Here is a 56,926-nt window from a genome sequence, read left to right on the forward strand (position 1 = left end):
ACCACGACCGCGCCGGCGGGCAGGGTGCTCCCGTCCGCGAGCAGTACCCGGCCCTCCTCGATCCCGGCGACCTTCGCGCCGGTGATCAGCCCGGCGCCGGCCTCCTCGTACCAGCGGGCCATCGGGGCGGCGACCTCCGACGGCAGCGCCCCCGCCAGGACCCGGTCCGCCGCCTCGACCACGGTCACCTCGCAGCCCGCCTCCCGGGCCGCGGTGGCGAACTCCGCGCCGATCCAGCCCGCGCCGACGACCACCGCCCGGGGCGCCTCGGCCAGGACCGGGCGCAGCCGTGCCGCGTCGTCCAGCGTGCGCAGCAGGTGCACGCCGGGGACCCCCTCCGTCCCGGGCAGGGTCAGCGGCTGCGCGCCTGTGGCCAGCACGAGGACGCCGTACGGGACCGGTCCCGCCTCGGTGTCCAGCTCGCGCTCGGCGGCCCGCAGCCCGGTGACCTCCGTGCCGAGCCTGAGCTCGATGCCGAGCCCCTCGAAGTCCACGTCGAAGGCGGAGTCCTCGGCCTTGCCGAGCAGCACCGCCTTGGACAGCGGAGGCCGGTCGTAGGGCTGGTGGGGCTCGGCGCCCAGCAGGGTCACGGTGCCGGTGAAGCCCTGCTCGCGCAGGGCGACCGCGGTCTGCACGCCGGCCATTCCGGCGCCCACGATCACGACGCCGCTCGGGTTCTGCTCCGTCTGCTCACTCACCCGGCCACCCTAATCACCTGACGGGCCGCCAGGAATAGATGCCGCCTTACCGGCTGTCCGCACCGGGGTTAGTCTGGCCACCGTACCTATCGCGGGAGTCCGGACGCACCGGGCTGAGAGGGAGGCTGGCCGGCCTCCGACCGTACGAACCTGATCCGGGTCATGCCGGCGAAGGGAGGGGCTGGACGCCCATGCACTCATCTCGAACGTCCCGACCATCTCGGACGTCCCGGACGGGGTCCGACGTCCTCGTCATCGGGGGCGGGATCATCGGACTCGTCACCGCCTGGCGGGCGGCCCGGCAGGGCCTGCGCACCGTACTGGCCGACCCGGCCCCCGGCGGCGGCGCCGCCCAGGTCGCGGCCGGGATGCTCGCGCCCGTCACCGAGCTGCACTACGGCGAGGAGGCCCTGCTGGGCCTGGGTCTCGCCTCCGCCGCCCGCTATCCCGAGTTCGCCGCCGAGCTCGCCGACGCGAGCGGCGGCCTGGACATCGGCTACCGCGCCTGCGGCACCCTCGCCGTCGCCCTCGACTCCGACGACCGCCTCCACCTGCGGGAGCTGCACGCCCTGCAGCGCCGGTGCGGCCTGGAGTCCGAGTGGCTCACCGGCCGCGAGTGCCGCCGGCTGGAGCCGATGCTGGCTCCGGGCGTCCGGGGCGGCCTGCGGGTCGACGGTGATCACCAGGTCGACCCGCGGCGGCTCGCGGCCGCCCTGCTGGCCGCCTGCGAGGGAGCCGGCGTGGCCGTCCACCGGGCGACGGCCGAGCGGCTGCTGGTCACCGCCGACCGGGCGGCCGGGGCGCTGCTCGACGACGGTACGGAGCTGCGCGCGGACCATGTGGTGCTGGCGGCGGGCTCGCTCAGCGGCCGGCTGGCGGGTGTACCGCCGGAGCTGGCGGCCCCCGTACGGCCGGTGAAGGGCCAGGTGCTGCGCCTGGCGGTGCCCGCCGCCTACGCGCCGTTCCTGTCGCGGACGGTACGGGCGGTCGTGCGCGGCAGCCACGTCTACCTGGTCCCGCGCGAGAACGGCGAGCTCGTCGTCGGCGCCACCAGCGAGGAACTCGGCTGGGACACCACGGTCACCGCGGGCGGGGTCTACGAACTCCTGCGCGACGCCCACGAGCTGGTGCCCGGCATCACCGAACTCCCGCTCGTCGAGACCCGCGCGGGGCTGCGGCCGGGCTCCCCCGACAACGCCCCGATGCTCGGCCCAACCGACCTCCCGGGCCTGCACCTGGCCACCGGGCACTACCGCAACGGGGTGCTGCTGACCCCGCTCACCGGCGACGTGATGGCGGAGCTGCTGACCACCGGCGAACTGCCGCCGATCGCACGCCCCTTCACCCCCCGCCGGTTCTCCGCCGCACGTCAGGAGTCGCACGCATGACCATCTCCGTCAACGGCGAGCCGCGCGAGGTCGCGGCCGGCACCACGCTCGACGCGGTGGTCGCCACCCTGACCACGGCCCCCGCCGGAGTCGCCGCCGCGCTCAACGAGACCGTGGTCCCGCGCGGGCAGTGGCCGCTCACCCCGGTGGGCGAGGGCGACCGGGTCGAGATCCTCACCGCGGTCCAGGGAGGCTGACCGGCATGGCTGAAGACCTCTTCACACTGGGCGGCCGCAGTTTCTCCTCCCGCCTGATCATGGGTACGGGCGGCGCCCCGAGCCTGGACGTCCTGGAACGGGCCCTGGTCGCGTCCGGCACCGAACTCACCACGGTGGCCATGCGCCGCCTGGACCCGACGGTCCAGGGCTCGGTCCTGTCCGTGCTGGCGAAGCTGGACATCGCGGTCCTGCCGAACACTGCGGGCTGCTTCACGGCGGGCGAGGCCGTGCTGACGGCCCGGCTCGCCCGGGAGGCGCTGGGCACCGACTGGATCAAACTGGAGGTGGTCGCGGACGAGCGGACCCTCCTGCCCGACGGCGTCGAGCTGCTGGACGCCGCCGAGACCCTGGTGGACGAGGGCTTCACGGTCCTCCCGTACACGAACGACGATCCGGTGCTCGCGCGGAAGCTGGAGGACGCGGGCTGCGCGGCGATCATGCCGCTCGGGTCCCCGATCGGGTCGGGGATGGGGATCCGCAATCCGCACAACTTCGAGCTGATCGCGGAACGGGCGTCCGTCCCGGTCATCCTGGACGCGGGGGCGGGTACGGCGTCCGATGTCGCCCTGGCGATGGAGCTCGGCTGCGCGGCGGTGATGCTCGCGTCCGCGGTGACGCGGGCGCAGGAGCCGGTGCTGATGGCTGCGGCCATGCGGGATGCCGTGTCGGCGGGCCGCCTCGCGCACCGCGCGGGGCGCATCCCGCAGCGCCGCTTCGCGCACGCCTCGTCTCCCGCGGAGGGCCGCGCCGCCCTCGACCCGGAACGCCCGGCGTTCTGACCTGCGGCGCCATCGGGTCTCCGTTCCGGACCCGTGCGGCGCCCCGGACCCCGCGGTCCGGGGCGCCGCACCCGCCGGTCACGTCACAGCTGCGCTGCAAGCCGACCCACCCCGGCCGGGGGAAGCACACCGGCTCGTAGAATCGCGGCGTGGATACGACCCTGGATGACCCCCTCGTCGGGCGCGTGCTCGACGGCCGCTACCGCATCGACGCCCGCATCGCGGCCGGCGGCATGGCCACGGTCTACCGGGCCGTCGACACCCGCCTCGACCGCGTCCTGGCCCTGAAGGTGATGCACCCGGCCCTCGCGGCGGACGCCGCCTTCGTCGACCGGTTCATCCGGGAGGCGAAGTCCGTGGCCCGGCTCGCCCACCCCAATGTCGTCGCCGTCTTCGACCAGGGCACGGACGGGCCGTACGTCTACCTGGCCATGGAGTACGTCTCCGGCTGCACCCTGCGCGACGTGCTCCGCGAGCGCGGCGCCCTCCAGCCCCGGGCCGCCCTCGACATCCTGGAGCCCGTGCTCGCCGCCCTCGGCGCCGCCCACCGGGCCGGCTTCGTGCACCGCGACATGAAGCCCGAGAACGTCCTGATCGGCGACGACGGCCGGGTCAAGGTCGCCGACTTCGGGCTGGTCCGGTCCGTGGACTCGGTCACCAACACCACCGGGTCCGTCCTCGGCACCGTCTCCTACCTGGCCCCGGAGCAGATCGAGAACGGCGTCACCGACACCCGCGTGGACGTCTACGCCTGCGGTGTCGTCCTCTACGAGATGCTCACCGGGTCCAAGCCTCACACCGGAGGCAGCCCCGCCCAGGTGCTCTTCCAGCACCTCCACGAGGACGTGCCGCCGCCGTCGGCCGCCGTTCCCGGGCTCCCCGTCGGTCTCGACGAGCTCGTCGCGCACGCCGCCGCGCGCAATCCGGAGCTGCGCCCCACCGACGCCGCCGCCCTGCTCGGCCTCACCCGTGAGGCCCGTCTGCAGCTCAGCGACGCCGAGCTGGACGCCGTACCGCCGCAGGCCCGGGCCGGTGAGCGGTCGGCCGCCGAGGACCGCACCGGCGTGATCCCGCGCCCGGTGGGCGCGCAGCAGGCCGTGCACCACACCTCCCGGCTGGAGATGCCGCCTCCGCCGCCCGCCCCGGCCCCGGCTCGGGGCCGGCCGCGCCGCGGCACGCTCCTCACCGTCGTCGGCGTCCTGCTGGCCCTCGGCCTCGGCACGGGCGTCTGGTACATCAACTCCGGCCAGTTCACCCAGGTGCCCAACCTCCTGGGCAAGACCGAGGAGCAGGCCAAGTCCCAGCTGTCCGCGGCCGGACTCGGCGTGAAGCGGGTCGACCGGAAGTTCAGCGACACCTTCGACCGCGGGACGGTGATGAACACCGATCCCGCCGGCGGCCGGCGGATCCGCGGCAACGGCGCGGTGACGCTCACGATCTCCCGCGGCCCGCAGGTCGTGGCCGTGCCCAACCTGAAGGGCAGGCCGCTGCAGGAGGCCAAGGCCGAGCTGACGAAGGCCGGGCTGGCCCCCGGCATGGTCACGCAGGCCTTCAGCCAGGACGTCGCCCAGGGCTCCGTGATCGGCTCCGACCCGGTCGGCGGCGAGAAGCGGGCCCCCGACACGGCGGTCGCGCTGATCGTGAGCAAGGGCCGCCCGGTACCGGTGCCGAGCGTGGAGGGCGTTCCGTTCGAGCAGGCGCGCTCCGCCCTGGAGGGCCTCGGCCTCAAGGTGGCCACGGCCCCCGAGCAGGTCAGCGCCCCCTCGCCGGCCGGTACGGTCGCCAACCAGTCGGTCGCCGCCGGCACCCAGGCCGCGGCCGGGGACACCGTCACGCTGACCCTCTCCAAGGGCCCCCGCCAGCTCCCGGTCCCGGACGTGACCGGCCAGGAGGTGGACGCGGCACGCAAGGCGCTGGAAGTCGCGGGCTTCAAGGTGAAGGTGGAACGGGCGTTCCTCTCCTTCAGCAAGACCGTGGAGTCCCAGTCGGTGCCCGGCGGCCAGAACGTCGCCGAAGGCACCACGATCATCATCAAGACCAAGGGACTGTAGGTACGTGGAGCACGCCGGGCACATGGAGCAGGACCGCTCGGCTCAGGCCGTGCGCAACCCCGTGGGCGGGCACGTCCCCGTCGCGGGCGGGCTCGCCTCGGTCGGGCTGACGTACGCCCGGGAGATGGGCGCGGAGGCGGTCCAGGTCTTCGTGGCCAATCCGCGCGGCTGGGCGACCCCGGTGGGCAATCCGGCGCAGGACGCGCTCTTCCGGGAGCAGTGCGCGCAGGAGTCCCTGCCCGCCTACGTCCACGCGCCGTACTTGATCAACTTCGGCTCGCACACCGAGGCGACCGTCGAGAAGTCGGTGGAGTCCCTGCGCCACTCGCTGCGCCGGGGCCGGGAGATCGGCGCGCTCGGGGTGGTCGTACACACCGGCTCGGCCACCGGAGGCCGCCCGCGCGAGGTGGCGTACACGCAGGTCAGGCAGTACATGCTGCCGCTGCTGGACGAGCTGACGCATGACGACGACCCGTTCCTGCTGCTGGAGTCCACGGCCGGGCAGGGCTCTTCGCTGTGCTCTCGCGCCGAGGACTTCGGGCCGTACTTCGAGGCGCTCGACCACCACCCGAAGCTGGGCGTCTGCCTGGACACCTGCCACATCTTCGCGGCCGGACACGATCTGGCGGAGCCGGGCGGTACGAAGCTGACGCTGGACCTGCTGGTGGACACGGTGGGCGAGGGCCGGCTGAAGCTGGTCCACGCGAACGATTCCAAGGAGGGCGTCGGCGCCCACAAGGACCGGCACGCCAACATCGGCCAGGGCCACATCGGCCAGGAGGCCTTCGCGGAGCTGTTCACGCATCCGGCGATGGCGGGCGTACCGCTGATCACCGAAACGCCCGGCGGCAAGGAAGGACACGCGGCGGACGTGGCGCTGCTGAAGCGGCTCCGCCCTTGAGGGAATACCCCTGGGGGGTATACGGTTCCTGCCATATCGGCGGAACCGTTACTCGGTGTTCTCCCAGGGGGTTTCCATGGACCGCACGCACGAGCACCACACGCACGAGCACCACGAGCACCACGAGCACCAGCAGCACGACGCGCACCACGAGCACGCCCACGGCGGCGGAAGGGCCGGCTGGGCCATGGCCGCCGCGGCCACCCTCCACTGCCTCACCGGATGCGCCATCGGCGAGGTGCTCGGCATGGTCATCGGCACCGCGCTGGGCTGGGGGAACGGCGCGACGATGGTCACGGCGATCGTCCTCGCGTTCTTCTTCGGCTACGCGCTCACCCTGCGCGGGATCCTCGCTGCCGGCATCGACCTCCGTACGGCCGTCCGGGTGGCACTCGCCGCGGACACCCTTTCGATCGCCGTCATGGAACTGATCGACAACAGCGTGATCGCCTTGTGGCCGGGCGCGATGGACGCGCACCTGTCGGAGCCGCTGTTCTGGATCGTCCTGACGATCTCGCTGGCGGCCGCCTTCGTGATCACGACCCCGGTCAACAAGTGGATGATCGGCCGCGGCAAGGGCCACGCGGTCGTCCACCGGTACCACTGAGACAGTGGCGGGCCGGGCGGGCCGGCCTCAGAGCTCCGGGCCGTCCCCGGGCTCCTCCTGGTACGAGTAGCGCTGCTCGCGCCAGGGGTCGCCGATGTTGTGGTAGCCCCGCTCCTCCCAGAAGCCCCGGCGGTCGGCGGTCATGTACTCGACGCCGCGGACCCACTTGGGGCCCTTCCAGGCGTACAGGTGCGGGACCACGAGGCGCAGCGGGAAACCGTGCTCGGCGGTGAGCAGTTCACCGCCCTGGTGGGTGGCGAAGACGGTCCTCTCGGAGGCGAAGTCGGCCAGCCGCATGTTGGAGCTGAAGCCGTACTCGGCCCACACCATCACGTGCGTGACCTGCGGCGCCGGCGGCGCCAGGTCGAGAATCGTACGGGCGAGCACACCGCCCCATTCGGCCCCCGGCATGCTGAACTTCGTGACGCAGTGCAGGTCCGCCACGACCGACTCGAACGGCAGGGCCGTGAATTCCTCGTGGTTCCAGCAGTGCTTCTCACCGTCGGCCGTCGCGCCGAAGACGCGGAACTCCCAGCGGTCCGGCTTGAACTTGGGCACGGGACCGTAGTGGGTGACCGGCCAGCCCCGCTGCAACCGCTGCCCCGGTGGAAGCTCCAGCTGCTCTGCTCCCGGAGATTCCCGGCTTTCCGGCTGACCCATGACTCCATGGTGACAGACGTGGCGGGATGGTCATGACCAGCGCCTGACCGAATCGGGCAAGTCGCGGTAACTCCCACTAAGGAGGCACTTACTGGACTGCCCCCGACGGCGGTGCAAGGATGCGCCCACCTACCCCGTCACATGGCTGACATTGCCTGGAAGGAGCCTCTGCGATGCAGGGCGACCCCGAGGTCCTTGAGTTTCTGAACGAGCAGCTGACCGGTGAGCTGACGGCCATCAACCAGTACTGGCTGCACTACCGCATCCAGGACAACAAGGGCTGGACCAAGCTCGCCAAGTACACGCGTGAAGAGTCCATCGACGAGATGAAGCACGCGGACAAGATCACCGAGCGCATCCTGATGCTCGACGGCCTGCCGAACTACCAGCGCCTCTTCCACGTGCGCGTCGGCCAGACGCTCACGGAGATGTTCCAGGCGGACCGGCAGGTCGAGGTCGAGGCGATCGACCGGCTCAAGCGCGGCATCGAGGTCATGCGGGGCAAGGGCGACATCACCTCGGCACGGCTCTTCGAGGAGATCCTGGAGGACGAGGAGCACCACATCGACTACCTCGACACCCAGCTGGAGCTCATCGAGAGCATCGGGGAGCCGCTCTACATCGCGCAGCTGATCGAGCAGCCGGAGAGCTAGGCCGCTTCGGCCAGCGCGGGCTCGGGGACCAGCCGCGGGCCGGCGGCGAGCACGGCCGTCGCGTTGCCCTTCTCCAGCAGTTCCCGGCGCGGGCAGGCCCCACGGCCGAGGAGGCCCTGGATGGCGCGCACGCAGGAGCCGCATTCGGTGCCGGCCTTGGTTGCCGAGGCGATCTGGCGGGGGGTGCAGGCCCCGGCGGCCGCGTGTTCCTTGACCTGCTTGTCGGTGATGCCGAAGCAAGAGCAGACGTACACGCGGTTCACCTCCTGAGCGGATGGTTCTGCAGCCATCCCCGGTGCGGTGAGGCTTACCTAACCGTACCCAAAGTTAGGGTCGCCTAAAAGACCCGGATACGACAGTGGGGCGCGGATCACATCGATCCGCGCCCCACTGTCGTACTTTCCTACTTACTGATCGCGGTACATCTCGGCGACCAGGAACGCCAGGTCCAGGGACTGGCTGCGGTTGAGCCGCGGGTCGCAGGCCGTCTCGTAACGCTGGTGCAGGTCGTCGACGAAGATCTCGTCGCCGCCGCCCACGCACTCGGTGACGTCGTCACCGGTGAGCTCGACGTGGATGCCGCCCGGGTGCGTGCCGAGCTCCTTGTGGACCTCGAAGAAGCCCTTGACCTCGTCGAGCACGTCGTCGAAACGGCGCGTCTTGTGGCCGGAGGCCGCCTCGAAGGTGTTGCCGTGCATCGGGTCGGTGACCCAGGCGACGGTCGCGCCGGAGGCCGTGACCTTCTCGACCAGCTCGGGGAGCTTGTCGCGGACCTTGTCGGCGCCCATGCGGACGACGAAGGTCAGCCGGCCCGGCTCGCGCTCGGGGTCCAGGCGGTCGATGTACGTCAGCGCCTCGTCCACCGTGGTGGTGGGGCCGAGCTTGATGCCGATCGGGTTGGCGATCTGCGAGCAGAACTCGATGTGCGCGTGGTCCAGCTGGCGGGTGCGCTCGCCGATCCAGACCATGTGGCCCGAGGTGTCGTACAGCTTGCCGGTCCGCGAGTCGGTGCGGGCCAGCGCGCCCTCGTAGTCGAGCAGCAGCGCCTCGTGGGAGGCGTAGAACTCGACGGCCTTGAACTCGGCCGGGTCGGTGCCACAGGCCTTCATGAAGTTCAGCGCGTTGTCGATCTCCCGCGCGAGCTGCTCGTAGCGCTGCCCGGACGGGGAGGACTTCACGAAGTCCTGGTTCCAGGCGTGCACCTGGCGCAGGTCGGCGTAACCACCGGTGGTGAAGGCGCGCACCAGGTTCAGCGTGGAGGCCGACGCGTGGTACATGCGCTTCAGCCGCTCGGGGTCCGGGATCCGGGCCTCTTCGGTGAAGGCGAAGCCGTTGACGGAGTCGCCGCGGTAGGTCGGCAGGGTGACGCCGTCGCGGGTCTCGGTGTCCTTGGAGCGCGGCTTGGAGTACTGGCCCGCGATGCGGCCGACCTTGACGACGGGCACGGAGGCCGCGTAGGTCAGGACGGCGCTCATCTGGAGCAGCGTCTTCAGCTTGGCGCGGATGTGGTCGGCGGACACGGCGTCGAAGGCCTCGGCGCAGTCGCCGCCCTGCAGCAGGAACGCCTCGCCCTTGGCGACGGCTCCCAGGCGGGCGCGCAGCTGGTCGCACTCACCCGCGAAGACGAGCGGAGGATACGACTCGAGGTCCGCGACGACAGCGCGCAGAGCCTCGGCATCGGGGTACGAAGGCTGCTGCGCCGCGGGAAGGTCTCGCCAGGTCGCCTTGGAGGCGGGGGCTTGGGTTTCAGCGTTCACGGTCACCTCGTACACATTACGGCGTCTTGCGCCCCGTCCAGCCCTGTGCCCACTGGGTGAGACAGGTGTCTCTCCGGATCGTTTCCGGCGGCGCGGAGGCTTCGCCTCCGGCAGGGGGTGGGCTATGGTCGCCCGTATGTACGCGCTCTCGAACCAGAACTGGTGGTGGCCCGCTCCCGGCGGCCCACTTCTCGCGCGTACCCACTGACACGCACGACGCGAAGGCCGCCCGAGGGGCGGCCTTCGGTGCTTTCCGGGCCCGGCCGTTCCTCTTCACCACGACCACGGAGAAGGACGCCCGCCCCATGGAACCCAGCCGACTGCTCGACCTCCTCGACGACTCCTGCCCGCCGTTCGCCCTGCTGCGCCGCCGGACCCCCGGTCGCGACCACGACACCGTCGAGGTGCTGATCGGCGCGGTCCACGAGGCCGAGCACCTCGCCGACCTGCCGGTCCGGGAGCTGCCGACCCTCGCACTCGTCCCCTTCCGGCAGATCCGGGAGCGCGGGTTCGACGTACGCGACGACGGCACGCCGCTGAGCGTGCTGGTCGCCGAGGAGGCGTACGAGATCCCGCTCGCCGAGGCCCTGGCGGCCCTGCCGGACCACCCGGTGCGGGTCGAGGACGGCGGCTTCGACGTGCCGGACGAGGAGTACGCGGCCACCGTGGAGCGCGTCATCCGGGACGAGATCGGGCGCGGGGAGGGCGCGAACTTCGTCATCCGGCGCACCTACGAGGGCCGGATCGACGGCTTCGGCCGGGCCGACGCCCTCGCGCTGTTCCGGCGGCTGCTGCTGGGCGAGCGGGGGGCGTACTGGACGTACGTCGTCCACACCGGGCGGCGCACGCTGGTCGGGGCCAGCCCCGAGGTGCACGTGCGGATGTCGGGCGGGAGGAGCGAGCGCGAAGCGCTCTCGGTTGAGGGTGGTGGCGGGCGACGGGTGGGCGGGACGGTCGTGATGAACCCGATCAGCGGGACGTACCGCTACCCGCCCGGGGGGCCGACAGCCCAGTCGCTCCTCTCGTTCCTCGGCGACCGCAAGGAGACCGAGGAGCTGTCGATGGTGGTCGACGAGGAGCTCAAGATGATGTGCACCGTCGGCGACATGGGCGGTGTCGTGGTCGGGCCGCGGCTGAAGGAGATGTCCCACCTCGCGCACACCGAGTACGAGCTGCGCGGCCGCTCCTCGCTGGACGTGCGGGAGGTGCTGCGGGAGACGATGTTCGCGGCGACGGTCACCGGCTCGCCGGTGCAGAACGCCTGCCGGGTGATCGAGCGGTACGAGAGCGGGGGGCGCGGCTACTACGCGGGCGCGCTGGCCCTCCTGGGCCTGGACGGCTCCGGGGCGCAGACGCTGGACTCCCCGATCCTGATCCGCACCGCCGACATCGCGGCGGACGGCGTGCTGCGGGTGCCGGTCGGTGCCACGCTCGTGCGGCACTCCGACCCGGCGGGCGAGGTGGCGGAGACCCACGCGAAGGCGGCGGGGGTGCTGGCGGCCCTCGGGGTCCGGGCGGCGGCGCCGCGGCCCGCCTTCGAGGGGGCGCGGCTGGCGGACGATCCCCGGGTGCGGGCGGCGCTGGCGGCCCGGCGGGCGGACCTGGCCCCCTTCTGGCTCCGGATGCAGGAGCAGCCCTCCACCCTGACCGGCCACGCGCTGGTGGTGGACGGCGAGGACACCTTCACGGCGATGCTGGCGCACGTGCTGCGGGTGGCCGGGCTGGAGGTGACCGTACGCCGCTACGACGATCCGGGACTGCGGGCGGCGGCCCTGGCGTGGGAGGGCCCGGTCGTGCTGGGTCCCGGCCCGGGGAACCCGGCGGAGTCCTCGGACGCCAAGATGCGGATGCTGCGCGGGCTGGCCGCCGGTCTCCTGGCCGGGCACCGGGGCGGCCTGCTCGGGGTCTGCCTCGGGCATGAGCTGCTGGCGGCCGAGCTGGGGCTTCCGCTGATCCGCAAGGCGGAGCCGGCGCAGGGGGCGCAGACGCGGATCGACCTGTTCGGGACGCGGGAGGTGGCCGGCTTCTACAACACGTACACCGCGCACTGCTCCGACGAGCGGGCGGCCGAGCTGGCCGCGCGCGGCATCGAGGTCTCCCGCGACCCGTCGACGGGCGAGGTGCACGCCGTCCGCTCAGCGTCGGGCGGCTTCGCGGGGGTCCAGTTCCACCCGGAGTCGGTCCTCACCCTCCGCGGCGCCGACCTGCTGCGCGACCTCCTGACGGGCGTCATGGCCCCGGTCTGACCGCCGCGCGGGGCCTTCTCCCCGCCCCGCCGGGGCGGGGAGACGTCACGGAGCGGCCGGCGCCAGGGTGTTCTCCGAGCGGCGGCCCGCCAGGTAGTCCACGACGTTGGCGACGGTGGTGTCGATGATCTGGCCCACCGCGTCGGTCGTGTAGTACGCCTGGTGCGAGGTGACCAGCACGTTCGGGAACGTCATGAGCCGGGCCAGCGTGTCGTCCTCGACGGTCTCCAGGGACTTGTCCAGGAAGAACACCCCGGCCTCCGCCTCGTACACGTCGAGCCCGACTCCCGTGAAGCGGCCGGCCCGCAGTTCCGCGACGAGGGCGTCCGTGTCGATCAGCCCGCCGCGGCTGGTGTTCACCAGGACCGCGTCGTCCTTCATGGTCCGCAGCGCGGCCGCGTCGATGAGGTGGTGCGTCGACTCCAGCAGCGGGACGTGCAGGCTGACCAGTTCCGCGGAGGTGAGCAGCTCGTCCTTGTCCACGTACTTCATGCCCAGCTCCACGCACGCCGGGTTCTGCACGGCGTCCCAGCCCAGCAGGTTCATGCCGAAGCCGTGCGCGATCCTGGTGAACGCCTCGCCGATCTTGCCGGTGCCGAGCACGCCCACGGTGCGGCCCCGCATGTCGCGGCCCATCAGCCCGTTCAGCCGGAAGTCGAAGTCCCTCGTCCGGTTCGCCGCGCGGACGATCCGCCGGTTCACGGCCATGGCCAGGGTCCAGGCGAACTCGGCCACGGAGTACGGGGAGTAGTACGAGACCCGGCTCACCGTCATGCCGAGCTGCCGGGCGACGTCCAGGTCGATGTTGTTGAAGCCGGTGGAGCGCTGCGCGATCATCTTCGTCCCGCCCCCGGCCAGGGTCCGCAGCACCCGCCCGCTCAGATCCGCGTTGACGCTCGACGAGACGACCTCGTACCCGGCCGCGATGGGAGCGGTGTCCTCGGTGAGGAAGACCTCCAGGCAGCGCACCTCGTGGTGCCCCGCGGCCGCGAACGCCCGCTCCAGCAGCGGCCGCTCGTCACCCTGCACCCCGAATGCCAGGATTTCCATGCTCACTCCCGTGCTGCGCGAAGAACCGGACGGTGGGCCGTCGTCACCTTACGGCCGATACGGCCCACAGCCCGCTGACGCGCTCCGGCTCAGCCGAAGAACACGCCGACCTCCTCGTACAGCGCCGGGTCCACGGTCTTCAGCTTCGCCGTCGCATCGGCGATCGGCACCCGCACGATGTCCGTCCCCTTCAGCGCGACCATCTTGCCGAAGTCCCCGTCGCGTACCGCGTCGATCGCGTGCAGCCCGAACCTGGTCGCCAGCCACCGGTCGAAGGCGCTCGGCGTGCCACCGCGCTGGATGTGCCCGAGCACCGTGGTCCGGGCCTCCTTCCCCGTCCGCGCCTCGATCTCCTTGGCCAGCCACTCGCCCACGCCCGACAGCCGGACGTGCCCGAACGAGTCCGTGGTGGCGTCCTTCAGCACCATCTCCCCGTCCTTGGGCATCGCACCCTCCGCGACCACCACGATCGGCGCGTAACTCGCCTTGAACCGGGAGGTCACCCAGGCGCAGACCTGGTCCACGTCGAAGCGCTGCTCCGGGATGAGGATGACGTTGGCGCCGCCCGCGAGCCCCGAGTGCAGGGCGATCCAGCCGGCGTGCCGGCCCATAACCTCGACGACCAGGACCCGCATGTGCGACTCGGCCGTGGTGTGCAGCCGGTCGATGGCCTCGGTGGCGATGCCGACGGCGGTGTCGAAGCCGAAGGTGTAGTCCGTCGCGGACAGGTCGTTGTCGATGGTCTTCGGCACGCCGACGCAGGGGATGCCGTAGTCCTCGTACAGCTTGGCCGCGACTCCGAGGGTGTCCTCGCCACCGATCGCGATGAGCGCGTCGACCTCGCACTTGGCCAGGTTCTCCTTGATCCGCCGCACCCCGTCCTCCACCTTGAACGGGTTGGTGCGGGAGGAACCGAGGATGGTGCCGCCCCGGGGCAGGATGCCGCGGACGGCGGGGATGTCGAGCGGGACGGTGGCCCCCTGGACCGCGCCCCGCCAGCCGTCCTTGAATCCGGTGAACCCGTATCCGTACTCCTGCTCGCCCTTGCGGACGACGGCCCGGATCACCGCGTTGAGCCCGGGGCAGTCGCCGCCGCCGGTCAGCACTCCGACCTTCATCTCAATCTCCCTTCGCCATGACGGTCACGCTAGTGGTGACCCAGGTCACAGCAAGGGGTCTGGAGGGGCAATTCAGGTGGAATCGCGGGGCGTTGCGTACGCCCGTTCACTCGTACGAGGACGTAAGTACGATCGACGGCGCCGGCGACGGCCGCCTACGCGTCGTCGAGGCCCCGCTCTATGGCGTACCGGACGAGCTCCACCCGGTTGTGCAGCTGGAGTTTGCCCAGCGTGTTCTGCACGTGGTTCTGCACCGTGCGGTGGGAGATGACCAGCCGTTCCGCGATCTGCTTGTACGAGAGCCCCTTGGCCACCAGCCGCAGCACCTCGGTCTCACGGTCGGTCAGCTGCGGCGCCTTCGGCTCGTCGGAGGCGGCTGGCGCCGGGTCGGTGGCGAGGCGCCGGTACTCGCCGAGCACCAGTCCGGCCAGGCCCGGGGTGAACACCGGGTCGCCGGCCGCCGTGCGGCGGACCGCGTCGATCAGCTCCTGGGCACCCGCGGACTTGAGCAGGTAGCCGGTCGCGCCGGACTTCACGGCCTCCAGGACGTCCGCGTGCTCGCCGCTGGCCGACAGGACCAGGACCCGCAGCGCCGGGTGGGCGCCGACGAGTTCCTTGCAGACCTGCACGCCCGGCATGCCGGGCAGGTTGAGGTCGAGGACCAGGACGTGCGGGGTGACCGCGCGGGCCCGGCGGACCGCCTCGGGGCCGTCGCCGGCGGTGGCCACCACGTCGAAGCCCGCGGCGGCCAGGTCGCGGGCGACCGCGTCCCGCCACATCGGATGGTCGTCGACGACCATGACCTTGATCTCGTGCGGCTCGCTCACTGGGTCCTCCCCCTCGGTACTTTCAGTTCCACTTCGGTGCCCTGCCCGGGGACGGACACCAGCTCGGCGCTGCCGCCGAGGTCACGCAGTCGGCCGCGGATGGACAGGGCCACCCCCATCCGGCCTTCGCCCTCCGCCTGGTCGAGCCGGCCCGCGGGGATGCCCGGGCCGTCGTCCCGGACCGTGACGATCACCTCGTCGCCCCAGTCCTCGACGAGGATCCAGGCGCTGGCCCCCTCTCCGGCGTGCTTGCGCACGTTGTCGAGGGCGGCGCCGACCGCGGCGGCCAGCTCCTTCGCCGCGGGCACCGGCAGCGGCACCGGGGTGCCCGGCTCCGCGAAGCTCACCTTGGACCCGGCGTGCGGGGCGAGGAGCGTCCGCAGATCCAGCTCACCGCCTTCGTCCGCGCCCTCGTCCACCTCGTACGCGTCCACCAGCGCGCCGCGCGACTCGTCGCGGGAGATCCGGGAGGGGTGCACCAGGCCGCTGGAGACCAGCGTGCGCAGCGCCACCTCCTGCTCCCCCGCCATCCGGCCCAGCTCGGCGGCCTCGCCGCCCAGCTCGGTGCCGCGCCGCTGGACCATGGCGAGGACCTGGAGGACCCCGTCGTGGATGTCGCGGGCGAGGCGCTCGCGCTCGCGGGTGGCGGCCTCGATCTCCAGGGCGCGGGCGAGGGTGGCCTCACTGGCCCGGGCGACCTCGACGACGTAGCCGATGGCGATGGAGGCGACCCAGACCAGCAGGACGTTGTGCAGGGTGTCCCGCGTGGGGTTGCCGCCGTGGACGGCGATGTTGGCCGCGGCCACGAAGGTGGAGGCGAATCCGGCCCAGCGCCAGCCGCCCTTGAGGGCGAAGGCGAGGACCGATCCCCCGGTCCAGATGGTGGGGAGGGTGGGGCCGCCGCCGGCGATCCGCTCGGCGGTGTCGGCGAGCGGGGTGAGCAGGATCCCGACGAGGGCGACGGTGAGGTCGGCACCCAGGAAGCGCTTGGTGCAGCTGGCCGCGTTCGCCACCTTGCGGTGGGTGGCGAGGGTCCAGACCGCCAGGACGGCGAGGTAGCCGGCCGCGATCCAGGGACGGTCGAACCGCTTGTACGCGGAGACGAACAGCCCGACCGCGTAGAGCATGGTCAGCAGCCGGTAGCCGGTCAGGGCGCGCCACAGCGGCTGCTCCACCGACATGCGCACGACGCGCTCGCGCTTCGCCATCTCCCCCACCCCCGCGGGCGCTGCGCCCGTCCTACTCCGCCTTGCCCTCGGCCTTGTCCGCCGCGGCCTTCTCCGCCTTCTCCGCCTTCTCGGCGTCGGCGATCTGGCGCTTGGCCGCCGTCGCGTAGATGTCGACGTACTCCTGGCCGGACAGCTTCATGATCTCGTACATGACCTCGTCGGTCACCGAGCGCAGGATGAAGCGGTCGCTGTCCATGCCGTGGTAGCGGCTGAAGTCGAGCGGCTTGCCGATCCGGATGCCCGGGCGCATCAGCTTGGGCACCACCTTGCCGGGCGGCTGGATCTTCTCCGTGTCGATCATGGCCACGGGGATCACGGGCGCGCCGGTGGCCAGCGCCACGCGGGCCAGGCCGCCGGGCTTGCCGCGGTAGAGGCGCCCGTCGGGCGAACGCGTGCCCTCGGGGTAGATACCGAACAGCTCGCCGCGCTCGATGACCTCGATACCGCTCTTGATCGCGGCCTCACCGGCCCCGCGCGCGCCGGAACGGTCCACCGGGAGCTGGCCGACGCCCTTGAAGAAGGCGGCCGTCAGCTTGCCCTTGACTCCGGGGGAGGTGAAGTACTCCGCCTTCGCGATGAAGGTGACCTTGCGGTCCAGCACCGCGGGCAGGAAGAAGGAGTCGGAGAAGGACAGGTGGTTGCTCGCAAGGATCGCCGGCCCCTCCGCGGGAATGTTCTCGAGGCCCTCCACCCACGGCCTGAAGGCGAGCTTCAGTGAACCGCCGATGGAGAACTTCATTGCGCCGTAGATCAACTCGAAAGCCTTCCTGTGTCTGTCGAACAGACCTTAACGCCTGGCCGCGCCGGTAGCGGCCCGACGGCCCTGGTCGGTGTCACCCCGGTCGCGTACGGTGAAGTCACACAGAGCAACGCACCCACCCGACGTACATCATGATCAAGGAGACCCTGGTGCCCGTCCTCCCTGGAGCCGAGCCGTTCCGCCACGAGGGTGGAGAGGTCGGCGTCCTCCTCTGCCACGGCTTCACCGGTTCCCCGCAGTCGCTGCGTCCCTGGGCCGAGTATCTGGCCGCGCAGGGGCTCACGGTGTCGCTGCCGCTGCTGCCCGGACACGGCACGCGCTGGCAGGACATGCAGCTCACGGGCTGGCAGGACTGGTACGCCGAGGTGGACCGCGCGCTGCGCGAGCTGCTGGACCGCTGCGAGCAGGTGTTCGTCTTCGGTCTGTCGATGGGTGGCGCGCTGACCCTGCGGCTGGCGGCCAAGCACGGGGACGCCATCAGCGGCATCGTCCTCGTCAACCCGGCCAACAAGGTGCACGACCCGCTCGCCATCACCCTGCCGGTGGCCAAGCACTTCATCCGGTCGACGCCGGGCATCGCCAGCGACATCGCCAAGAAGGGCTCGGAGGAGGTCGGCTACGACCGCGTACCGACCCGGGCCGCGCATTCGCTGCGCAAGTTCCTGCAGCTCGTGGACGCCGAGCTGCCGCAGGTGACGCAGCCCGTGCTGCTGCTGCACAGCCCGCAGGACCACGTCGTCCCGCCGGTCGACTCGGCCCGGGTGCTGGCGCGGATCTCGTCCACCGATGTCACCGAGACCCTCCTGGAACAGAGCTACCACGTCGCGACGTTGGACCATGACGCGGAGCGGATCTTCGCGGACAGCTTTGCGTTCATCGGCCGACTGGTGGAGAGCGTGGGCAGGGAGGGGGCGCAGGCGAGTGGCTGAGCACGAGGAGCAGTCGGGCGGGGTTCCGCCGCTGGACGAGGAAGCGGCGTGGGCGGCGATCGTCGCCGGGTACGGGCAGGAGCCGCCGGACCCGCCGGGGTCGCGGCCGTTCAAGCCGATCGAGAACCTCATGCTGCCGGAGGAGGACGTGAAGCCGCTGCCGCCGGAGCCGAAGCCGGATGCGGAGCCCGGGCCGGAGCCTCCCGCCGCGCTGGGCAGCTCGGTGGTCTTCGCCCCGGGGGTGGGCCTCTCCGGCCCGCGCGACCACTCGCTCGCGGAGCCGCAGGACGACGACCTGACCGCGGCCGACCGGGCCGACGAGGGCCATTTCGTCCCCCCGGAGCCGGAGCTCCCGCCGGCGGACACGACGGCGAAGTTCGCGTGGCTCGCGGTGGTCGGCGGGCCGGTGCTGCTGCTGCTGGCGGTGCTCCTGCAGTGGGAGATGACGTGGTGGCTGACGACGCTGGGCATCGGCGGCTTCCTGGGCGGGTTCGCGACGCTCGTGGCGCGCATGTCGCCGCACGACGACGACGATGACGACGACTACCCGGGCCGCGGCGCGGTGGTCTGACCTGGGCCCCGCCCCGGGCCCCGTCGGCGTGTGAGGCGCTGGGGGTCCCCCGGACGGAGTCTGGGGGAGGGTCCGGGGGCCGGGGGCGGAGCCCCCGGCAGCGGCGCCGCACCCGGGGCGGCCGGGCTACGGCGCGGCCGGCAGGTGCAGGGCCGCCAGGACCGGCAGGTGGTCGGTGGCCGAGCGGAGGTCGGCGGGCGAGACGCCCGCCAGCCCGGTCGGGACACCGCAGCCCAGCACCCGCACGCCCCCGGTCGCGAACACCGCGTCGATCCGCCGGTCCGGCGCCTGCGCGGGGAACGTGGGCCCGCCGCCCCACGGCGCCACCTCCCGGCAGTCCTGGAGCTCCGCGGTCAGCCGCTCGAACGCCGGGCCGCCCGGGCCCTCGTTCACATCCAGCGCCGCGATCCCGTACGGCGCGTCCAGGCGGGCCAGCCGCTCCAGCAGCAGCCCGGCCTGGGCCCGGCGCTCCTCCCGCTGGAGCGACAGGTGCGCGGAGACCAGGCCCACGCGCGCGCCGCCGATCCTGACCACCGCCGTGGCGAAGCCCCTGCGGTGCTGGCCGGGCGTGCGCGGCAGCAGCACGTCCTCCGTACGCTCCACGAAGACCCGTAGCGAGCACATCAGCAGCGGACCGGCCGCCGTCGCGCCCCCGCCCAGCACCACCAGGTCGGATTTCGCGGCCAGCCTCGCCGCGTGTTTGCGCCACCGGAAGAACCGCGGCGCCTCCTGCACGAACACGAGGTCCGGCGCGCACGCCCGGATGACCCGGGCCAGCGCCTCCTCGTCGTCGCGCAGCGAGCGGATGTTGTAGCTGAGCACCCGGATCACGGCCGAACCGTCGGGCTCCGTACGAGACTTCGGCAGCGAAGGCAGCAACTGGTCCATGCCCGCAACATACGCAGCTGCCCGCCGCTCCCCCAAGGGGCGCGGCGGGCAGTCACGTACGAAGAAAGCGAAGGAAGCTCAGCCCTGGCGGGCCAGGTCCGCCGCGCCCACGAGTCCGGCCTTCCCGCCCAGCTGGGCGGCGAGGACCTGTGCGTGCGGACGCCACGCGCCGCCGATCAGCCAGCGCTTGAAGGACTTGCGGATCGGGTCGAGGACCAGGTCGCCCTCGTCCGAGACCCCGCCGCCGACGATGAACGCCGACGGGTCGAACAGCGAGGCCAGGTCGGCCAGGCCCGCGCCGGCCCAGCGGGCCAGCTCGCGGAAGGAGTCGATGGCCACCAGGTCACCGGCCCGGGCGGCCTCGCTGATGTGCTTGCCCTCGATGCCGTCGGGGGTGCCGTCGCCGAGGGAGAGGAGGATCGCCGCGTTCTCGGGGGTGGCGTTCGCCCGCTGCTTCGCGTACCGGACGAGCGCGCGCCCGGAGGCGTACTGCTCCCAGCAGCCCTGGCTGCCGCAGCCGCACAGCAGGCCGTCCGGGACGACCCGGATGTGGCCGAACTCGGCGGCGACGCCGAAGCGTCCGCGGCGCAGCTTGTTGCCGATGATGATGCCGCCGCCCAGGCCGGTGCCGAGCGTGATGCAGATGACGTCCTCGTGGCCCTGGCCCGCGCCGAAGCGGTACTCGCCCCAGGCCGCGCAGTTCGCGTCGTTCTCGACGACGACGGGCAGGCCGATGCGCTGCTCGACCTTGTCCTTCAGCGGCTCGTGGCGCCAGTTGATGTTCGGCGCGAAGAGCACGGTGGCGCGCTTGTCGTCCACGTAGCCGGCGGCGCCGATGCCGACGGCGTCGATGGTGTGGTTGCTGCTGACTGCGGAGACGGCGGTGCAGATCGCTTCCGTCACTCCGTCCGCGGTCGGCGGGGTGGGCACCTTGTACGTCTCAAGGATGGTGCCCTCTTCGTCGACCACGCCGGCCGCGATCTTCGTGCCGCCGATGTCGACGCCGATGGTGAGTCCCATTAGTCCCTCGGTTTCCGGTCAAACCCCGCCACGGCCAACGGTACCCGAGGGCGGCCGGGGTTCAGTCGAGATCGATCCGCTCGGTGGGGCCTTCGCCGGGACCTTCTTCGCGGGGGTCGCGCTCCTGGGACCGGCGGGGAGCCGGGGGCTCTCCGCGCGTCCAGCGGCGCTCGTGGCCCTCGACGGCCGAGCGGTAGGCGGCGAGCAGCTCGGAGCCCGCGGCCGCGAGGTGGTCGAAGACTTCGGGGTTGCGCTCGATGACGGGTTTGGCGGCGGTCTTCGCCTGGTTGACGAACTGGCGTACGGCGCCCTGGGCGGCGCCGCCGACGAGCGGGTTGTTCATCCCGGCGACCTTGTCGGCGACGGCTTCGAAGAGCTTGAACAGCTCCTCGGCCGCGGTCCCGGTGGCCCCGCCGTCCCTGCCGCCCTGCCCGCGCAGGCGCTCCTTCTCGGCGGCGAGGTCCTCCGCGCAGGCCTTGGCCCAGGCGTCGTCGTCGGTGGGGCGGTCGGTGGCCTCGCTCATGGCGGACTCTCCTGCGGCGGCTGCTGTGCGTGCGGTACGGGCTACCTTCGACGGTACCCGAACGGGGGTACGCGGATCGGGGCGTGCGGGCTCAGGGCGTGCGGGTGTTGGTACGGGGCCACAGGCCCGGGTCCGGGGTGAAGCGGATGCGGAGCACGTCCTCGGCCAGGGCGGCGCCGGAGACGGTGCAGCGGCGCAGTGCCGCCGGCAGCGGAACGATCCTCCGGTACGGTCCCGCGGTGAGCAGCAGCTCGTCCCCCCGGCGGATCAGGTCGAGGTCGCGCTTGCGGGCGCCGGGCAGCGGTACCGCCCAGACGAGCACCCCGTCCTCGGCGAGCCGGTCCTCGACCGCCCAGGCCCGGCGGGGCGCGGGCGGCTCGGGGACGAGTCCGCCGGCGGCGGCGAGCAGCTCCAGGTCCTGCGGGCCGCGCGGGTCCCGGCCGAGGTGGGCGAGCCGGGTCACCGGGATCTCCCCGGCCCATCCGGCGGTGCACTTCTCCTGCTGGGCGGCGAGCCCGGCGAGCCAGGGGTCGACGGAGCCCTGCGGGAGGAGCCGGTTGGCGACGACGGCGGAGACGGGCAGCTGCTGCAGGGCGAGGCCGAGCCGCCCCAGCCGGATCGCGTCGGCCGCGGCCGGTCCCGGCTCGGCGACCAGCCGCACCTCGGTGCTGTCGGCCTCGATGACGGCCTGGACCGCGGCGAGCTCCTCGTCCCAGCGGGCGGCGGCCTCGTAGAGCCACTGCGCGGGCATGGGCACACCGGCCAGCTGGGCCAGTACGGGCCGCAGGGCGCGGGCGGCCTGCCGCTCGGCGGGGAGCAGCCGGGCGAGGTAGCGGCGCAGCTGGGCGGGGAGGGCGAGGGCGGCCAGGGCCTGGTGGAGCGGGGGCATGTCGACGACGACGAGGTCACACCCCGGCGCCGCGGCGGCCCGCCGCAGGGCGCGCAGCAGCGCGAACTGCTCGGCGCCGGGCAGCTCGGTGAGCTCCTCGGCGCCCAGCGGCCGGGCTCCGACCATGCCGAGGAGGGTGGACCCGCGCTCCTGGAGGGCGACGAGTTCGTCGCGGAACTCCTCGCCGGAGTCCACCCGCGCCACCCGGACCCCGCCGGCCGCCGTGGCGGCCCGCAGGCCCGGTACGACCTCGGCGGACTCCCCCACCGGTTCCCCGGTCAGGGCGGCGAGCGGGTCCGCGACGTCGCCGGACAGCAGCAGCACCCGGTGGCCCTGCCGGGCCGCCGCGAGGGCGGTGGCAGCGGCCACCGTGGTCCGCCCGGCGCCGCCGGGGCCGGTGATCAACAGGGTGTGCACGGTGTTCAGCCGGTCGATTCCACGCGCTTCTTCAGACCCGCGAGCGCGCGGTCGATGATGACCTTCTCGGCCTTGCGCTTGATCATGCCGAGCATGGGGATCTTGACGTCGACGGTCAGCTGGTAGGTGACCTCGGTGCGCTTGCCGCCGTCCACCGGGGCCAGCCGGTACGAGCCGTCCAGCTGGCGCAGCATCTGCGACTTGTCCAGGGTCCAGCTGACCTCGTCCGAGCCCTTCCAGGTGTAGGCGAGGGTGTGGTCGTCCTTGATCGCGCCCGCGTCGAGCAGCAGCCGGACCTTTTCGGCCCGTCCTTCGGCGTCGGCGGCCAGCACCTCGGCCTCCTTCACCTCGCCGGTCCACTCGGGGTAACGGGCGAAGTCGGCGATCACGGCCATCACGTCGGCCGGTGAGGCGTCGATCGTGATGCTTGAGCTGGTGTGTTCCGCCATCGCGGTCGCTCCTCCGGAGAGTAATTCGAGGAAGTGTGCGGCCTCCGGCCGCCGCTCGAAGGCTACCGTGCGTGCGGAGCTCACCACTCCAGGGCCCACGGCCTCCCGGTCGCCGCGAAGTGACCGACGTTCACGCACTCCGTGCTCCCGACGCGCATCCGCCGGGCGAGCGGCTGGTGGACGTGCCCGAAGAGGGCGTAGCGGGGCCGGGTGCGCCTGATGGCGGCGAGCAGGGCCTCGCTCCCCCGTTCGAACCGGCGCGCGACCGTGTCGTAGCAGAGCTCCGGCACCTCCGGCGGGATGTGCGAGCACAGTACGTCCACCTCGCCCAGTGCCTCCACCTTGGCGGCGTACTCCTCCACGTCCACCTCGTACGGGGTCCTCATCGGCGAGGGCAGCCCGCCTCCCACGAAGCCGAAGACCCTGCCGCCGATCTCCACGCGCTGCCCGTCGAGCACGGTGATCCCGGGGCGGTCTGCGTACTCCGGCCACAGAGCCGGGATGTCGACGTTGCCGTAGGTGGCGTACGTCGGGGCGGGGAAGGCGGCGAACATCTGCTCGTACTGGCGGCGTACCGCGCCCTCGATGAGCCGGTCCCGGTCCAGTCCGGCCCACAGCTCGCGTCCGAAGGCCTGGGCCTCGGCGAAGCGGCGCGCGGTGCGCAGCTCCACGATCCGGTCGGCGTTCTCGACGCCGAACAGGTCGGGGAAGATCCCGCGGGAGTGGTCGGCGTAGTCGAGGAAGAGGACGAGGTCACCGAGGCAGATCAGCGCGTCGGCGCCGTCTCCGGCCCGGGCCAGGGCCTCGGCGTTGCCGTGCACATCGCTCACGACGTGGACCCGAGTACGGCTCGATCCGCTCGTGCCCGTCTTCCCGCTCCGCATGCTGCCACCCATGCGGCAACCCTAGGGCGGCCGGGTTACGGCGGGTAGACAGGGGTGGCAGAGGCGGCCGGACCTGCGGTTACTTCCGCGTCTCGGACGGGGTCGACTACTGTCGCCGTGTTAGTGCCGCGTTTTGTGACGCACGGAACATCTGGCCGGTTCCCTCTATCGGGAACCCACTACCGGTGGGTAACGTCCGGTCGGTCCACACGGTGGCGATGGCGCCCAGAGGAGCAGCAGTCTTGCGCGAGTTCAGCCTTCCGGCCCTGTACGAGGTCCCGTCGGACGGGAACCTGACGGATCTCATCCGCCGCAATGCCGCTCAGCATCCCGACACGGCCGTCATGAGCCGCAAGGTCGACGGCCGGTGGCAGGACGTGACCGCGACCGAGTTCCTGGCCGAGGTCCGGGCCACGGCCAAGGGCCTGATGGCGGCCGGTGTCCGTCCGGGCGACCGGGTCGCCCTGATCTCCCGTACCCGCTACGAGTGGGTGCTGATCGACTTCGCGATCTGGACCGCGGGCGGCGTCACCGTCCCCGTGTACGAGACCAGCTCCCCCGAGCAGATCCAGTGGATCCTCGGTGACTCCGGCGCCGTCGCCGCGGTCGTCGAGAGCCCCGGGCACGGTGCGGCCGTGGCCTCCCTGCGCGACCGGCTGCCGGAACTGCGCGAGGTCTGGGAGATCGAGCAGGGCGCCCTCGAAGCGCTGAAGAGCGCGGGCGCCGCGATCACCGACGAGGAGGTCGACGAGCGCAGCAGCCTGGCGGGCGCCGACGATCCGGCCACCATCGTCTACACCTCGGGCACCACCGGCCGCCCCAAGGGCTGCGTGCTGAGCCACCGCAACTTCTTCGCGGAGTGCGGGAACGCGGTGGAGCGCCTGAAGCCGCTGTTCAAGACCGGCGAGTGCTCGGTCCTGCTGTTCCTCCCGGCGGCCCACGTCTTCGGCCGCCTGGTCGAGGTGGCCGCGGTGCTGGCGCCGATCCGGCTGGGCTGCGTACCGGACATCAAGAACCTCACCGACGAGCTGCAGTCCTTCCGGCCCACCCTGATCCTCGGTGTGCCGCGCGTCTTCGAGAAGGTCTACAACTCGGCGCGCGCCAAGGCGCAGGCCGAGGGCAAGGGCAAGATCTTCGACGCGGCGGCCGAGACGGCGATCGCGTACAGCCGGGCGCTGGACACCCCCCGCGGCCCGTCCTTCGGGCTGAAGCTCAAGCACAAGGTCTTCACCAAGCTGGTCTACAGCAAGCTGCACGCGGTCCTCGGCGGACGCGGCGAGTACGCGATCTCCGGCGGCGCCCCGCTCGGCGAGCGGCTCGGGCACTTCTTCCGCGGCATCGGCTTCACGGTGCTGGAGGGCTACGGCCTGACCGAGTCCTGCGCGGCCACGACCTTCAACCCGTGGGACAAGCAGAAGATCGGTACGGTCGGCCAGCCCATGCCGGGCTCCGTGGTGCGCATCGCGGACGACGGCGAGGTGCTGCTGCACGGCGAGCAGATCTTCACCGGGTACTGGAAGAACGAGACGGCGACCGCCGAGGCACTGACGGACGGCTGGTTCCACACCGGTGACGTCGGCACCCTCGACGAGGACGGCTACCTCACGATCACCGGGCGCAAGAAGGAACTCATCGTCACCGCCGGCGGCAAGAACGTCGCCCCGGCCGTGATCGAGGACCGGATCCGCGCGCACGCGCTGGTCGCGGAGTGCATGGTCGTGGGCGACGGGCGGCCGTTCGTGGCCGCGCTGGTCACCATCGACGAGGAGTTCCTCGGCCGCTGGGCCGCGGAGCACGGCAAGCCGGCCGGTGTGACGGCGGCGGAACTGCGCGAGGACGCGGAGCTCGTCGCCGCCGTCCAGAAGGCCGTCGACGACGGCAACGCGGCGGTTTCCAAGGCGGAATCGGTGCGGAAATTCCGCATTCTGCCCTCCCAGTTCACGGAGGAGTCGGGCCACATCACGCCGTCGCTGAAGCTGAAGCGCAATGTGGTGGCGAAGGACTTCGCGGACGAGATCGAAGCCCTCTACCGGGGTTAGCCGGGGCTAGCGCGGATCCTCGGCGAGGATCCGCGCCATGTTCCGCTCGGCGAGGGCCGTGATCGTCACGAACGGGTTCACGCCGAGCGAGCCGGGGATCAGGGAGCTGTCGACCACGTACAGCCCCTGGTGGCCCTTGGCCCGGCCGTAGAGGTCGGTCGCGTCGCCGAGGACGCAGCCGCCGAGCGGGTGGTACGTGAAGTTGTCGGCGAAGGCCCTGTTCTCGCCGAAGAGGTCGTACCGGTAGATGGTCACGTTCCGCCGGTTGATGCGGTCGAAGAGGTTCTTCGCCGCGTTGACCGAGGGCGTGTTCTGGTCCCGCCGCCAGGTGAGCTTGGCCGCATCGGTGGCCGCGTCGTAGGTGAATCGGCCGCGCTCGGGGTTCTTGGTGATGGCCAGGTACATCGAGATCCAGTGCTCGAAGCCCATGGGCAGCGGGGCGATCTCGGCGAAGACCGGGTTCGAGGCGTTGTCCCAGTCGTCGATGCCCAGGGCGGGCATGGTGGCCTGGTTGCAGCCGACGGTGTCCCAGAGGTGGTTGGCGCGGGCGGTCATGACGTTGCCGTTGTGGCCCCAACCGAGCCCGACCTTGTCGCTGAGCGCGGGCAGCGTGCCGGTTTCACGGGCCCGCAGCAGGATCTCGGTGGTCCCCAGACTTCCCGCCCCCAGGAACAGCTGCCGGCAGCCGAGCTCGCGGGTCTGGGTGACCCGCCCGGTGAGGTCGCTGGTCCGCACGGTCAGCACGTACCCCCCGGCCGGGTCCGGACGTACGCCGACCACGCGCTGCATGGTCTCGATGGTGACGTTGCCGGTGCCGAGGGCGGCGGCGAGATAGGTCTTGTCGACGCTCTTCTTCCCGTGGTTGTTGCCGTAGATGACCTCGCCCGCGAGCGCGGACCTGGTGGCGGTACCGGCCGCCTCGCGCTGCATGTAGCCGAAGTCGTAGACGTTGGGGACGAAGACGGTCTTCAGGCCGGTGTTCTGGGCGTGCTTGCGGGAGATCCGGGCGAAGCGGTACCACTCGGTGGACTCGAACCAGCCCGGGTCGATGTCGTTCACGCCGAGCATGGCCCGGGCGCGGGGGAAGTAGGTGCCGTACATCTCGTCCGCGTCCACGCCGGGCAGCACCTCGGTGAAGTACGAGCGCCTGGGCGTCGGCGCCATCCCGCCGTTCACCAGCGATCCGCCGCCCACCCCCCGTCCCACGTACACGGACATGTCGCCGTAGTTCACGCGGTCCAGGACACCGGGGTAGGGGCTGATGTCGCGGTTGACCACGTCGAGCCAGAGGAACTGGGCGAGCGGGGCCTCGGTGCGGGTGCGGAACCACATGGACCGCTGGTCGGGGGCGGAGGTGGAGGGGAAGACCTTGCCGTCGGGCCCGGGGGTGTCCCAGAGCCGGCCCATTTCGAGGACGACGGTCCGTACGCCGGCCTGCCCGAGGCGCAGCGCCGCGACGGCGGAGCCGTAGCCGGAGCCGACGACGATGGCGGGCGCGTACTGCGCGGCCTGCGGCTCGGCGGCGGCTGCGGAGGACAGCCCGATCCGCGTGAACCCGAGCGCGGAGGCGGTCTGGAGAGCGGCCAGTCCGAGGACATGACGGCGCGTCAGATTTGGTGTCATGGCCGCATGATGGGCGGATTCCGGCCCTCCACCCATACGCGGTGCTGCCAGACATCTGAGAGACAGTCAGGCATGGCTGCGGCGGCCGCGCCGACCGGCGCGGCCGCAGGACTACAGCAGCTCGCGCAGGCGGTCCGCCAGGAGGTCCCAGCGCCACTTCTCCTCGACCCAGGCACGGCCCGCCTCGCCCATGCGCGCCCGCAGGGCCGGGTCCTGCAGCAGAGCGACGACCCGGTCCGCCGCCTCGGACGGCTCGCCGCCCCGGACGACCCAGCCCGTCTCTCCGTCCAGCACCGCGTCAGGGGCTCCGCCGGAGTCTCCCGCGACGACCGGCAGGCCCGTCGCCGAAGCCTCCAGGTAGACGATCCCGAGCCCCTCGACGTCCAGCCCGCCCCGCCGGGTCCGGCACGGCATGGCGAAGACGTCCCCGGCCCCGAAGTGCGCGGGCAGCTCGGCCCACGGGACCGCTCCCGTGAAGAGCACCGAGTCCGCGACGCCCACGGACACCGCCAGTTCCCGCAGGTCCGCCTCGTACGGCCCGCCGCCCACGATCAGCAGCACCGCGTCCGGCACCGCCGCCAGGATCCGCGGCATCGCCTCGATCATGGTGTCCTGCCCCTTCCGGGGGACCAGCCGGGACACGCACACCACGACCGGGCGGTCGGTCAGACCCAGCCGGGCCCGGACCTCCGCACCACCCGACTCCGGGTGGAAGGTCTTCTCGTCCACCCCCGGCGGAAGTTGCACCATCCGGGCCGCCGCCCGGTCCGTCACCGCCGAGGCGATCCGCGAGCGGGTGTACTCCCCCAGGTACGTCAGCGTGTCCGTGCCCTCGCCGATCCGCCGCAGCAACTGCCGCGCGGCCGGCAGCTGGGCCCAGCCCGCCTCGTGCCCGTGCGTGGTCGCCACGATGCGCCGGGCCCCGGCCCGCCGCAGCGCCGGGCCCATCAGACCGAGCGGGGCCGCCGCCCCGAACCACACCGACTCGCAGCCGTGTTCGCGCAGCAGGCCCACGGCCCGCCGCGTCACGCGCGGTGTCGGCAGCAGCATCGTCGTGCGGTCGCGCACGACCTGGAACGGCTGCTCGGCGTCGAAGGCCGCGGTGGCCTCGCGGCCCTCCGCGCTGTGCTTCCACGTGGAGGCGTAGACGACGACCCGGTCGGGATCCAGCCGTAGCGCCATGTTGTGCAGGAAGGCCTGGATACCGCCCGGTCGCGGCGGGAAGTCGTTGGTCACGATCAGCGTCTTGTGCATCGCCTGCCAACGTACCGGACGTCCTCAGCGGAGCTCCTCCCGCAGTGCCTCCTGCCAGGCGCGCGTCAGCCCGGCCAGGTCCACGCCCAGCGCCTCGTCCAGCGCCACCGGCAGCGGCTCGCGCCCCGCCCGCTCGTAGAGGCCCACGAGCGCCGCCTCCCCCCACCGGTCCGCGATCAGCCTGCAGGCCAGCCACGCTCCCTCGTACGCCCGGGCCACCGCTTCCGGGTCGCCGCCGAAGGTGAAGGCCTCCGCCGGGGGCAGCTCGCCGGGCACCTCGCCCCGCCGTACGGCCCGGCCGAGCGCGGGGGCGCCCTGCTGCGGCGTGGTGGACCCGCCCCGGTACGCAGCCCAGTCCGCGAAGCCCTCGGAGAGCCACAGCGGGGTCGAGGCGGTGGTCGACGCCCGGGTGGCCACGTGGGCGACCTCGTGGGTCAGTACGATCCGCCGGCCGGCCTCGCCCAGCTCGGCCCACCCCTGCGGGTTGACCACGACCCGGTCCGCCGGAGCGGGTCCCGCGCCCACCCGGCCGGTGGTGACGGCGCCCAGCCCCCGGTACGCGTCGGCCGACCCGCCCAGCAGCTCCGCCATCCGCTCCAGGGATCCGGGGACCAGCACCACCACCCGCCCCGCCCACGGCTTCGGCCACGCGGAGCTCGCCACGGGCACCGCCCGGTCGGCCTCGGCGGAGATCCCGGCCAGGTCGGGGGCGCCGGCCCCGCCCAGGACCAGGGAGCGCTCGCCCCGGACCACCTGCACCGGGCCCTGGTCCCACAGCTGCGGCAGCGCCCCGGGGGCGGGCCGGTCCGTGCGGACCCGCCAGCTCCCGCCGTCCATGACCAGGTCGAGCTCGCGCGCCGATCCCGTCGGGGCCGCGTCGTAGCCGGTCAGCCGGTAGCGCAGCTCCGCCCGTACGAGGGCCCGTACGCCGTCGCGCCGCACCGAGGTCACCGCGTACGCCCGGTCCTCGACCGGGATCCCCGCCGGCTGCCCCGGCTCGGACCGCGACCAGTCGGTGACGGCCCGGCGGATGTCCCGCTCGGCCGTGCCGGCCGGCCGCAGCGCGCCGCATCCGGCCAGCAGGACGCACAGCAGGAGCGGCAGTACGCGCAGGAGACGACGACCCGGAAACATCACCCGATCGTACGCACGGCCTGGATCAGGGGCGCGTGACCGAGGACACCGGCATCATCCCGACCGGGTCGTAGCGGACCCTGGCGCCGGGGTAGGGGGCGTGCACCACCTGGCCGTTGCCGACGTACATGCCCACGTGGCTGGCGTCCGAGCGGTACGTCACCAGATCGCCGGGGCGCGCCTGCGACAGCGGGACCTGGCGTCCCGCGTACCGCTGTGCCTGCGAGGTGCGCGGCAGCGAGACGCCCGCCTGGCGGTACGACCAGACCATCAGCCCGGAGCAGTCGAAGCCGGAGGGGCCGGTGGAGCCCCACACGTACGGGCGGCCGACCGCCGACCGGGCCGCCATCACGGCCGCCCCGGCGCGGCCGGAGGAGGGGCCGAAGGAGGGGAAGTCGGGCTGGGCGCCGGGGCGGCCGCCCGCGCGCGAGGCGCGCTCGAAGTCGGCCCTTTGCTCTGCGTTCATGGCGCCCAGCAGCCGCCGGGCGGCCGCGAGCTTCGCCGTGACGGAGCGCTTGTGCCGGGCCACGTCGGCGCGCAGGGCGTCGAGTTCGGCCAGCTTGCCGGCGGCCTCGCGGCGCTCCTGGCCGAGCCGGCGCTGCTCCTCGCGGAGTTCGTCGAGCTGGCGGGCCTGGAGGCCGGTCAGCCGTTCCAGGGCGGCGGCCTGCTCCAGGTAGGCGTCGGGGTCCGCGGACAGCAGCAGGGCGACGGTGGGGTCGATGCCGCCGCTGCGGTACTGGGCCCCGGCGAAGGTACCGAGGATGCCCCGCATCGTGTTGATGCGGTCCTGCGCGCGGGCGACGGCGTCCTGGGCCCGGTCGGCCTCGGAGCGGAGCCGGTCGGCCTTCTCGCCCGCCTCGTTGAAGCGCTCGGTGGCCTGTTCGGCTTCCTCGAAGAGCCGGTCGACCTGAGCGCGGACACCGCCCGAGGGCTCCTGCGGCAGGCCCGGGTCCGCGCCCGCGGGGGCTCCCGCCATGACGACCGCGGCGCCGGCCGCGGCGGCGGTCAGGACGGCGGCCTTCGTGTTCCGGTCGAGGCCACCGGGCCCGGGCCGGCGATGGGATGCCACGTGGAACCGCTCCCTTCCGCTGTGCGGGGCCCGGGTCCGCCCTCCGTGGACGGCCGTGTGCCGGGTTCCGCGCTGGCAGACAGTAGCGGCGCGATCGGGCACCGACCAACGACCACCGGGGGGCACACACAGTGACGCCCCGCCGGAGACGCAGGTCACCGGCGGGGCGTGTGGTCAGAGCGGGTCCGCTCAATTCGCCCGGATGGGCGGTGTGCGGCGCGTCATCCGACGCGGACGCCGAACTGGAAGGGCATGTTGTCCATCGACTCGTACTTGATGCCGCTGCGCGGGTTGGAGGCGTGCAGCGTCATGTTGTTGCCGGCGTAGAGGCCGACGTGGTGCAGGTCGTCGTAGAAGAAGACCAGGTCACCGGGCTGGAGCTGGCTGCGGCTGATGCGCGTGCCGTCGTTGACCTGGGTGTAGGTGACGCGGCTGATGTTCACGCCGGCCTGCTTGTACGCCCACTGGGTCAGACCCGAGCAGTCGTAGACGGTCGGGCCGGTGCCGCCGGACTGGTACGTGTAGCCCAGCTTGGTCTTGGCGGCCGCCAGGGCGGCTCCGGCGCGGCCGGAGGCGCTCACGTTGCCGAGGTCGACCCGCTGGCTGTCGCTGCGGCTGGCGCGGGCCTCGTCGTCCTTGATCGCCGCGCGCTCCTGCGCGGTCAGGGTGTTGAGCAGGGCCTGGGCCTCGGCGAGCTTCTCCTGCGAGACCTTCTTCTTCTCGCCGAGCTCCTTGCGGGTGGCGTCGAGGTCGGCGAGCTTGCCGGCGGCCTCCTGGCGCTGCTGCGCGAGGGTGCGCTGCTTGGCCTGGATCTTCTGGACCGCCTCGACCTGCTTGCCGCTCAGGTGCTCCAGCGTGGAGGCCTTGTCGAGGTAGCTGTCGGGGTCCTCGGAGAGGAGGAGGGCGAGCGAGGGGTCGATGCCGCCGTTGCGGTACTGGGCGCTCGCCATCGAACCGAGCGTGCTGCGCAGCTCGTTGAGGTCACCCTGGCCGCGCGCGACCTGGTCCTGGAGCTGCCCGATCTCCTTTTCGAGCTTCTCCTGGCGCTCCTTGGCCCCGTTGAACTTCTCGGTGGCCTGCTCCGCCTCTTCGTAGAGCGCGTCGACCTGGGACTTGACCTCGTCCTTGCTCGGCTTCCCCGGAGCGGCGGAGGCGCTCTGGGCGGAGAGGGCGACGACTGCTGCGGCGGCGGCGCCGAGTACGGTCACGCGGGTGCGGTTCGGCTGCTTGGGTCGACGGTGGGACGCCACGGAGGCGAGCTCCTTCTTCCTAGAGCCGCCGAAGAACGCAACTCGGCAGCACCTCCGCCGTCACCCCGAATGAGTGATCCACCGCACGAAGGTTTGAGCAGACCCTAGTGACCCATCTGTGATCAGTTCAAATCCTGCCGGGAAAAAACTTGGTCCCCGACCAGCTTCTTTACCCGCAGCGCACGCTCTGTGCCGGGCACTTGACGGTGCGTCCCCTGCAAGCCCTATCAATTCCGGCATCAGGGCGAGGAGTTACGAAACGCGCGAAAGCCGCTTCAGCAACAAAGCGGACGTTACGGGCCGCGCACCCGCGGCGGCCACCCCGTCGGCGACCTCCCGGTCCGTGGAGACCACGACCACCGGCCGGCCGGGCGGCTCCGCGCGCACCAGCTGGCGGATCAGCTCGTCCGCCGTCACCCCGGCCTTGGAGAACAGCACCCGTACCCCGCGCGGCGGCGCGAGCAGCACCGGGGCCGCCAGTTCCGCCCCGTCGAAGACGCAGGTCATCTCCGCGCCCGTCTGCGCGGCCAGCATCGACAGCCCGCCCAGCAGCCGCAGCCGCTGCTTCTCCAGCGGCATCGTCGGATAGCCCGTCTTGGTCACGTTGTAGCCGTCGACCACCAGATGGGCCTGGGGCAGCGCCAACAGCTGGTCCAGCAGCGCCGGATCGGTCTCCGACAGGGCACGCGCCGCGATGTCCTTGGGCGTCATCCGGCCCGGCTCCACCGCGTCCACGGTGTCCGCCGGGCGGGTGTTGACCGGAGGCAGCGCCAGCTCGCGGCGCAGCCCCGCCGCCGCGTCCAGCACGGTGTCCAGCAGCAGCCGCAGCCGCATGTCCTCGATGCTGCGCCCCTCGCGGGTGGCCCGGCGCGAGGTCTCCAGCGCCGACTCGACCTCCGCGAGCCGGGACTTGAGCCGCCGGGTCTCGCTCTCGGCGGCGGCCACGCGCGCGGCCGCCTCGCCGCGGATCCCGTCGATCTCGGCGGTCAGCTTGCGCAGGGCCGCGTCGCCGCGCTTGACGTCGCTGAGGGCGCTGCGCAGCTTGCGGTGAAGCGATTCCGCTTCCTTGCGCGAGGCCTCCAGCTCGGCCCGCACCTGCTCGCCGCCGGTGCGCTGCAGTTCCCGTACCTGGGCCAGCTCCTCGCGGAGCCGGTCCAGCTCGCGCCGGGTCTCCTCGCCGACCCGCTCGGCGTCGGCGCGCTGCGCCTCCTCGCCCGCGGCGGCCACCAGCTTGACCCAGCCGACCGGCCGCAGGACGTACGCGGCGGCCGCCACGTCCAGCGGATCGGCGGCGGCGGGCGGGGCACCGGACTCCAGCGCGCCGGCCAGCTCCACCTGCGCCTCGCGCAGCTTCTCGGCCACCCGACCGCGGAACACCGGGTCGGTCTCGACCGCCGCGGCCATGGCGTTGCCCGCGAACTTGGCGCGCCGGGTCGGGGTGAACCGGGCGTACTGACGCAGCTGCGCGGGAAGGTCCGCGACCGTCAGCGCGCCGAAGGCGTCCGAGACGAGCGCGACGACCCGGCGCCGCACGCCTTCCGGCAGCGGGCGGTCGAGCACCTCGGCGGCGTCGCCGGCCGCGTCGGCCGGCTCAGCGCCGCTTGCTGGCTCCACAATCCGTCACCCCTACCGTGATCTACCTGTGGGCACGGCTCCCTCAGGAGTCCGCGCCCGGCCTGTCCACGAGCTCGATCTGGTCCACCGCGTTGCACCACCGGCAGCGGACCGACTCGATGGTCTCATTGACCACCTCGCGCTCCTCGACCTTCGGTTCCCCGGCGAGGTCCAGGTGGATGTACTCCACGACCTTCGACGAACGGGTGACATCGAAACGCGTGAGGTTGCCGCACAGGGTGCAGCGCCACCGGGTGGTGTCGGTCGGCTGGGGAACCGTCATCAGGCCGCTCTCTCCTTCGTAGCGTTCGTAGCTGTTTCAATTAAAGCGGTCTGCTGAGCCGTCCGGGCCGTTTGGGCAGACCGCGGCTCGTAACCCTACGGCCTGCCACCGCTTCAGGTGGGCCGGGTTGCGTCATGCTCTGTCACATGATCGTAAGGTGGCAGGCCGTCCGCGAGGCCGCCCGGGGACCGGTGGTCACCCACGCGCTGATCGCCGGCTGCGCGGTGGTGTTCGTACTGAGCCCGGCCTCGGGGCTGAACCCCGTCTACGGGACGGGCGACGGGCTGCTGACCGCCGGGACCGACTACTTCCGCCGCTGGGGCGTCGTCCCGGACGAGCTCTTCACCGGCACCCCGCGGGCCTGGCTGACCCCGCTGACCGCACTGTTCGTGCACGGCAGTTGGCTGCACCTGCTCGGGAACATGCTCTTCCTCCACGTCTTCGGCGCGATGGCGGAGGAGCGGATGGGCCGCCCGGCGTTCCTCTTCTTCTACGTCTGTACGGGTTACGTGGCCCTGGCGGTGTACGCGGCGGCCAATGCGGGGTCCTCACAGACCCTGGTCGGGGCGTCCGGGGCCATCTCGGCGGTGCTGGGCGCCTTCCTGTACCTGCTGCCGCGGGCCAGGGTGACGAGCCTGTTCCCGTTCCTGCTCTTCCTGCCGCTGCGCTTCCCGGCGTGGATCGTGCTGCTGTTCTGGTTCGCCCTCCAGTGGGTGGCCGCGCACCGGGCGGGCAGCGGGCCGGGCGTCGCCTATCTGGCCCACCTGGTGGGCTTCTCGGTCGGCTTCTTGTACGCGTGGGCGCGCTATCGGCGTACGACTACAGTGGGGCGACCAGCGACGGCCACCGAGGGAGACAGCCAGCCGTGATCACCGCGATCGTGCTCATCAAGACCAGCGTGGACCGCATCCCCGAGATCGCCGAGGCCATCGCCGCGCTGGAAAGCGTCAGCGAGGTCTACTCCGTCACGGGGACGTACGACCTGATCGCGCTGGTCCGCGTGGCCCGTCACGAGAACCTGGCGGACATCATCCCGGGCCGCATCAGCAAGATCCCGGGCGTCGAGGCGACGGACACGCACGTGGCGTTCCGTACGTACTCCCAGCACGACCTGGAAGCCGCCTTCGCGATCGGTCTCGACGCCTAAGCGGCGCCTAAGCGGCCTGTTTTCAGCGTGGGCAGCGCCCCGCCCGGCCGGGCGGGGCGGCCCTCGGCGAGCCGGCGGACGTGGCCGCGCGGTCGCCGTCGCAACCCCCTGCGTCATGCCCCGCGGCCCGTCAGACGGCGGGGACGCAGCGGCCCTCCTCCGTGCGGTACTGCCACTTCGCGCCGTCCGCGACGAGCTCCTTCACCGCGCGGACGAAGCGCTCCACGTGCTCGTCGGGGGTGCCGGCGCCGAAGCTGACGCGAATGGCGTTGAGGGACCGCTCCCCCGGGGCCGCCTCCGGGGCGCCGCATTCGCCCTGGGCCTGCGGCTCGCTGCCCAGCAGGGTGCGGACCAGCGGGTGGGCGCAGAAGAGACCGTCGCGGACGCCGATGCCGTACTCGGCGGAGAGGGCGGCCGCGAAGTGGGAGCTGTTCCAGCCGTCCACCACGAAGGAGATGACGCCGACGCGCGGCGCGTCGTCCCCGAAGAGGGACAGGACGCGGACCGCCGGGACGTCCGCCAGGCCCTCCCGGACCTTGGCGATGAGGTGGCGCTCGCGGGCGACCAGGTTCTCGAAGCCCGCCTCGGTCAGGGCCTTGCAGGCGGAGGCGATGGAGTAGACGCCGATGACGTTCGGGGAGCCGGCCTCGTGGCGGGCGGCGGTGGTGTGCCACTCGACGTCCACACCGCCGTCCTCGCGCCGGGCGACCTTGCGGGAGGCGCCGCCGCCCGCGAGGTACGGCTCGGCCTCCCGCAGCCAGTCGGCGCGCCCGGCGAGGACGCCCGAGCCGAAGGGGGCGTACAGCTTGTGGCCGGAGAAGGCGACCCAGTCCACGTCGAGGTCCTGCACGGAGACGGGGTGGTGCGGGGCGAGCTGGGCGGCGTCCAGGACGATCCGCGCGCCGTGGGCGTGCGCGGCGGCCGCGAGCTCCTTCACCGGCCACAGCTCACCGGTGACGTTGGACGCCCCGGTGACACAGACCAGGGCCGGGCCGTGGGGCTCCCGGTCGGCCAGGGCCCGCTCCAGGGTGGCGACGGCCTCGTCCGGGGTGCGGGGGGCGTTGAGGTAGGTGACCTGCGCGTCCACCCACGGCAGCAGCGAGGCGTGGTGCTCGGTCTCGAAGACGAAGACCTGGCAGCCGGCCGGGAGCACGGCGGCGAGCAGGTTCAGGGAGTCCGTGGTGGACCGGGTGAAGATCACCTGGTCGGAGGGGCGGCAGTCGAGGAACCCGGCGACCGTGACGCGGCTCTGCTCGAAGAGGTCCGTGGAGAGCTGCGAGAGGTATCCGGCGCCGCGGTGCACGCTGCCGTAGTACGGGGCGTACGCGGCGACGTCGTCCCAGACCCGCTGGAGCGCCGGGGCGCTGGCCGCGTAGTCGAGGGCCGCGTAGGTGACCTCGCCACCGGTGACGAGCGGGACGGTGACGTCCCGGCCGAGGACCGGCAGCGGCTCGGCACAGGCGGGGTCGACGGCGGTGGCGGCGGCAGCGGTATCAGCGGCGGCGGTGACGACGTTCAGGGATGCGGACATGGCGGAATCTCCCGGCAGGCAGGGGTGAATGGCTTCGGTGTGCCCGTACGCGGGTACGGCTCGGCGGCCGACGGGGGTACGGGAAGTCCCCGGACCGAAGGCGGGTACACGGAAGTGACCCTGATCCGAGGGTGAAGAAGGGGCGGAGTCGCCCTATCGCATTCGCTTGCTCACGGAAAAACGCTCCTCGATAGACCAGGACCCCTGGTGTCGAGGGATCCGCGCTTGCCGTAGACCTTTCTGTCTACGGCCTGGTCATCACCCGGGGCACCCCGCCACGGAAGGAGGGTTGCCGGACAGCAAGCCGGGGCCTAAACGCTGTCACTCGTGACCTGTTCAGCATCCTGCCACATGATCCCCCGTGCGCAAGCCACCGGTCCGAATGGCGGACCGGCGGCTTGGCCGAAAACGATCAATCGGAATCAGGCGTTGCTGGCCGCCACCCAGCGCTCCAGCGCGGCCCGGGCCGCACCCGAGTCGATCGACTCCGCCGCGCGGGTGATGCCGGCCGCGATCTGCTCCTCCAAGGTGCCCGTGCCCGGGTCCAGGGCCACCAGGGCGGCCGCCGAGTTCAGCAGGACGGCGTCGCGGACCGGGCCCGTCTCGCCGGAGAACAGGCGGCGGGCGACGTCAGCGTTGTACGAGGCGTCCGCGCCGCGCAGCTCCGACACGTCGACGAGGGCGATGCCGACGTCCCGCGGGTCGAAGGGCTGCTCCGAGACCTTGCCGTCGCGGACCCACCACACCCGCGAGGTCGCGGTCGTGGTCAGCTCGTCCAGGCCGTCGTCGCCGCGGAAGACCAGCGCGGAAGAGCCCCGCTCGGCGAGCACGCCCGCCACGATCGGGGCCATCCGGGCATCGGCCACGCCCGTCGCCTGGGCCCGTACCTTCGCCGGATTGGTCAGCGGACCGAGGAAGTTGAAGGTGGTCCGGATGCCCAGCTCCTTGCGGGCTGCGGCCACGTGCCGCAGCGCCGGGTGGAACTTCACCGCGAAGCAGAAGGTGATGCCGGCCTCCTCCGCGACCTCGGCGACCCGCGCGGGGGTCAGGTCGAGGTTGACGCCGAGCTTCTCCAGGACGTCCGAGGCCCCGCTCGCGGAGGACGCGGCCCGGTTGCCGTGCTTGACCACCTTGGCACCCGTACCGGCCACCACGACCGCCGACATCGTCGAGATGTTCACCGTTTTGGCCCCGTCGCCGCCCGTGCCGACGATGTCCACCGTCCGGCCGGGCACCTCGATCAGGTTGGCGTGCTCGTACATGGTCCGTACGAGGCCGTTGATCTCCGCGACCGTCTCCCCCTTGGCCCGCAGTGCGACCGCGAAGCCGGCGATCTGGGCGTCGGTGGCCTCCCCGCGCATGATCTTGTCCATGGCCCAGGCGGTGTCGTCGGCGCGCAGGTCCTGGCCGGTCAGCAGAGCGTCGAGAACGCCCGGCCAATTGGGGGTACCCCCGGACGGAGTCTGGGGGAGGGCCGGCACCCCACCGGCGTCAGCCGGACTCTGACCGCTCATGGTCTGCTCCTGGATCCGTCGGCAAGCACTGAGGACTCCACCCTATCGAGCCCCAGGGACGGCAAAGAGCCCCGTCCAGACACTGGACGGGGCTCTCGCCGTGGCGACACCAGGACTGACCGAAATCAGTCCCTCATGCGGTCAAGCGGTCGTACGGGAGATCAGTGGTGGCCGTGGCCGCTCTGGATCTCCTTGTACTCCTCCACCGTGGGCTTCGGAATCTGGTTGCCCTCGGCGTAGAAGCCCTTGCTGAGCTTCGCGCGCAGCTTCTCGCCGAGCTTCACCTTGCGCTCGACACCGTTCTCGTCGACCGTCGGGCCGATCTCGATCGGCTCGTACGTGGTGTACGAGGTGAGCGTGTGCAGCTTGCCCTGCGGGAGCGGCTCGTGGACCTCGACGAACTCACCGTGCGGCAGGCGCTTGATGATGCCGGTCTCGCGACCGTGCAGCACCTTGTCCCGGTCCCGGCGCTGGAGGCCGAGGCAGATCCGCTTGGTGGCGATGAAGGCGAGGACCGGGACGACGAAGAAGCCGATCCGGACGAACCAGGTGATCGAGTTGATCGAGAGGTGGAAGTACTGCGCGAACATGTCGTTTCCACCGCCGATCAGGAGCACGATGTACTCCGCGATCCAGGCGACACCGAAGCCCGTACGGCTCGGGACGTTGCGCGGGCGGTCCAGGATGTGGTGCTCGCGCTTGTCCCCGGTGACCCAGGACTCGATGAACGGCCAGGCGGCGATCGAGCCCAGCACCAGCGGGAAGAGCAGCAGCGGGATGAACACGCCCAGGACGAGCGTGTGGCCCCACAGGTTGATCTCCCAGCCGGGCATGGCTCGGATCAGGCCTTCCGGCATACCCATGTACCAGTCGGGCTGCGCACCGGTGGACACGTGGTCCGGGCGGTACGGGCCGAGCGCCCAGATCGGGTTGATCGAGGCGATCGCCGCGATGGCCGCGATGACGCCGAAGACCAGGAAGAAGAAGCCTCCGGCCTTGGCCATGTAGACCGGCAGCAGCGGCATGCCGACGACGTTGTCGTTCGTCTTGCCGGGACCCGCGAACTGGGTGTGCTTGTGGTAGAAGACCAGGATCAGGTGGGCCACCAGCAGGCCCATCATGATGCCGGGCAGCAGCAGGATGTGGATCGAGTAGAACCGCGCGACGAAGTCGCCGCCCGGGAACTCTCCGCCGAAGAGGAAGAACGACAGGTACGTGCCGATGACCGGCACGGACAGGATCGCGCCCTCCATGAAGCGGACACCGGTACCCGACAGCAGGTCGTCCGGCAGCGAGTAACCGGTGAAACCGGTGAACATGCCGAGGACCAGCAGCAGGAAGCCGAAGATCCAGTTGACCTCACGCGGCTTGCGGAACGCGCCGGTGAAGAAGACGCGCATCATGTGCACGACCATGCCCGCGACGAAGATCAGCGCGGCCCAGTGGTGGATCTGCCGGATGAGCAGACCACCGCGGACGTCGAAGCTGATGTCCAGTGTCGAGGCGAAGGCCTCGGACATCAGGACGCCCTGCATCGGCACGTACGAGCCGTGGTACACGACCTCGTTCATGCTCGGGTGGAAGAACAGCGTCAGGTACACACCCGTGAGGATGATGATGATGAAGCTGTAGAGGCAGATCTCACCCAGCATGAAGGACCAGTGGTCCGGGAAGATCTTGCGCATGTTGGACTTGGCCAGGCTGTAGATGCCCAGGCGGCCGTCCGCCCAGTCCGCTACGCGCTCGCCGGCGGGCGCTTTGCGCGCCGTCTTGGACTCAGTGGCAGTGCTCATCCGCGCTCCCAGAAGGCAGGACCGACGGGCTCTTCGAAGTCGCCGAGCGCTTCGAGGAAGCCTTCGTCATTCACACCGATCCGCAGCTGCGGAAGCGCGTGACCGGCCGGGCCGAAGATGACTCGGGCGCCGTCGGAGAGGTCGAAGGTGGACTGGTGGCACGGGCAGAGCACGTGGTGCGTCTGCTGCTCGTACAGGCTGATCGGGCAGCCGACGTGGGTGCAGATCTTGGAGTAGGCCACGATGCCCTCGTGGGACCACTCCAGCTCCTGCTTGTCCTTGATGTCCTCCGGCTTGATGCGGACGATCATCAGGGCGGCCTTGGCGATCTGGACCTGGAAGTCGTGCTGCTCCTCCTCCAGGCCTTCCGGCATGGCGAAGGTCAGCGAACCGACGGCCACGTCCTCGGGACGCAGCGGCTCCATCGTGTTCTGGTTGATGAGCAGCTTGCCCTTGGCCCACAGCGTCTTGCGCAGCTTTTCCTCGGGCAGCGGACCGGTGTCACGCAGGAGCATGACGGCGGACAGCGGCAGCACGGCCAGCGCGCCCAGCATCGTGTTGCGGATCAGCGGACGCCGGCCGATGCCGGACTCGTTCGCGCCGTCCGCGAAGTCCTGCATGACCTTCGCCTTGACCTCCGGCGAAGCGGCGATCGGGTGGCGGTCGTCGGCCACCTCGACGTCGGACATCAGGGTGCGGGCCCAGTGGACCGCGCCCGCGCCGATGCAGAAGAGGGCCGTGCCCAGGGTCATGCCCAGGGCGAAGTTGAGCGCGCTCACCTTCCCGATGGGGAAGATGTACACGATCTTGCTGACCGGGATGACCACGTAGGAGGCGATGAACGCCACCGTGGCCAGCATCGACACCGTGAACAGCATCGCGACGGTGCGCTCGGAGTGCCTCGCCGCCCGCTCGTCGATGTCCTGGATGCGCGGCTTGTGGACCGGAAGGCCCGGGTCGGCGAACGGATCGTCCGCGACCGCTACGGCACCGTGGTGCGCGTCGCCCTGCTCGCTCGGCAGGTGCTTCTCTTCGGGAATCTCTTGGCTACTCATGACTTCTTGGCCTTAGCGGTGTGGGCCGCGACCCAGACGGCGACAGCGATCAGCGCACCCAGACCGAAGATCCAGCCGAACAGACCCTCGGAGACGGGGCCGAGGCCACCGAGCTTCAGGCCGCCAGGGCTGACCGACTTCTCGCCGTTCACGTTCTGGATGTACGCGATGATGTCCTTCTTCTGCTTCTCCGGCATGGTGCTGTCCGGGAAGGAGGGCATGTTCTGCGGGCCGGTGAGCATGGCCTCGTAGACGTGCTTCGGCTCGACGCCCTCAAGGTTGGGGGCGTACTTGCCGTTCGTCAGCGCGCCGCCCTCGCCGGTGAAGTTGTGGCACTGCGCGCAGTTGTTGCGGAACAGTTCACCACCGTTGGCGATGTCGGCACCCGCCGGGTCGTACTGCTTCTCGGTCGGCACGATCGGGCCGGCACCGAGGGACGCGATGTACGCGGCCAGCTGGTCGATCTGCGCCTGGGTGTAGACGACCGGCTTCTTCGGCACCTGGGCGCCGGGCTGCTGGGCGGGCATGCGGCCCGTGCTCACCTGGAAGTCGACGGCTGCGGAGCCGACGCCGACCAGGCTGGGGCCGTCAGTGGAACCCTGACCGCCGGTTCCGTGGCAGCTTGCGCAACCCACGGCGTAGAGCTTGGCGCCCTCCTCGATGGCGAGGGACTGGGCGGTTTCATCGGCCTGCGCCTTGCCCGCGGGGGCGAAGGCGGCGTACAGCCCCCCAGTGGCCGCCAGCGCGAGGAGTAGAACGACGACCGCCGCCAGCGGATGGCGTCGTCGTGCGGAGAGCTTTTTCACGGATTACCCCGGTGTCAGGATCTTCTGCGTCGGTGTTTCTGGATGGAGTGCCGGGTCGGGCCCGGTGACGTGTTCGCTACTTGATCAGGTAGATCGTCGCGAAGAGGCCGATCCAGACGACATCGACGAAGTGCCAGTAGTAGGACACGACGATGGCCGACGTGGCCTGTTCGTGGGTGAACCTCTTGGCCGCGTACGTCCGGCCGAGGACCAGCAGGAAGGCGATGAGACCGCCCGTCACGTGCAGACCGTGGAAGCCGGTGGTCAGGTAGAACACCGAGCCGTACGGTCCGGACGAGAGGCTCAGGCCCTCGTGCGTGACCAGCTCGGTGTACTCGAACACCTGGCCGCCAATGAAGATCGCACCCATGACGAACGTGATGATGAACCACGTCCTGAGCTTCTTCACGTCACCGCGCTCGGCGGCGAATACGCCGAGCTGGCAGGTGAGCGAGGAGAGCACCAGGATCGTCGTGTTCGTCGCCGAGAAGGGCAGATTCAGGAAGTCAGCCTGTTCTGTCCAGTACTCGGGGCCTGTCACGGATCGCAGGGTGAAGTACATCGCGAAGAGGGCCGCGAAGAACATCAGCTCGGAACTCAACCAGATGATGGTTCCGACGCTGACGAGGTTCGGCCGGTTGACCGTCGGGTGCGCGTGCCCGGTATCTACTGTCGTTGCTGTCGCCACGACCGACATTATGTCGGTCGCTTATCCCGCCCTCACCCCGGGGGGTGCCGTTCGGAGTGTCCGGGGCGTGTGCAAGGCCCGAACGGCCCATCAGATGTCCCCATGAACGTCTCGTACGAGGCCGTGCGAACCGATGTTGACAACGCATCGGGAGGAGTAGCATCCCGCGCAACATCAACGTGATTCACGTGACATGTGGAGGAACGAAATGCGGGCGACTGCGCGGGTTCTGGTCTACAGCGACGACGCGGGCACCCGGGAGCAGGTGCGGCTGGCGGCCGGGCGCAGGCCGGCCGCGGACCTGCCGCCGGTGGAGTTCCTGGAGTGCGCGACGCTGCCGGCGGTGCTGACGGAGCTGGACGCGGGCGGCATCGACGTGTGCGTGCTCGACGGCGAGGCGGTTCCGGCCGGCGGCATGGGCGTGTGCCGGCAGATCAAGGACGAGATCTTCCGGTGTCCCCCGGTGCTGCTGTTGATGGGGCGCCCCCAGGACGCCTGGCTGGCCACCTGGAGCCGCGCGGACGCCGCCGTGACCCTTCCGGTGGACCCGGTGGAGTTCGCGGACGCCCTGGCGGCCCTCCTGCGCTCCCGCCTGTCGTCCTCGGCCGCCTGACGGCCGCTTCCAGCCGCCTCACGGCCGCCTGACAGGGCGTTCGCGGGCCTACGGGGTTTCCCGCAGGCCCGCGGCGGGCCCCGGCTCTCAGACGGTGGGGCGCAGGCGGGCCTGGTCGATGGTGCTGCGGCCTTCCTGGGTGCCCTTGAGGAGGGCGCTGCCCTCGCGCCATTCCTTCCAGTCCATGTTCCAGTCGCCGTAGCCGTTGCCGAAGGTGTCCATGTCGTCGCCGATGCTGTTGATCACCTTGACGATGTCGCCCTCGGTGATGTTCTCGTAGAACCAGGCGGCGTTGCCGGTGCTCATGCCGGTGCAGCCGTGGCTGACGTTCTCGTAGCCCTGGGAGCCGACGGACCACGGCGCGGCGTGGACGTATTCACCACTCCAGGTGACGCGAGTGGCGTAGTAAACGGGCAGGTTGTAGTACTCGCTGCCGCCGATGCCGACGGTGTCGCCGCGCATCTGGACGAAGTACTGCTTGCCGAGTACCACCTTGACCCCGTTGCGGGTGGAGAAGCCGGGCTTTCCGGTGGTCACCGGAATGGTGTTGATCACTTCTCCGTTGCGCTTGAACGTGAGGTAGTGCGAGGAGGCGTCCGTGGTGACCTCGACGCGGTCGCCGATCTCCAGCTTCAGCGGCTTGGCCGCGGCCCCGTAGAGGTGGTCGGAGATCTTGACGCCCTCCAGGTTGCTCCGTACGGAGACCTCGGTGTTGGCGGGCCAGTACTCCTTGGGCCGGTAGTGGAGCTTCTTGTCGTCGACCCAGTACCAGGCGCCCTCGACGCCCGCGGGGGCGCTGACGAGCAGGCCCCGCTCGACGACCGCGCGGGCGGCCTTGTCCTTGACGGGTTCGCTGAGTTCGGCCGTGAGGGGCTGCCCGACGCCGTACTTGCCCGCGTCCGGGCCGAATTCGACCTGCAGGACACCTTTGGCCGGGGTGGTGTCGAAGGAGATCGTGCGCTGCCCTGGGGCGCCCTTCGCGTTCTCGGTGCTGACGGTGACCGTGTAGCGGACACCGGCGGACATCGAGACCGTGTTGTGCCAGCGGTCGCCCTTGGCGGAGAGTTCGCCCGCCAGGCGGCGGCCGTGGGTGTCCACGACCGTGACGTCGGTGATGCGTGCCTCACCCCCCTTCGTAGTGACTTCGAGGGGCTTGTCGGGGTCCACGGGGCGACCGCCGGCCGCCTGGTTGAAGGCGACTTGATCGCCCGCGTCGTACGGGCGGGCTGACAGCGGGTTGTCGTCGGACCCGCATGCGGTGGCGCCGGCCCCGAGGGACGCGACCAGCAGGGAGCAGCTGAGTACCGTCCAAAGACGCGGTGAGTGCTTCATGGGGCCAACGCTATGAAGATATGACAAATACGGCGCGCGGGGTGACTGCAAACGAGGGGCCCGGACTCCTCCGAAGAGGTGTCCGGGCCCCAGGTTCAGCGCTGATACCGGTCCTGCGACCGGCGCTTTCGGTACTACTGGTTCTGGTTCTCACCGCGGTAGTACTCGTACACCCAGCCCCACAGGCCGATCACGATGATCGGGGCCGAGAAGTACATGAGCCACCAGCCGAAGATGACACCCATGAACGCGAGCGCACCGCCGATGCCCAGCGAGAGCGGCTGCCAGCTGTGCGGGGCGAAGAACCCCAGCTCGCCCGCCTCGTCGGCGACGTCGGCCTCCAGGTTGTCCTGGGCCATCTCGTCCACGCGCTTGGCCGTGAAGGCCAGGTAGTAGCCGATCATGACGCTCAGGCCGAAGGCCAGGAAGAGCGCGGTGGTGCCGACGGGCTCCTTCGACCACACGCCGTACACGACGGCCATGATCAGGATGAAGGCCGAGAGCCAAAGGAACAGCTTGCCCTGGATCTTCACTTGCCGGCCTCCTTGCCACCGGTGACGGCCGCGGCGGCCGCGCTGTGGTCCTCGAGGTGGTCGAGGGCCGCGATCTCCGGGTGGTGCAGGTCGAACGCCGGGGACTCGGAGCGGATCCGCGGCAGGGTGAGGAAGTTGTGCCGCGGCGGCGGGCAGGACGTCGCCCACTCGAGCGAACGGCCGTAGCCCCACGGGTCGTCGACCTCGATCTTCTTGCCGTACTTCGCCGTCTTCCAGACGTTGTACATGAACGGCAGGATCGACAGGCCCAGCAGGAACGAGCTGATCGTCGAGATCGTGTTCAGGGTGGTGAAGCCGTCGGCGGCGAGGTAGTCCGCGTAACGACGCGGCATGCCCTCGGCACCCAGCCAGTGCTGCACCAGGAACGTGCCGTGGAAGCCGATGAACAGCGTCCAGAAGGTGACCTTGCCGAGGCGCTCGTCCAGCATCTTGCCCGTGAACTTCGGCCACCAGAAGTGGAAGCCGGCGAACATCGCGAACACCACGGTGCCGAAGACGACGTAGTGGAAGTGTGCGACGACGAAGTACGAGTCGGAAACGTGGAAGTCCATCGGGGGCGAGGCCAGGATGACGCCGGTCAGACCACCGAAGGTGAAGGTGACCAGGAAGCCGATCGTCCAGAGCATCGGGGTCTCGAAGGACAGCGAGCCCTTCCACATGGTGCCGATCCAGTTGAAGAACTTCACACCGGTCGGTACCGCGATCAGGAAGGTCATGAAGGAGAAGAACGGCAGCAGCACACCGCCCGTGACGTACATGTGGTGGGCCCACACGGTCACGGAGAGGCCGGCGATCGCGATCGTCGCGGCGATCAGGCCGATGTAACCGAACATCGGCTTGCGCGAGAAGACCGGGATGATCTCTGAAACGATTCCGAAGAATGGCAGCGCGATGATGTACACCTCTGGGTGTCCGAAGAACCAGAAGAGGTGTTGCCACAGCAATGCCCCGCCGTTCGAGGCGTCGAACACATGCGCACCGAACTTGCGGTCGGCCTCCAGCGCGAAGAGCGCGGCGGCCAGCACCGGGAAGGCGAGCAGGACCAGGACACCGGTCAGCAGCACGTTCCAGGTGAAGATCGGCATGCGGAACATCGTCATGCCGGGCGCGCGCATGCAGATGATCGTGGTGATGAAGTTGACCGAGCCGAGGATCGTGCCGAAGCCGGAGAAGGCCAGACCCATGATCCACATGTCGGCGCCGATGCCCGGCGAGCGGACCGCGTCCGACAGCGGGGAGTAGGCGAACCAGCCGAAGTCGGCGGCGCCGTTCGGCGTGACGAAGCCGGCCACCGCGATGGTCGAGCCGAAGAGGTACAGCCAGTACGCGAACATGTTCAGCCGCGGGAACGCCACGTCGGGCGCGCCGATCTGCAGCGGCATGATCCAGTTGGCGAATCCGGCGAAGAGCGGCGTCGCGAACATCAGCAGCATGATCGTGCCGTGCATCGTGAACGCCTGGTTGAACTGCTCGTTCGACATGATCTGCGTGCCCGGACGGGCCAGCTCGGCGCGCATGAAGAGCGCCAGGATGCCGCCGATGAGGAAGAACACGAACGAAGTGACCAGGTACATCGTGCCGATGGTCTTGTGGTCGGTAGTGGTAAGCCACTTCACGACGACATTGCCCGGCTGCTTGCGCCGTACCGGCAGCTCGTTCTCATACGAGTCGGCGGCGGCACCCTGAGATTCGTTGAGGATGCTCACAGTTTGTTCGTCTCCGCATTCCGGGCCGGGTCAGTCTGCTTGATGCCGGCCGGGAGGAAGCCGGTCTGCCCCTTCTCGGCCAGTTCCTTGAGGTGCGCCCGGTATTCCTCGGGCGAGACGACGTTGACGTTGAAGAGCATCCGGGAGTGGTCGACACCGCAGAGCTCGGCGCACTTGCCCATGAAGACACCCTCTTGCGAAGGAATGACCTCGAAGACATTGGTGTGGCCCGGGATGACGTCCTGCTTGAAGAGGAACGGGACCACCCAGAAGGAGTGGATGACGTCGTTCGACGACAGGATGAAGCGGACCTTCTCGCCCTTGGGCAGCCACAGGGTCGGCCCCGGGTTGCCCGTCTGCGGGTTCTGGTCGCCCGGGACGCCCTTCTCGTAGACGCCTTCGGCGCCCAGCGGGAAGTCCTTGGTGAAACGGTCCGGGATGTTGGCGAGCGCCTTGGGAACCTCGCCCGCCTTCGGGGTCGCACCGTCGCCGTCGACGTTCTCGACGTAGTTGAAGCCCCAGCTCCACTGGAAGCCGACCACGTTGATCGTGTGCGCCGGCTTGGTGAGCGCGAGCAGCTTCGACTCGTCACGCGCGGTGAAGTAGAAGAGCACCGAGACGATGATGAGCGGGACCACGGTGTACAGCGCCTCGATGGGCATGTTGTACCGGGTCTGCGGGGGAACCTCCACCTTCGTCCGGCTGCGCCGGTGGAAGATGATGCTCCAGATGATCAGGCCCCAGACCAGGATGCCCGTGATGAGAGCAGCTGCCCACGACCCCTGCCACAGGGACAGGATGCGAGGCGCCTCCTCCGTGACCGGATAGGGCATTCCGAGGCGGGGGAAGTCTTGCCAGTTGTACGAGCAACCAGTGGCGGTCGCCAGGACCGCGCCCGCAGTCAGCGCCTGGAGCAGCTTCCGCCGCATCGGGCGCCGCGGCGAGCGGTCGGAGCCGTAGGGACTCACGTAGCGCCTTCCCGAGAGTCTCGGCCCGCGCGGCCGGCCGCGGCCGTGTTCGGGTCGGTCGCCGGCCCTGACGCAGGCAGGGGTTTGGATGTTTATGCGGACCAAACCCTACTGGACGCTATTTGGGGTCGCGCGGGGAGGGTGCCCAACGCGCCGCTACTGCCCCCGAAGGGATGGATCCGCCGTACGGGGGACGGCGCGAATGGCCGTGAATGGTGGGCTCCGGGGCACATCTGACGCCCCCTGACCTCGTACGCGTCCGGGCTCCGTCCCGCCCGTCTCCCGGCCGCCACCCCTCAACAGCGCTCCCCCGGACCCGTCCGGAGGACCCCCGGCCGAGCCCCTGCCTTACCGTGACCGGATGCCGTACTTCGACAGCGCGTCCGCCGCTCCCCTGCACCCCGTGGCCCGGCAGGCGTTGCAGGCCTCCCTCGACGAGGGCTGGGCCGATCCGGCCCGGCTGTACCGGGAGGGCAGGAGGGCCCGGCTGCTGCTGGACGCGGCGCGGGAGGCGGCCGCGGAGGCGGTGGGATGCCGGGCCGACGAGCTCGTGTTCACTCCTTCGGGGACGCACGCGGTTCACACGGGGGTGGCGGGGGTCCTCGCGGGCCGTCGGCGGATCGGCGGGCATCTGGTCGTATCAGCGGTCGAACACAGTTCTGTACTCCACGCGGCGGAGGCGCACGAGGCGCGCGGCGGGACGGTGACCGAGGTTCAGGTGGACCGTACGGGCGCCGTGACGGCGGCGGGTTACCGCGAGGCCGTGGGGGCGTCGACCGCGCTGGCCTGCCTCCAGTCCGCCAACCACGAGGTGGGCACGGTCCAGCCGGTGGCGGAGGTCGCCGAGGTCTGCGCGGAAGCGGGGGTACCGCTGCTGGTGGACGCGGCGCAGTCGCTGGGCTGGGGGCCGGTGGAAGGCGCCTGGTCCGTCCTGGCGGCGAGCGCGCACAAGTGGGGCGGCCCGCCGGGGGTCGGCCTGCTGGCAGTGCGCAAGGGGGTCCGCTTCTCGCCCCAAGGCCCCACGGACGAACGGGAGTCGGGCCGCTCCCCCGGCTTCGCGAACCTCCCCGCGATCGTGGCGGCCGCGGCGTCCTTGCGTGCCGTACGGGCCGAAGCCGACGCGGAGGCGGCCCGGCTGCGGATCCTGGTGGACCGGATCCGGCGCCGGGTGGTCCGGCTCGTCCCGGACGTGGACGTGGTGGGCGACCCGGACCGCAGGCTTCCGCATCTGGTCACCTTCTCCTGCCTGTACGTCGACGGGGAGGTCCTGCTCCACGAACTGGACCAGGCGGGCTTCTCGGTCAATTCGGGCTCGTCCTGCACCAGCTCCACGCTGACCCCGAGTCATGTGCTCCGGGCGATGGGGGTGCTGTCAGAGGGGAACGTACGGGTCTCGCTGCCGCCGGGGACGTCCGCGGAGGAGGTGAACGCGTTCCTGGAGGTGCTGCCGGGTGCGGTGGCGGGGGTACGGGACCGGCTGGGGGTGACGGCCCCCGAGCCGGCGGCCCCGGAGGCCGACGCGGTCGAGGTCGACGCGCTCGGGCTGCGCTGCCCGCAGCCGGTGATCGAGCTGGCCCGCGCCATCGGGCGGGTGCCGGTGGGCGGCACGGTGACCGTCCTGTCGGACGACGAGGTGGCCCGGCTGGACATCCCGGCGTGGTGCGGGATGCGCGGGCACGCCTACCTGGGCGAGGCCCCTGTCCCGGGGGGCGTGGCGTACCGGGTCCGCCGAACCGTCTGACCCCGTCGGCCCGGACTCGGACCCGGTCGGTCCGGGCTCGGACCCGGTCGGTCCGGGCTCGGACCCGGTCGGTCCGGGCTCGGACCCGGTCGGTCCGGGCTCGGACCCGGTCGGTCCGGGCTCGGACCCGGTGGGGCTGGGGCGGGCCCGGGGCTCACATATCGGCGGGGCCGGACGGTGCGGCGGAGCCGCGGGGGCGGCGGGGGTGGGCCCCGCCGCCCGGGCACGGCGGCGCCTAGGACAGGTGGGCGCGGACCTCCGCCGCCGCCTCGTCGCCGTAGGCCTTGGTGAAGCGCTCCATGAAGTGGGCCCGGGCCAGGGTGTACTCCTGGGTGCCGAGCGTCTCGATGACCAGCGTCGCGAGCATGCAGCCCAGCTGGGCGGCGCGCTCCAGGCCGACGCCCCAGCTCAGCCCGGTCAGGAACCCGGCACGGAACGCGTCGCCGACACCCGTCGGGTCGACCTTCGCGTTCTCCTCGGGGCAGCCGACCTCGATCGGGTCCTCGCCCGCGCGCTCGATCCGCACGCCCTGCGAGCCCAGCGTGGTCACCCGCGTGCCGACCTTCGCGAGGATCTCCGCGTCCGTCCAGCCCGACTTCGACTCGATGAGGCCCTTCTCGTACTCGTTCGAGAAGAGGTACGTCGCGCCCTCCATCAGGGTGCGGATGTTGTCGCCGTCCATCCGGGCGATCTGCTGCGAGAAGTCGGCGGCGAAGGGGATCCCGCGCGTGCGGCACTCCTCCGTGTGGCGCAGCATCGCCTCGGGGTCGTCCGCGCCGATCAGGACCAGGTCCAGCCCGCCCACGCGGTCGGCGACGGACTTCAGCTCGATCAGGCGGGCCTCGCTCATCGCGCCCGTGTAGAAGGAGCCGATCTGGTTGTGGTCGGAGTCCGTGGTGCACACGAAGCGCGCGGTGTGCAGGACCTCGGAGATCCGGACGGACTCGGTGTCGACGCCGTGCCGGTCCAGCCAGGCGCGGTACTCGTCGAAGTCGGAGCCGGCGGCCCCGACCAGGACCGGGCGGCTGCCGAGCTGCCCCATTCCGAAGCAGATGTTCGGGCCGACACCGCCCCGCCGGACGTCGAGGTTGTCGACGAGGAAGGAGAGGGAGACCGTGTGCAGCTGGTCCGCGACCAGCTGGTCGGCGAATCGGCCGGGGAAGGTCATGAGGTGGTCGGTGGCGATGGAGCCGGTGACTGCGATGCGCACGGCGTGGACGCTCCTGCGGAGGACGGCAAGGGGACAGTCAAAACTACCCGGTCCAGGGCCCCGGGCCGAACGGCTGAAACTACCCCGTAGTAGCTCTTTCTTCACGAGAGGCACGGTGCCTACGGTGCCTTCATGACCTATACCGACGACTACGGCTACTCCGAGTACACCTCCGACGCGCGCGTCGCGGAAGGCCCTCGGCGGCCCGGCTTCGCACGCCTGCTGGGCGACTGTGCCCGGATGGCCCCGCACTGGGCGGTCCCGGCGGGCCCGCGCCCGGTCCGCGTGGCGCCCTCGCAGATCCACGGGATCAGCGTCCCGCCGGCCTCGGCGCGGCTGATCGCCGCCACCGCCGCGTACGGGGACCAGTAAGGGAGCCGGACAAGGGAACCGGTTGCGCGTCTGTTCCGTCACACCCGCATCAGGCAGGACGGAACAGGTGAAGGAGCGATGCGGTGACCAGCGAAGAACCCGGCACATCAGGCGGCACACGACGGCGGCCGTCCTGGGCCATCGGCTCGATCGCGGCCGCCGTCCTGCTGACCGGCGGCGGTACCGCGTACTGGGCGTCCACCGCGCACGGGGACGCCTCGGGCGACCGTACGAAGAGCAGCGCGGCCTCGGCGCCCCGCGACGCGGGCAGTCCCACGGGGCCCGGCATCGCGCCCGGGGAGCCCGACCCGTCCGGTGGCGGTGTGGTCTACCGGGCCGACGTCCCGCTTCCGGAGGCGCCGGCGTCCGCACCCGGCTACACCGCGTCGGGCGAGGTCACCTCCGCCGAGGTGGCCCGCCTCGCAGCGGCCCTGGGGATCACGGGCGCGCCGCAGCTGAACGGGGACGTCTGGGTGGCCGGGGAGGCCGCCGACGGCTCCGGGCCCCGGCTCACGGTGACCCGTACGGCACCGGGGACCTGGAACTTCAACCGCTTCCAGGTGCAGGGCAACGGCGCCGGGGACGACTGCAAGCGCGGCAAGGACACCTGCGGCCCCGCCACCCTGCCGAAGGACGCGGGGAACGCGGCTTCCGGCAAGCCGGTGTCCGAGGAGGCCGCCAAGGCCGCCGCGAGCCCGGTGCTGGCCGCCGTCGGCCAGGAGGGGGCGAAGCTCGACGCCCGGCTCACCCAGGACGCGGTGAGGGTGGTGACCGCGGACCCGGTGATCGGCGGGCTCCCCACCCAGGGGTGGTCCACCAAGGTGAGCGTGGCCGCCGACGCGTCGGTGGTGGCGGGCAGCGGCGAGCTGAAGGCCCCGGTACGGGCGGCCGACCAGCAGGTGGTCGGCGCCGTGGAGGCGCTGGCCCGGCTGAACGCGAAGTCGGGCGGTTCGGACGGCACCGGCACGGGCCCCAGCGGCTGCGCGACCTCGGTCCCGCTGGATCCGGACAATCCGGTGGGGCCCACGGACACGCCGCCGTGCAACCCGGAGCCGCGGCCGATGAAGCCGCCGCGCACGGAGACGGTCAAGGGCGCCGTGCTCGGCCTGGCCCCCGGGACGGTGGACGGGGCGCGCGGTATGGTCCCGGCCTGGCTCTTCGAGGTGGCGGGTCAGGGCGGCGCGCCCAGCCACACGGTGGCCCAGCCGGCCGCCGCGCAGGAGACCACCCCCGGCCCGAAGAACGGCCGTACGGTGCCCGGATTCTCGTACGCGCAGGCCGACCGGAAGCTGACGGTCAACTTCTGGGGCAGCGTGTGCAGCACCTACGCCCTGGAGGCCCGTGAGGAGGCCGCGTCGGTCCTGGTGAAGATCACGGACACCCCGAACCAGCCCGGCCAGGCGTGCATCATGCTCGCCCAGGAGATGTCCGCGACGGCGACGCTCCAGCAGCCGCTGGGCGACCGGAAGGTGATCGACGCCACCACGGGCAAGCCGCTTCCCCGGCAGTAGCTCGGCGGAGATGCGGCGAGGGCCCGCCTCCGGTCGGATGCGACCGGAGGCGGGCCCTCGTCGTGCGGCGTGGAGCCGGCTTAGCTGAACGAGTCGCCGCAGGCGCAGGAGCCGGTGGCGTTCGGGTTGTCGATCGTGAAGCCCTGCTTCTCGATGGTGTCGACGAAGTCGATCGAGGCGCCGTGCAGGTACGGGGAGCTCATCCGGTCGGTGACGACCTTCACACCGTCGAAGTCCTTCACGACGTCGCCGTCGAGGGAGCGCTCGTCGAAGAAGAGCTGGTAGCGCAGGCCGGAGCAGCCACCGGGCTGGACGGCGACGCGCAGCGCCAGGTCATCGCGGCCTTCCTGCTCCAGCAGGGTCCTGACCTTCTCGGCGGCGGCGTCGGACAGGAGGATGCCGTCGCTCACAGTGGTCTTGTCGTCCTGTACGGACATCTGCATTCACTCCCGAAGTGGGCGGCTCCCCGCCGGAGGCAGGGAAACGTCGGACTCTTGCCGTCGGTGGCAACGAGCGGGACCGCGGATTCATTCCGGGACCCGACGCTTGTTTCAGATATTCATGCTCGCACACCGCGGGACGGGCGGGCCGGCGCATCGACGGGCTGATGCGTCACATTGACACTATCGGCATCGTCAAAGTGACGTGAAGAGGTTATGATAGATAACGTCAAATAGACGAGAAGTCGTAGCGATACCTCCAGAAGTCCCCCTTGTCGCAGAACAGAAAGGGTGCGTGTCGTGACCACCGCCCAGCCTTTGGACGTCCAGCCGACGCCCCTTGCCCTGCTGCTGCTCGGCCGTGAGGCCGACCCCAAGAGCGAGCGCGGGGTGGAGTGCCCCGGCGACCTTCCCTCGCCGTCGGACCCGGACCTCGTGGCGCGTGCCCGCGCGGCCAAGGAGAAGCTCGGGGACAAGGTCTTCATCCTGGGCCACCACTACCAGCGTGACGAGGTCATCGAGTTCGCCGACGTCACCGGCGACTCCTTCAAGCTGGCCAAGGACGCGGCCGCCAAGCCGGAGGCCGAGTACATCGTCTTCTGCGGCGTGCACTTCATGGCCGAGTCCGCGGACATCCTGACCTCGGACGACCAGAAGGTCGTCCTGCCGGACCTGGCCGCCGGCTGCTCGATGGCCGACATGGCCACCGCCGAGCAGGTCGCGGAGTGCTGGGACGTGCTGACCGAGGCCGGTGTCGCCGGTGCGACGGTCCCCGTCTCGTACATGAACTCCTCCGCCGACATCAAGGCCTTCACCGGCAAGCACGGCGGCACGATCTGTACGTCGTCCAACGCGAAGAAGGCCCTGGAGTGGGCCTTCGAGCAGGGCGAGAAGGTGCTCTTCCTCCCGGACCAGCACCTGGGCCGCAACACCGCCGTCCGCGACATGGGCATGTCCCTGGACGACTGCGTGCTCTACAACCCGCACAAGCCGAACGGCGGCCTGACCGCCGAGCAGCTGCGGAACGCCAAGATGATCCTGTGGCGCGGGCACTGCTCGGTCCACGGGCGGTTCTCGGTCGACTCGGTCAACGACGTCCGCGCCCGCATCCCCGGCGTGAACGTCCTGGTGCACCCCGAGTGCAAGCACGAGGTCGTCGCGGCCGCGGACTACGTCGGCTCGACGGAGTACATCATCAAGGCGCTGGAGGCGGCCCCGGCCGGCTCCAAGTGGGCCATCGGCACCGAGCTGAACCTGGTCCGCCGCCTGGCGAACCGTTTCGCCGCGGAGGACAAGGAGGTCGTCTTCCTCGACAAGACGGTCTGCTTCTGCTCGACGATGAACCGCATCGACCTCCCCCACCTGGTGTGGACCCTGGAGTCCCTGGCCGAGGGGAACCTCGTCAACCAGATCCAGGTCGACAAGGAGACGGAGAGCTTCGCGAAGCTCGCGCTGGAGCGGATGCTCGCGCTGCCGTAGCCGCACGCGGACAGGGGCGCCCGGGATGTCCCGGGCGCCCCTGTCCTGTTGGAGCGGTCAGACCGTGGCCGGCGTCTCGTCGTCCTGGGCGGACGACTGTGCCGGGACCACCGTCAGACGGGCCTCGCGCTTGGCCGTCCGCTTCGCGCGGCGGCGCTCCTTGCCCAGTTCCACCATCGTGTAGAGGGTCGGCACCAGGAGCAGCGTCAGCAGGGTCGAGCTGACCAGGCCGCCGATCACCACGACCGCGAGCGGCTGGGAGATGAAGCCGCCCTCCCCGGTGACGCCCAGCGCCATCGGGAGCAGCGCGAAGATCGTCGCCAGGGCCGTCATCAGGATCGGGCGCAGGCGGTGCCGGCCGCCCTCGATGACCGCTTCGACGACGCCCAGGCCCTGGGCGCGGTACTGGTTGACCAGGTCGATCAGGACGATCGCGTTGGTCACGACGATGCCGATGAGCATCAGCATGCCGATCATCGCCGGGACGCCCATCGGGGTGCCGGTGGCGATCAGCAGGCCGAGCGCGCCGGTCGCCGCGAACGGGATGGAGACCAGCAGGATCAGCGGCTGGATCAGCGAGCGGAACGTCGCGACCAGCAGCATGAACACGATCGCGATGGCCGCGAGCATGGCCAGGCCGAGCGAGCCGAAGGCCTCGTCCTGGTCCTCCGAGACGCCGCCGATGGAGGCCGTGGCGCCCTCCGGCAGGTCCAGGGCCTTGAGCTTCGTCTGGAGCTCGGAGCTGACCGCGCCCGTGTTGTCGCCGACCGGCTTCGCGGTGACGGTGGCGGCGCGGGCGCCGTCGATCCGGGTCATCGCGACCGGTCCGGGGACCACCTTGACCTCGGCGATGTCGCCGAGCTTGAGCGGGCCGACGGGGAGGGCCTGCAGCTGCGCCAGGGTGGTGGCCGGCTGGGCGGACTTGATGACGATGTCCCGTTCGGTGTTGTCCAGGACGGCCTTGCCCGCCGGGTTGCCCCGTACGGCCTGCGCGACGATCGCGCCGAGCGCGGCCTGGTTCAGGCCGGCGTCCGCCGCCTTGGGCGTGGCGGTCACCGAGATCCGGGGCACGGACTGGGAGAGGTCGCTCTGGACGTCGGTGACGTTCTTCAGCGTGGCCACCTCGGCCCGCACCTGCTCGGCGGCCTTGGCGAGGACCTCGCCGTCACCGGCCTTGACGACCACGCTGAGGTTCTGGTTGCCGAAGCCGTCGCCCGACGCGATACGGGTCTCGCCGATGCCGTCGAGCGCGGCCAGCTTGCCCTCGATCTGCTCCTTGACGCTGTCCGCCTTGCCGGAGTCCTTCAGGGTGACCTGGTACGAGGCCTGGTTGGAGCCCGTACCGCCGCCGAAGGCCGCGAGGAAGCCGGAGGAGCCGACGGTGACCTGGTAGCTCTTGACGCCGTCGACCTGGGCCAGCGCTCCCTCGACCTTGCGGCTCGCCTCGTCGGAGGCGGCCAGCGAGGTGCCGGGGGCCAGCTCCTGCTTGATGGTCAGGACTTCCTGCTCGCCCTTGTCGAAGAAGTTGGTCTTCAGCAGCGGGGTCATCCCGAAGGTGCCGACGAGGACGACGACCGCGATCACCACACTGGTCAGGCGACGGCGGGTGGCGAAGCCCAGGACGCGGACGTAGAGCTTCTGCAGGCGGCTGCGCGCCTCCTTCTCCTCGGCCTCGCGCCGCGCCCGGGCGGCGCTCTCGGCGTCCCCTGCGCTCACGCCCTTCGGGGTGCTCATGAACCAGTACGACAGCACCGGCACCACGGTGAGCGAGACGAGCAGCGAGGCCAGCAGGGAGGCGGTGACGGTGAGCGAGAAGGAGCCGAAGAGCTCGCCGATCATGCCGCCGGTGAGGCCGATCGGCAGGAAGACGGCGACGGTGGTGAGCGTGGAGGAGGTGACCGCGCCCGCCACCTCCTTGACGGCGGTGAGGATGGCCTGTTCGCGCTCCTCGCCGTAGCCGAGGTGGCGCTTGATGTTCTCCAGGACCACGATCGAGTCGTCGACGACACGGCCGATGGCGATGGTGAGGGCGCCCAGCGTCAGCATGTTGAGCGACAGGTCGCGGGTCCAGAGCACGATGAGCGCGAGGACGACGGACAGCGGGATGGAGACCGCGGTGACCAGCGTCGAGCGCAGCGAGCCCAGGAAGACCAGGATCACGATCACCGCGAAGAGCAGGCCGAGCAGGCCCTCGGTGGTGAGGCTGGAGATGGACTTGGCGACGGCCGGGCCCTGGTCGCTGACGACGTTCAGGTCGGCGCCGGAGCCGAGGGTGGAACGCAGCTCGGGGAGCTTGTCCTTGACGGCGTCCGAGATGGCGACGGCGCTGCCGTCCTTGTCCATGGTGAGGACGAGGGCGAGGCTGGGCTTGCCGTTGGTCCGGGTGATGGAGACGGCCTTGGCGGCCTCCTGCTTCACGGTGGCGACGTCGCCGAGCCGGACCGCCGGCTTGCCCGGTGCGGGGCTCAGGCGCAGGTCCTCCACCTGGGCGAGGGAGGTGAAGCCGGCGCCGACGCGGACGGTCCGGTTCTTGCCCTCCTCGTCGAAGGAGCCGGCCGGCACGGTCGCGCCGCCCGCCTGGAGGCCCTGGGCGAGGGCGGCGCCGTCGAGGCCTGCGGCCGCGAGCTTGGCGTTGTCGGGGGTGACGGTGACCTGGAGGTCCTGGACGCCGTCGACGGTGACCTGGCC

At 71.2% G+C, this 56,926-nt stretch carries 53 protein-coding genes and 2 riboswitches (2 of these 55 running past the window's edge); of the genes, 18 read left to right on the forward strand and 35 right to left on the reverse strand.

The features are described from left to right. Positions 1–698 carry the 5' portion of an FAD-dependent oxidoreductase gene (locus OG737_RS06955; protein ID WP_328925256.1) on the reverse strand. It extends 523 nt beyond the left edge of the window, so the window shows 698 of its 1,221 coding nt (coding positions 1–698); it begins with the start codon at positions 696–698; its stop codon lies beyond the left edge, outside the window. 81 nt (positions 699–779) lie between these two features. After that, positions 780–892: riboswitch (TPP riboswitch) on the forward strand. Here OG737_RS06955 and thiO point away from each other — a divergent pair. From thiO to OG737_RS06985, 6 genes are all read left to right on the forward strand, one after another. Then, positions 890–2,086, forward strand: a complete 1,197-nt coding sequence (thiO, locus tag OG737_RS06960; RefSeq protein ID WP_328925257.1) for a glycine oxidase ThiO — start codon at positions 890–892, stop codon at positions 2,084–2,086. Its footprint overlaps the riboswitch before it by 3 nt. Next, positions 2,083–2,283, forward strand: coding sequence for a sulfur carrier protein ThiS (gene thiS, locus OG737_RS06965; protein WP_328925258.1), 201 nt, complete (start codon positions 2,083–2,085; stop codon positions 2,281–2,283). The genes thiO and thiS overlap by 4 nt, the downstream gene beginning before the upstream one ends. Before the next feature lie 5 nt (positions 2,284–2,288). Next, a complete protein-coding gene (locus OG737_RS06970) occupies positions 2,289–3,083 on the forward strand; it encodes a thiazole synthase (RefSeq protein ID WP_328925259.1) in 795 nt (264 codons plus the stop codon). Positions 3,084–3,232: 149 nt separating this feature from the next. Continuing rightward, on the forward strand, positions 3,233–5,134 hold the full coding sequence (gene pknB, locus OG737_RS06975; RefSeq protein WP_405921297.1) for a Stk1 family PASTA domain-containing Ser/Thr kinase: 1,902 nt from the start codon (positions 3,233–3,235) through the stop codon (positions 5,132–5,134). A gap of 22 nt (positions 5,135–5,156) precedes the next feature. Then, positions 5,157–6,035 (forward strand): deoxyribonuclease IV, encoded by an 879-nt coding sequence (locus OG737_RS06980; protein ID WP_405922404.1) that lies wholly within the window; start codon positions 5,157–5,159, stop codon positions 6,033–6,035. 76 nt (positions 6,036–6,111) lie between these two features. Further along, positions 6,112–6,642 (forward strand): DUF4396 domain-containing protein, encoded by a 531-nt coding sequence (locus tag OG737_RS06985; RefSeq protein WP_405921298.1) that lies wholly within the window; start codon positions 6,112–6,114, stop codon positions 6,640–6,642. 27 nt (positions 6,643–6,669) lie between these two features. On the opposite strand, the gene OG737_RS06990 is transcribed toward OG737_RS06985, so the two are convergent. Further along, positions 6,670–7,302, reverse strand: a complete 633-nt coding sequence (locus tag OG737_RS06990) for a sulfite oxidase-like oxidoreductase (RefSeq protein ID WP_328925262.1) — start codon at positions 7,300–7,302, stop codon at positions 6,670–6,672. A 173-nt stretch (positions 7,303–7,475) separates the two neighbouring features. Between OG737_RS06990 and bfr the strand changes: the two genes are divergently transcribed. Further along, the gene (bfr, locus tag OG737_RS06995; protein ID WP_328925263.1) at positions 7,476–7,955 is read left to right on the forward strand and encodes a bacterioferritin; all 480 of its coding nucleotides are present in this window, start codon (positions 7,476–7,478) and stop codon (positions 7,953–7,955) included. On the opposite strand, the gene OG737_RS07000 is transcribed toward bfr, so the two are convergent. After that, positions 7,952–8,209 (reverse strand): (2Fe-2S)-binding protein, encoded by a 258-nt coding sequence (locus OG737_RS07000; protein ID WP_328925264.1) that lies wholly within the window; start codon positions 8,207–8,209, stop codon positions 7,952–7,954. The genes bfr and OG737_RS07000 overlap by 4 nt on opposite strands. Before the next feature lie 153 nt (positions 8,210–8,362). After that, positions 8,363–9,727: a class II 3-deoxy-7-phosphoheptulonate synthase gene (locus tag OG737_RS07005; protein WP_405680040.1), complete on the reverse strand. Its 1,365-nt coding sequence runs from the start codon at positions 9,725–9,727 to the stop codon at positions 8,363–8,365. A 290-nt stretch (positions 9,728–10,017) separates the two neighbouring features. Here OG737_RS07005 and OG737_RS07010 point away from each other — a divergent pair, with 290 nt between their 5' ends. Beyond that, entirely contained in the window at positions 10,018–11,958 is a 1,941-nt protein-coding gene (locus OG737_RS07010; RefSeq protein ID WP_405921299.1) for a chorismate-binding protein, read from the forward strand. A 45-nt stretch (positions 11,959–12,003) separates the two neighbouring features. Here OG737_RS07010 and OG737_RS07015 read toward each other — a convergent pair whose 3' ends face one another. The 5 genes from OG737_RS07015 to OG737_RS07035 form a co-directional block, all read right to left on the reverse strand. Further along, a complete protein-coding gene (locus OG737_RS07015) occupies positions 12,004–13,008 on the reverse strand; it encodes a 2-hydroxyacid dehydrogenase (RefSeq protein ID WP_328925267.1) in 1,005 nt (334 codons plus the stop codon). A gap of 89 nt (positions 13,009–13,097) precedes the next feature. Continuing rightward, positions 13,098–14,126: a 6-phosphofructokinase gene (locus tag OG737_RS07020; RefSeq protein WP_328925268.1), complete on the reverse strand. Its 1,029-nt coding sequence runs from the start codon at positions 14,124–14,126 to the stop codon at positions 13,098–13,100. Between the two features lie 155 nt (positions 14,127–14,281). Then, positions 14,282–14,926 carry a response regulator transcription factor gene (locus tag OG737_RS07025; RefSeq protein ID WP_328930241.1) on the reverse strand — a complete coding sequence of 215 codons (645 nt, stop codon included), beginning with the start codon at positions 14,924–14,926 and terminating at the stop codon, positions 14,282–14,284. 23 nt (positions 14,927–14,949) lie between these two features. Beyond that, positions 14,950–16,161 (reverse strand): MacS family sensor histidine kinase, encoded by a 1,212-nt coding sequence (gene macS, locus OG737_RS07030; protein ID WP_328925269.1) that lies wholly within the window; start codon positions 16,159–16,161, stop codon positions 14,950–14,952. Between the two features lie 31 nt (positions 16,162–16,192). Next, entirely contained in the window at positions 16,193–16,921 is a 729-nt protein-coding gene (locus OG737_RS07035) for a lysophospholipid acyltransferase family protein (RefSeq protein WP_328925270.1), read from the reverse strand. 170 nt (positions 16,922–17,091) lie between these two features. Between OG737_RS07035 and OG737_RS07040 the strand changes: the two genes are divergently transcribed. Continuing rightward, a complete protein-coding gene (locus tag OG737_RS07040) occupies positions 17,092–17,871 on the forward strand; it encodes an alpha/beta hydrolase (protein WP_405921300.1) in 780 nt (259 codons plus the stop codon). After that, positions 17,864–18,442 carry a hypothetical protein gene (locus OG737_RS07045; protein ID WP_328925272.1) on the forward strand — a complete coding sequence of 193 codons (579 nt, stop codon included), beginning with the start codon at positions 17,864–17,866 and terminating at the stop codon, positions 18,440–18,442. Before OG737_RS07040 ends, OG737_RS07045 begins: the two co-directional genes overlap by 8 nt. Positions 18,443–18,568: 126 nt before the next feature. Here the strand turns inward: OG737_RS07045 and OG737_RS07050 are convergent, their stop codons facing one another. From OG737_RS07050 to OG737_RS07075, 6 genes are all read right to left on the reverse strand, one after another. Then, the gene (locus tag OG737_RS07050; RefSeq protein ID WP_328925273.1) at positions 18,569–19,330 is read right to left on the reverse strand and encodes an endonuclease/exonuclease/phosphatase family protein; all 762 of its coding nucleotides are present in this window, start codon (positions 19,328–19,330) and stop codon (positions 18,569–18,571) included. A 78-nt stretch (positions 19,331–19,408) separates the two neighbouring features. Next, on the reverse strand, positions 19,409–20,350 hold the full coding sequence (locus OG737_RS07055; RefSeq protein ID WP_328925274.1) for an ROK family glucokinase: 942 nt from the start codon (positions 20,348–20,350) through the stop codon (positions 19,409–19,411). A gap of 61 nt (positions 20,351–20,411) precedes the next feature. Next, a complete protein-coding gene (locus OG737_RS07060) occupies positions 20,412–20,873 on the reverse strand; it encodes a DUF5304 domain-containing protein (protein ID WP_328925275.1) in 462 nt (153 codons plus the stop codon). 91 nt (positions 20,874–20,964) lie between these two features. After that, on the reverse strand, positions 20,965–22,179 hold the full coding sequence (locus tag OG737_RS07065) for an ArsA-related P-loop ATPase (protein WP_328925276.1): 1,215 nt from the start codon (positions 22,177–22,179) through the stop codon (positions 20,965–20,967). Between the two features lie 5 nt (positions 22,180–22,184). Continuing rightward, on the reverse strand, positions 22,185–22,628 hold the full coding sequence (locus OG737_RS07070) for an SRPBCC family protein (protein WP_405680039.1): 444 nt from the start codon (positions 22,626–22,628) through the stop codon (positions 22,185–22,187). Positions 22,629–22,708: 80 nt separating this feature from the next. Then, positions 22,709–23,512 carry a metallophosphoesterase gene (locus OG737_RS07075; RefSeq protein ID WP_328930242.1) on the reverse strand — a complete coding sequence of 268 codons (804 nt, stop codon included), beginning with the start codon at positions 23,510–23,512 and terminating at the stop codon, positions 22,709–22,711. 242 nt (positions 23,513–23,754) lie between these two features. Here OG737_RS07075 and OG737_RS07080 point away from each other — a divergent pair, with 242 nt between their 5' ends. Further along, positions 23,755–25,551, forward strand: coding sequence for a long-chain fatty acid--CoA ligase (locus tag OG737_RS07080; RefSeq protein WP_328925278.1), 1,797 nt, complete (start codon positions 23,755–23,757; stop codon positions 25,549–25,551). A 6-nt stretch (positions 25,552–25,557) separates the two neighbouring features. Here OG737_RS07080 and OG737_RS07085 read toward each other — a convergent pair whose 3' ends face one another. The 7 genes from OG737_RS07085 to OG737_RS07115 all read right to left on the reverse strand — a co-directional run bounded on the left by OG737_RS07085 (position 25,558) and on the right by OG737_RS07115 (position 33,778). Beyond that, on the reverse strand, positions 25,558–27,174 hold the full coding sequence (locus tag OG737_RS07085) for a GMC oxidoreductase (RefSeq protein ID WP_405921301.1): 1,617 nt from the start codon (positions 27,172–27,174) through the stop codon (positions 25,558–25,560). A gap of 111 nt (positions 27,175–27,285) precedes the next feature. Then, complete coding sequence (locus tag OG737_RS07090) at positions 27,286–28,428, reverse strand: glycosyltransferase family 4 protein (RefSeq protein WP_328925280.1); 1,143 nt, start codon at positions 28,426–28,428, stop codon at positions 27,286–27,288. Positions 28,429–28,452: 24 nt separating this feature from the next. Next, a complete protein-coding gene (locus OG737_RS07095) occupies positions 28,453–29,562 on the reverse strand; it encodes a hypothetical protein (protein ID WP_405921302.1) in 1,110 nt (369 codons plus the stop codon). Between the two features lie 25 nt (positions 29,563–29,587). After that, positions 29,588–30,631, reverse strand: coding sequence for an NlpC/P60 family protein (locus OG737_RS07100; RefSeq protein ID WP_405921303.1), 1,044 nt, complete (start codon positions 30,629–30,631; stop codon positions 29,588–29,590). A 221-nt stretch (positions 30,632–30,852) separates the two neighbouring features. Continuing rightward, positions 30,853–31,881: an NlpC/P60 family protein gene (locus OG737_RS07105; protein WP_328925283.1), complete on the reverse strand. Its 1,029-nt coding sequence runs from the start codon at positions 31,879–31,881 to the stop codon at positions 30,853–30,855. Positions 31,882–32,133: 252 nt separating this feature from the next. Continuing rightward, on the reverse strand, positions 32,134–33,498 hold the full coding sequence (locus OG737_RS07110; protein WP_328930243.1) for an NYN domain-containing protein: 1,365 nt from the start codon (positions 33,496–33,498) through the stop codon (positions 32,134–32,136). A 40-nt stretch (positions 33,499–33,538) separates the two neighbouring features. Continuing rightward, a complete protein-coding gene (locus tag OG737_RS07115; protein WP_053676058.1) occupies positions 33,539–33,778 on the reverse strand; it encodes a hypothetical protein in 240 nt (79 codons plus the stop codon). A 134-nt stretch (positions 33,779–33,912) separates the two neighbouring features. Here OG737_RS07115 and OG737_RS07120 point away from each other — a divergent pair, with 134 nt between their 5' ends. Both OG737_RS07120 and OG737_RS07125 read left to right on the forward strand, forming a co-directional pair. Next, positions 33,913–34,647, forward strand: a complete 735-nt coding sequence (locus OG737_RS07120; protein WP_328925284.1) for a rhomboid family intramembrane serine protease — start codon at positions 33,913–33,915, stop codon at positions 34,645–34,647. Beyond that, positions 34,644–34,925, forward strand: a complete 282-nt coding sequence (locus tag OG737_RS07125; protein WP_328925285.1) for an Lrp/AsnC ligand binding domain-containing protein — start codon at positions 34,644–34,646, stop codon at positions 34,923–34,925. The genes OG737_RS07120 and OG737_RS07125 overlap by 4 nt, the downstream gene beginning before the upstream one ends. A gap of 130 nt (positions 34,926–35,055) precedes the next feature. On the opposite strand, the gene OG737_RS07130 is transcribed toward OG737_RS07125, so the two are convergent. From OG737_RS07130 to OG737_RS07155, 6 genes are all read right to left on the reverse strand, one after another. Further along, positions 35,056–36,456: an aminotransferase class V-fold PLP-dependent enzyme gene (locus tag OG737_RS07130; RefSeq protein ID WP_405921304.1), complete on the reverse strand. Its 1,401-nt coding sequence runs from the start codon at positions 36,454–36,456 to the stop codon at positions 35,056–35,058. A gap of 216 nt (positions 36,457–36,672) precedes the next feature. Continuing rightward, positions 36,673–36,789, reverse strand: a riboswitch (SAM riboswitch). An 89-nt stretch (positions 36,790–36,878) separates the two neighbouring features. Next, on the reverse strand, positions 36,879–37,970 hold the full coding sequence (gene trpD / locus OG737_RS07135) for an anthranilate phosphoribosyltransferase (protein ID WP_405921305.1): 1,092 nt from the start codon (positions 37,968–37,970) through the stop codon (positions 36,879–36,881). 161 nt (positions 37,971–38,131) lie between these two features. Further along, complete coding sequence (locus OG737_RS07140) at positions 38,132–39,763, reverse strand: cytochrome bc complex cytochrome b subunit (protein ID WP_328925288.1); 1,632 nt, start codon at positions 39,761–39,763, stop codon at positions 38,132–38,134. Further along, complete coding sequence (locus tag OG737_RS07145; protein WP_328925289.1) at positions 39,760–40,818, reverse strand: Rieske 2Fe-2S domain-containing protein; 1,059 nt, start codon at positions 40,816–40,818, stop codon at positions 39,760–39,762. The genes OG737_RS07140 and OG737_RS07145 overlap by 4 nt, the downstream gene beginning before the upstream one ends. After that, positions 40,815–41,624 (reverse strand): c-type cytochrome, encoded by an 810-nt coding sequence (locus OG737_RS07150; RefSeq protein WP_328925290.1) that lies wholly within the window; start codon positions 41,622–41,624, stop codon positions 40,815–40,817. Before OG737_RS07150 ends, OG737_RS07145 begins: the two co-directional genes overlap by 4 nt. A 76-nt stretch (positions 41,625–41,700) precedes the next feature. Beyond that, entirely contained in the window at positions 41,701–42,321 is a 621-nt protein-coding gene (locus tag OG737_RS07155; protein WP_328925291.1) for a heme-copper oxidase subunit III, read from the reverse strand. A gap of 199 nt (positions 42,322–42,520) precedes the next feature. On the opposite strand from OG737_RS07155, the gene OG737_RS07160 reads away from it, so the two are divergent. Continuing rightward, positions 42,521–42,925: a hypothetical protein gene (locus tag OG737_RS07160; RefSeq protein WP_215140598.1), complete on the forward strand. Its 405-nt coding sequence runs from the start codon at positions 42,521–42,523 to the stop codon at positions 42,923–42,925. Between the two features lie 87 nt (positions 42,926–43,012). Here the strand turns inward: OG737_RS07160 and OG737_RS07165 are convergent, their stop codons facing one another. From OG737_RS07165 to coxB, 4 genes are all read right to left on the reverse strand, one after another. After that, positions 43,013–44,257, reverse strand: coding sequence for an Ig-like domain-containing protein (locus OG737_RS07165; RefSeq protein WP_328925292.1), 1,245 nt, complete (start codon positions 44,255–44,257; stop codon positions 43,013–43,015). 134 nt (positions 44,258–44,391) lie between these two features. Continuing rightward, positions 44,392–44,790, reverse strand: coding sequence for a cytochrome c oxidase subunit 4 (locus OG737_RS07170; protein WP_328925293.1), 399 nt, complete (start codon positions 44,788–44,790; stop codon positions 44,392–44,394). Continuing rightward, positions 44,787–46,517: a cytochrome c oxidase subunit I gene (gene ctaD / locus OG737_RS07175; protein ID WP_405921306.1), complete on the reverse strand. Its 1,731-nt coding sequence runs from the start codon at positions 46,515–46,517 to the stop codon at positions 44,787–44,789. The genes OG737_RS07170 and ctaD overlap by 4 nt, the downstream gene beginning before the upstream one ends. Continuing rightward, positions 46,514–47,485 (reverse strand): cytochrome c oxidase subunit II, encoded by a 972-nt coding sequence (gene coxB, locus OG737_RS07180; RefSeq protein ID WP_405921307.1) that lies wholly within the window; start codon positions 47,483–47,485, stop codon positions 46,514–46,516. Before coxB ends, ctaD begins: the two co-directional genes overlap by 4 nt. Before the next feature lie 361 nt (positions 47,486–47,846). Here coxB and OG737_RS07185 point away from each other — a divergent pair, with 361 nt between their 5' ends. Continuing rightward, a complete protein-coding gene (locus OG737_RS07185) occupies positions 47,847–49,226 on the forward strand; it encodes a cysteine desulfurase/sulfurtransferase TusA family protein (RefSeq protein WP_405921308.1) in 1,380 nt (459 codons plus the stop codon). A 235-nt stretch (positions 49,227–49,461) separates the two neighbouring features. On the opposite strand, the gene OG737_RS07190 is transcribed toward OG737_RS07185, so the two are convergent. Continuing rightward, the gene (locus tag OG737_RS07190; protein ID WP_328925297.1) at positions 49,462–50,436 is read right to left on the reverse strand and encodes a carbohydrate kinase family protein; all 975 of its coding nucleotides are present in this window, start codon (positions 50,434–50,436) and stop codon (positions 49,462–49,464) included. Positions 50,437–50,568: 132 nt separating this feature from the next. On the opposite strand from OG737_RS07190, the gene OG737_RS07195 reads away from it, so the two are divergent. Beyond that, the gene (locus tag OG737_RS07195) at positions 50,569–50,808 is read left to right on the forward strand and encodes a hypothetical protein (RefSeq protein ID WP_328925298.1); all 240 of its coding nucleotides are present in this window, start codon (positions 50,569–50,571) and stop codon (positions 50,806–50,808) included. 83 nt (positions 50,809–50,891) lie between these two features. Next, entirely contained in the window at positions 50,892–52,319 is a 1,428-nt protein-coding gene (locus OG737_RS07200) for a hypothetical protein (protein ID WP_405921309.1), read from the forward strand. Between the two features lie 80 nt (positions 52,320–52,399). Here OG737_RS07200 and erpA read toward each other — a convergent pair whose 3' ends face one another. Beyond that, entirely contained in the window at positions 52,400–52,756 is a 357-nt protein-coding gene (gene erpA, locus OG737_RS07205) for an iron-sulfur cluster insertion protein ErpA (protein ID WP_030010511.1), read from the reverse strand. A gap of 294 nt (positions 52,757–53,050) precedes the next feature. Here erpA and nadA point away from each other — a divergent pair, with 294 nt between their 5' ends. Beyond that, the gene (gene nadA / locus OG737_RS07210) at positions 53,051–54,238 is read left to right on the forward strand and encodes a quinolinate synthase NadA (protein WP_266577638.1); all 1,188 of its coding nucleotides are present in this window, start codon (positions 53,051–53,053) and stop codon (positions 54,236–54,238) included. 57 nt (positions 54,239–54,295) lie between these two features. Here the strand turns inward: nadA and OG737_RS07215 are convergent, their stop codons facing one another. Beyond that, positions 54,296–56,926, reverse strand: partial view of an efflux RND transporter permease subunit gene (locus OG737_RS07215; RefSeq protein ID WP_405921310.1) — the 3' portion only. Its footprint extends 513 nt past the window's final position; 2,631 of the gene's 3,144 nt are visible here — the last part of the coding sequence; its start codon lies off the right edge, out of view; its stop codon occupies positions 54,296–54,298.

Source organism: Streptomyces sp. NBC_00122, assembly GCF_045160845.1.
Classification (GTDB): Bacteria; Actinomycetota; Actinomycetes; order Streptomycetales; family Streptomycetaceae; genus Streptomyces.

Bases quoted from the DNA above. Each gene is read 5' to 3' on its own strand.
- OG737_RS07155 (WP_328925291.1), bottom strand. From the start codon at position 42,321: ATGTCGGTCGTGGCGACAGCAACGACAGTAGATACCGGGCACGCGCAC.
- thiO (WP_328925257.1), top strand. From the start codon at position 890: ATGCACTCATCTCGAACGTCCCGACCATCTCGGACGTCCCGGACGGGG.
- OG737_RS07145 (WP_328925289.1), bottom strand. From the start codon at position 40,818: ATGAGTAGCCAAGAGATTCCCGAAGAGAAGCACCTGCCGAGCGAGCAG.
- OG737_RS07085 (WP_405921301.1), bottom strand. From the start codon at position 27,174: ATGACACCAAATCTGACGCGCCGTCATGTCCTCGGACTGGCCGCTCTC.
- OG737_RS07020 (WP_328925268.1), bottom strand. From the start codon at position 14,126: ATGAAGGTCGGAGTGCTGACCGGCGGCGGCGACTGCCCCGGGCTCAAC.
- OG737_RS07115 (WP_053676058.1), bottom strand. From the start codon at position 33,778: ATGACGGTTCCCCAGCCGACCGACACCACCCGGTGGCGCTGCACCCTG.
- thiS (WP_328925258.1), top strand. From the start codon at position 2,083: ATGACCATCTCCGTCAACGGCGAGCCGCGCGAGGTCGCGGCCGGCACC.
- OG737_RS06990 (WP_328925262.1), bottom strand. From the start codon at position 7,302: ATGGGTCAGCCGGAAAGCCGGGAATCTCCGGGAGCAGAGCAGCTGGAG.
- OG737_RS07060 (WP_328925275.1), bottom strand. From the start codon at position 20,873: ATGAGCGAGGCCACCGACCGCCCCACCGACGACGACGCCTGGGCCAAG.
- OG737_RS07165 (WP_328925292.1), bottom strand. From the start codon at position 44,257: ATGAAGCACTCACCGCGTCTTTGGACGGTACTCAGCTGCTCCCTGCTG.
- OG737_RS07075 (WP_328930242.1), bottom strand. From the start codon at position 23,512: ATGCGGAGCGGGAAGACGGGCACGAGCGGATCGAGCCGTACTCGGGTC.
- bfr (WP_328925263.1), top strand. From the start codon at position 7,476: ATGCAGGGCGACCCCGAGGTCCTTGAGTTTCTGAACGAGCAGCTGACC.
- OG737_RS07050 (WP_328925273.1), bottom strand. From the start codon at position 19,330: ATGGACCAGTTGCTGCCTTCGCTGCCGAAGTCTCGTACGGAGCCCGAC.
- OG737_RS07140 (WP_328925288.1), bottom strand. From the start codon at position 39,763: ATGAGCACTGCCACTGAGTCCAAGACGGCGCGCAAAGCGCCCGCCGGC.
- OG737_RS07070 (WP_405680039.1), bottom strand. From the start codon at position 22,628: ATGGCGGAACACACCAGCTCAAGCATCACGATCGACGCCTCACCGGCC.
- OG737_RS07090 (WP_328925280.1), bottom strand. From the start codon at position 28,428: ATGCACAAGACGCTGATCGTGACCAACGACTTCCCGCCGCGACCGGGC.
- OG737_RS07120 (WP_328925284.1), top strand. From the start codon at position 33,913: ATGCTCTGTCACATGATCGTAAGGTGGCAGGCCGTCCGCGAGGCCGCC.
- erpA (WP_030010511.1), bottom strand. From the start codon at position 52,756: ATGTCCGTACAGGACGACAAGACCACTGTGAGCGACGGCATCCTCCTG.
- OG737_RS07055 (WP_328925274.1), bottom strand. From the start codon at position 20,350: ATGGGACTCACCATCGGCGTCGACATCGGCGGCACGAAGATCGCGGCC.
- OG737_RS06985 (WP_405921298.1), top strand. From the start codon at position 6,112: ATGGACCGCACGCACGAGCACCACACGCACGAGCACCACGAGCACCAC.
- OG737_RS07025 (WP_328930241.1), bottom strand. From the start codon at position 14,926: ATGGTCGTCGACGACCATCCGATGTGGCGGGACGCGGTCGCCCGCGAC.
- OG737_RS07095 (WP_405921302.1), bottom strand. From the start codon at position 29,562: ATGTTTCCGGGTCGTCGTCTCCTGCGCGTACTGCCGCTCCTGCTGTGC.
- OG737_RS07015 (WP_328925267.1), bottom strand. From the start codon at position 13,008: ATGGAAATCCTGGCATTCGGGGTGCAGGGTGACGAGCGGCCGCTGCTG.
- OG737_RS06980 (WP_405922404.1), top strand. From the start codon at position 5,157: ATGGAGCAGGACCGCTCGGCTCAGGCCGTGCGCAACCCCGTGGGCGGG.
- OG737_RS06970 (WP_328925259.1), top strand. From the start codon at position 2,289: ATGGCTGAAGACCTCTTCACACTGGGCGGCCGCAGTTTCTCCTCCCGC.
- OG737_RS07130 (WP_405921304.1), bottom strand. From the start codon at position 36,456: ATGTCCGCATCCCTGAACGTCGTCACCGCCGCCGCTGATACCGCTGCC.
- OG737_RS07195 (WP_328925298.1), top strand. From the start codon at position 50,569: ATGACCTATACCGACGACTACGGCTACTCCGAGTACACCTCCGACGCG.
- OG737_RS07160 (WP_215140598.1), top strand. From the start codon at position 42,521: ATGCGGGCGACTGCGCGGGTTCTGGTCTACAGCGACGACGCGGGCACC.
- OG737_RS07010 (WP_405921299.1), top strand. From the start codon at position 10,018: ATGGAACCCAGCCGACTGCTCGACCTCCTCGACGACTCCTGCCCGCCG.
- OG737_RS07035 (WP_328925270.1), bottom strand. From the start codon at position 16,921: ATGAAGTTCTCCATCGGCGGTTCACTGAAGCTCGCCTTCAGGCCGTGG.
- macS (WP_328925269.1), bottom strand. From the start codon at position 16,161: ATGGCGAAGCGCGAGCGCGTCGTGCGCATGTCGGTGGAGCAGCCGCTG.
- OG737_RS07185 (WP_405921308.1), top strand. From the start codon at position 47,847: ATGCCGTACTTCGACAGCGCGTCCGCCGCTCCCCTGCACCCCGTGGCC.
- trpD (WP_405921305.1), bottom strand. From the start codon at position 37,970: ATGAGCGGTCAGAGTCCGGCTGACGCCGGTGGGGTGCCGGCCCTCCCC.